Source organism: Streptomyces sp. NPDC030809, assembly GCF_055572195.1.
This window is the reverse complement of record NZ_JBVIDV010000001.1, coordinates 444400-497351: the sequence shown is the minus strand read 5'-3', so window position 1 is coordinate 497351 and position 52952 is coordinate 444400. Positions and strand designations below refer to the sequence as shown.

At 73.3% G+C, this 52952-nt stretch carries 39 protein-coding genes; 16 read left to right on the top strand and 23 right to left on the bottom strand.

Annotated elements, in window-relative coordinates; all coding sequences use genetic code 11:
* Window positions 1-194 precede the first annotated feature (194 nt).
* The 6 genes from recQ to ACZ407_RS02055 all read left to right on the top strand — a co-directional run bounded on the left by recQ (window position 195) and on the right by ACZ407_RS02055 (window position 8698).
* Complete coding sequence (gene recQ, locus ACZ407_RS02080; protein WP_468124709.1) at window positions 195-2228, top strand: DNA helicase RecQ; 2034 nt, start codon at window positions 195-197, stop codon at window positions 2226-2228.
* Window positions 2229-2354: 126 nt separating this feature from the next.
* Complete coding sequence (locus ACZ407_RS02075) at window positions 2355-3800, top strand: glyceraldehyde-3-phosphate dehydrogenase (RefSeq protein ID WP_468124707.1); 1446 nt, start codon at window positions 2355-2357, stop codon at window positions 3798-3800.
* Between the two features lie 438 nt (window positions 3801-4238).
* Entirely contained in the window at window positions 4239-5738 is a 1500-nt protein-coding gene (locus tag ACZ407_RS02070) for a M4 family metallopeptidase (protein WP_468124911.1), read from the top strand.
* 185 nt (window positions 5739-5923) lie between these two features.
* The gene (locus ACZ407_RS02065) at window positions 5924-6385 is read left to right on the top strand and encodes a GNAT family N-acetyltransferase (RefSeq protein WP_468124706.1); all 462 of its coding nucleotides are present in this window, start codon (window positions 5924-5926) and stop codon (window positions 6383-6385) included.
* A 292-nt stretch (window positions 6386-6677) separates the two neighbouring features.
* Window positions 6678-7904: a cytochrome P450 gene (locus ACZ407_RS02060; RefSeq protein ID WP_468124704.1), complete on the top strand. Its 1227-nt coding sequence runs from the start codon at window positions 6678-6680 to the stop codon at window positions 7902-7904.
* Window positions 7905-8038: 134 nt separating this feature from the next.
* Complete coding sequence (locus tag ACZ407_RS02055) at window positions 8039-8698, top strand: TetR/AcrR family transcriptional regulator (protein WP_468124702.1); 660 nt, start codon at window positions 8039-8041, stop codon at window positions 8696-8698.
* 46 nt (window positions 8699-8744) lie between these two features.
* Here ACZ407_RS02055 and ACZ407_RS02050 read toward each other — a convergent pair whose 3' ends face one another.
* The 3 genes from ACZ407_RS02050 to ACZ407_RS02040 all read right to left on the bottom strand — a co-directional run bounded on the left by ACZ407_RS02050 (window position 8745) and on the right by ACZ407_RS02040 (window position 12047).
* Window positions 8745-9452, bottom strand: a complete 708-nt coding sequence (locus ACZ407_RS02050) for an LmeA family phospholipid-binding protein (protein ID WP_468124700.1) — start codon at window positions 9450-9452, stop codon at window positions 8745-8747.
* An 8-nt stretch (window positions 9453-9460) separates the two neighbouring features.
* On the bottom strand, window positions 9461-11629 hold the full coding sequence (locus ACZ407_RS02045; protein ID WP_468124699.1) for an MMPL family transporter: 2169 nt from the start codon (window positions 11627-11629) through the stop codon (window positions 9461-9463).
* 184 nt (window positions 11630-11813) lie between these two features.
* Window positions 11814-12047, bottom strand: coding sequence for a hypothetical protein (locus ACZ407_RS02040; RefSeq protein WP_468124697.1), 234 nt, complete (start codon window positions 12045-12047; stop codon window positions 11814-11816).
* 175 nt (window positions 12048-12222) lie between these two features.
* Between ACZ407_RS02040 and ku the strand changes: the two genes are divergently transcribed.
* On the top strand, window positions 12223-13272 hold the full coding sequence (ku, locus tag ACZ407_RS02035) for a non-homologous end joining protein Ku (RefSeq protein WP_468124696.1): 1050 nt from the start codon (window positions 12223-12225) through the stop codon (window positions 13270-13272).
* 128 nt (window positions 13273-13400) lie between these two features.
* On the opposite strand, the gene ACZ407_RS02030 is transcribed toward ku, so the two are convergent.
* The gene (locus tag ACZ407_RS02030; RefSeq protein ID WP_468124694.1) at window positions 13401-14867 is read right to left on the bottom strand and encodes an amino acid permease; all 1467 of its coding nucleotides are present in this window, start codon (window positions 14865-14867) and stop codon (window positions 13401-13403) included.
* Between the two features lie 432 nt (window positions 14868-15299).
* Complete coding sequence (locus tag ACZ407_RS02025; RefSeq protein WP_468124692.1) at window positions 15300-15455, bottom strand: DUF6131 family protein; 156 nt, start codon at window positions 15453-15455, stop codon at window positions 15300-15302.
* 145 nt (window positions 15456-15600) lie between these two features.
* Between ACZ407_RS02025 and ACZ407_RS02020 the strand changes: the two genes are divergently transcribed.
* The gene (locus ACZ407_RS02020) at window positions 15601-16407 is read left to right on the top strand and encodes an N-formylglutamate amidohydrolase (RefSeq protein ID WP_468124691.1); all 807 of its coding nucleotides are present in this window, start codon (window positions 15601-15603) and stop codon (window positions 16405-16407) included.
* Window positions 16408-16470: 63 nt separating this feature from the next.
* Here the strand turns inward: ACZ407_RS02020 and ACZ407_RS02015 are convergent, their stop codons facing one another.
* From ACZ407_RS02015 to ACZ407_RS01995, 5 genes are read right to left on the bottom strand one after another with little or no spacing between them, the layout of a single operon-like run.
* Window positions 16471-17478: a LacI family DNA-binding transcriptional regulator gene (locus ACZ407_RS02015; protein WP_468124690.1), complete on the bottom strand. Its 1008-nt coding sequence runs from the start codon at window positions 17476-17478 to the stop codon at window positions 16471-16473.
* The gene (locus ACZ407_RS02010) at window positions 17475-19292 is read right to left on the bottom strand and encodes a glycoside hydrolase family 36 protein (RefSeq protein WP_468124688.1); all 1818 of its coding nucleotides are present in this window, start codon (window positions 19290-19292) and stop codon (window positions 17475-17477) included. Before ACZ407_RS02010 ends, ACZ407_RS02015 begins: the two co-directional genes overlap by 4 nt.
* A 2-nt stretch (window positions 19293-19294) precedes the next feature.
* Entirely contained in the window at window positions 19295-20137 is an 843-nt protein-coding gene (locus tag ACZ407_RS02005; protein ID WP_468124687.1) for a carbohydrate ABC transporter permease, read from the bottom strand.
* On the bottom strand, window positions 20134-21003 hold the full coding sequence (locus tag ACZ407_RS02000) for a carbohydrate ABC transporter permease (RefSeq protein ID WP_468124686.1): 870 nt from the start codon (window positions 21001-21003) through the stop codon (window positions 20134-20136). Before ACZ407_RS02000 ends, ACZ407_RS02005 begins: the two co-directional genes overlap by 4 nt.
* Entirely contained in the window at window positions 21000-22349 is a 1350-nt protein-coding gene (locus ACZ407_RS01995) for an ABC transporter substrate-binding protein (protein ID WP_468124685.1), read from the bottom strand. Before ACZ407_RS01995 ends, ACZ407_RS02000 begins: the two co-directional genes overlap by 4 nt.
* Before the next feature lie 243 nt (window positions 22350-22592).
* On the opposite strand from ACZ407_RS01995, the gene ACZ407_RS01990 reads away from it, so the two are divergent.
* Complete coding sequence (locus ACZ407_RS01990; RefSeq protein ID WP_468124683.1) at window positions 22593-24605, top strand: hypothetical protein; 2013 nt, start codon at window positions 22593-22595, stop codon at window positions 24603-24605.
* Between the two features lie 104 nt (window positions 24606-24709).
* Here the strand turns inward: ACZ407_RS01990 and ACZ407_RS01985 are convergent, their stop codons facing one another.
* From ACZ407_RS01985 to ACZ407_RS01975, 3 genes are all read right to left on the bottom strand, one after another.
* Entirely contained in the window at window positions 24710-26821 is a 2112-nt protein-coding gene (locus ACZ407_RS01985) for a DUF11 domain-containing protein (RefSeq protein ID WP_468124682.1), read from the bottom strand.
* A gap of 104 nt (window positions 26822-26925) precedes the next feature.
* Entirely contained in the window at window positions 26926-29034 is a 2109-nt protein-coding gene (locus ACZ407_RS01980) for a hypothetical protein (protein WP_468124680.1), read from the bottom strand.
* Window positions 29031-30476, bottom strand: coding sequence for a DUF11 domain-containing protein (locus tag ACZ407_RS01975; RefSeq protein WP_468124679.1), 1446 nt, complete (start codon window positions 30474-30476; stop codon window positions 29031-29033). Before ACZ407_RS01975 ends, ACZ407_RS01980 begins: the two co-directional genes overlap by 4 nt.
* Window positions 30477-30975: 499 nt before the next feature.
* Here ACZ407_RS01975 and ACZ407_RS01970 point away from each other — a divergent pair, with 499 nt between their 5' ends.
* Entirely contained in the window at window positions 30976-32304 is a 1329-nt protein-coding gene (locus ACZ407_RS01970; protein ID WP_468124677.1) for a flavin-containing monooxygenase, read from the top strand.
* On the opposite strand, the gene ACZ407_RS01965 is transcribed toward ACZ407_RS01970, so the two are convergent.
* The 6 genes from ACZ407_RS01965 to ACZ407_RS01940 form a co-directional block, all read right to left on the bottom strand.
* A complete protein-coding gene (locus tag ACZ407_RS01965; protein ID WP_468124675.1) occupies window positions 32277-33527 on the bottom strand; it encodes a tryptophan dimethylallyltransferase family protein in 1251 nt (416 codons plus the stop codon). The genes ACZ407_RS01970 and ACZ407_RS01965 overlap by 28 nt on opposite strands.
* 100 nt (window positions 33528-33627) lie before the next feature.
* On the bottom strand, window positions 33628-34977 hold the full coding sequence (locus ACZ407_RS01960; RefSeq protein WP_468124673.1) for a cytochrome P450: 1350 nt from the start codon (window positions 34975-34977) through the stop codon (window positions 33628-33630).
* Between the two features lie 9 nt (window positions 34978-34986).
* Complete coding sequence (locus tag ACZ407_RS01955) at window positions 34987-35580, bottom strand: GTP-binding protein (protein WP_468124671.1); 594 nt, start codon at window positions 35578-35580, stop codon at window positions 34987-34989.
* Window positions 35555-35935, bottom strand: coding sequence for a DUF742 domain-containing protein (locus tag ACZ407_RS01950; RefSeq protein ID WP_468124670.1), 381 nt, complete (start codon window positions 35933-35935; stop codon window positions 35555-35557). Before ACZ407_RS01950 ends, ACZ407_RS01955 begins: the two co-directional genes overlap by 26 nt.
* Window positions 35932-36333: a roadblock/LC7 domain-containing protein gene (locus ACZ407_RS01945; protein WP_468124669.1), complete on the bottom strand. Its 402-nt coding sequence runs from the start codon at window positions 36331-36333 to the stop codon at window positions 35932-35934. Before ACZ407_RS01945 ends, ACZ407_RS01950 begins: the two co-directional genes overlap by 4 nt.
* Complete coding sequence (locus ACZ407_RS01940; RefSeq protein WP_468124667.1) at window positions 36330-37508, bottom strand: ATP-binding protein; 1179 nt, start codon at window positions 37506-37508, stop codon at window positions 36330-36332. Before ACZ407_RS01940 ends, ACZ407_RS01945 begins: the two co-directional genes overlap by 4 nt.
* A 505-nt stretch (window positions 37509-38013) precedes the next feature.
* Between ACZ407_RS01940 and ACZ407_RS01935 the strand changes: the two genes are divergently transcribed.
* Both ACZ407_RS01935 and lpdA read left to right on the top strand, forming a co-directional pair.
* On the top strand, window positions 38014-39429 hold the full coding sequence (locus ACZ407_RS01935; RefSeq protein WP_468124665.1) for an amidase: 1416 nt from the start codon (window positions 38014-38016) through the stop codon (window positions 39427-39429).
* Window positions 39430-39570: 141 nt separating this feature from the next.
* Complete coding sequence (gene lpdA, locus ACZ407_RS01930) at window positions 39571-40974, top strand: dihydrolipoyl dehydrogenase (protein ID WP_468124663.1); 1404 nt, start codon at window positions 39571-39573, stop codon at window positions 40972-40974.
* Between the two features lie 115 nt (window positions 40975-41089).
* Here the strand turns inward: lpdA and ACZ407_RS01925 are convergent, their stop codons facing one another.
* The gene (locus ACZ407_RS01925) at window positions 41090-43387 is read right to left on the bottom strand and encodes a LamG domain-containing protein (RefSeq protein ID WP_468124662.1); all 2298 of its coding nucleotides are present in this window, start codon (window positions 43385-43387) and stop codon (window positions 41090-41092) included.
* Window positions 43388-43668: 281 nt separating this feature from the next.
* Window positions 43669-44607, bottom strand: a complete 939-nt coding sequence (locus tag ACZ407_RS01920; RefSeq protein WP_468124660.1) for a glycoside hydrolase family 16 protein — start codon at window positions 44605-44607, stop codon at window positions 43669-43671.
* Between the two features lie 318 nt (window positions 44608-44925).
* Here ACZ407_RS01920 and ACZ407_RS01915 point away from each other — a divergent pair, with 318 nt between their 5' ends.
* From ACZ407_RS01915 to ACZ407_RS01905, 3 genes are all read left to right on the top strand, one after another.
* Window positions 44926-45207 (top strand): hypothetical protein, encoded by a 282-nt coding sequence (locus ACZ407_RS01915; protein ID WP_468124659.1) that lies wholly within the window; start codon window positions 44926-44928, stop codon window positions 45205-45207.
* Between the two features lie 92 nt (window positions 45208-45299).
* Window positions 45300-47393 carry a bifunctional polysaccharide deacetylase/glycosyltransferase family 2 protein gene (locus ACZ407_RS01910; RefSeq protein ID WP_468124909.1) on the top strand — a complete coding sequence of 698 codons (2094 nt, stop codon included), beginning with the start codon at window positions 45300-45302 and terminating at the stop codon, window positions 47391-47393.
* Between the two features lie 59 nt (window positions 47394-47452).
* Window positions 47453-48670, top strand: coding sequence for an acyltransferase family protein (locus ACZ407_RS01905; RefSeq protein ID WP_468124908.1), 1218 nt, complete (start codon window positions 47453-47455; stop codon window positions 48668-48670).
* 64 nt (window positions 48671-48734) lie between these two features.
* Here ACZ407_RS01905 and ACZ407_RS01900 read toward each other — a convergent pair whose 3' ends face one another.
* Together ACZ407_RS01900 and ACZ407_RS01895 are read right to left on the bottom strand one after the other, a co-directional pair.
* Complete coding sequence (locus ACZ407_RS01900) at window positions 48735-50243, bottom strand: DUF4246 domain-containing protein (RefSeq protein ID WP_468124658.1); 1509 nt, start codon at window positions 50241-50243, stop codon at window positions 48735-48737.
* Window positions 50244-50316: 73 nt separating this feature from the next.
* Entirely contained in the window at window positions 50317-51300 is a 984-nt protein-coding gene (locus ACZ407_RS01895; RefSeq protein WP_468124657.1) for a LuxR family transcriptional regulator, read from the bottom strand.
* 151 nt (window positions 51301-51451) lie between these two features.
* On the opposite strand from ACZ407_RS01895, the gene ACZ407_RS01890 reads away from it, so the two are divergent.
* Entirely contained in the window at window positions 51452-52864 is a 1413-nt protein-coding gene (locus ACZ407_RS01890; RefSeq protein ID WP_468124656.1) for an aminopeptidase P family protein, read from the top strand.
* Window positions 52865-52952: the final 88 nt, after the last annotated feature.

The following is a 52952-nucleotide window of genomic DNA, read 5'->3' as shown; positions in this document are numbered from 1 at the left end:
CCACGGCGCCCGCGCACATGGCTCGCCGGGCCGTCTGCCTCACCCCCCCCCCCCTTTCCCCCCCCCCCCCCCCCCCCCCCCCCCCCTCCCCCCCCCCCTCGCCCCCCCCCCCGGTCCGAGGGGGACCCCGCACGTTGTCCACAGGCCGGGCCGGGACGGAACGGGGTGTCCGGGGCGGCCGATAGGCTGCTGGAATGACCCTCTCCGACGCCTCCCCCGAGGTCTCCCAAGCCCTGCAGGTGCTCCACCGCGTCTTCGGATACGAGTCGTTCCGCGGGGAGCAGGAGCAGATCATCGAGCAGGTCGTCGGCGGCGGGGACGCGCTGGTCCTGATGCCGACGGGCGGCGGCAAGTCGCTGTGCTACCAGATCCCGGCGCTCGTCCGGGAGGGCACCGGGGTCGTCGTCTCCCCCCTGATCGCGCTGATGCAGGACCAGGTGGACGCCCTCACCGCGCTCGGCGTCCGGGCCGGGTTCCTGAACTCCACGCAGGACCCGCTGGAACGGCGCGGCGTCGAGGAGGCCTTCCTTGCCGGCGGGCTGGACCTGCTGTACCTGGCACCGGAACGGCTGCGCACCGAGGGCACCCAGCGGCTGCTGGACCGCGGCCGGGTCTCCCTCTTCGCCATCGACGAGGCGCACTGCGTCGCCCAGTGGGGCCACGACTTCCGGCCCGACTACCTGGCCCTCTCGATGCTGCACGAGCGCTGGCCGCAGGTGCCGCGGATCGCGCTCACCGCGACGGCCACCGAGGCCACCCACGCCGAGATCGCCGCCCGCCTCGGGCTCCAGGACGCGAAGCACTTCGTCGCGAGCTTCGACCGGCCGAACATCCAGTACCGCATCGTGCCCAAGGACAACCCGCTCCGGCAGCTGCTGGAGCTGATCCGCGCCGAGCACGACGGCGATGCCGGGGTCGTGTACTGCCTGTCCCGCTCCTCGGTCGAGAAGACCGCGGCCTTCCTCGCCGAGCAGGGCATCGACGCCGTGCCGTACCACGCGGGCATGGACCCCCGCACGCGCGCCGCGAACCAGGCGCGGTTCCTGCGCGAGGACGGGGTCGTGGTGGTCGCCACGATCGCCTTCGGCATGGGCATCGACAAGCCCGACGTGCGCTTCGTGGCCCACCTCGACCTGCCGAAGTCCGTGGAGGGCTACTACCAGGAGACGGGCCGCGCGGGCCGCGACGGGGAACCGGCCACCGCCTGGCTGGCGTACGGCCTGCAGGACGTGGTGCAGCAGCGCAAGCTGATCGACGGCTCCGAGGGCGACGAGACGCACCGGCGCTCGCTCGCCGCGCACCTGGACGCGATGCTCGCCCTCTGCGAGACCGTCGACTGCCGCCGGGTGCGGCTGCTGGCCTACTTCGGGCAGTCCGGCGAGCCCTGCGGCAACTGCGACACCTGCCTGAGCCCGGCGGAGTCCTGGGACGGCACAGTCGCCGCCCAGAAGCTGCTGTCCACGGTCTGGCGGCTGGCCCGGGAGCGGCGGCAGAAGTTCGGCGCCGGGCAGATCATCGACATCCTCCAGGGCAAGAAGACGGCCAAGGTCATCCAGTTCGACCACGACGCCCTGTCCGTCTTCGGGGTCGGTGCCGACCTGGGCACCGCCGAGTGGCGCGGGGTCGTGCGCCAGCTGCTGGCCCAGGGGCTGCTGGCGGTGGAGGGCGACTACGGCACGCTGGTCCTGACCGAGGCCAGCGGCGAGGTGCTCGGCGGCCGGCGGCAGGTCCCGATGCGCAAGGAGAAGGCGGCCGCCCGGCCGCCCCGGAAGGAGGCCGCCGGCCGCACCGGCAAGGGCTCCAAGGTCCCCGTGGACCTGCCCGCGGCGGCCGTGCCCGTCTTCGAGGCCCTGCGCGCCTGGCGGGCCGCCACGGCGCGGGAGCAGGGGGTGCCGGCGTACGTGGTCTTCCACGACGCGACCCTGCGCGAGATCGCGACCGCGCTGCCGGGGACGGTCGAGGAGCTGTCGGGCATCGGCGGGGTGGGCGAGGCCAAGCTCGCGCGGTACGGGGAGGGGCTGCTGGCCGCCCTCGCGGAGGCGGCCGCCGGGCAGCCCGCTGCCGAGCCGGCCCCGGCCCCCCGGGCGGGGTCCGGGGAGGGCGCGCAGGCGGACCCGCAGTCCGGCCCGCAGCCGGCCCCCCACGCCGGTCCGCGGCCCGGGGAGGCGGAGGAGGAGCCGCCCTTCGACCCGTACGAGGAGGACCCGGCCTGGGACGACTGGCAGTAGCCCGCGGGACCGGTCGGAAAGGTGCAGGTCAGAGGGGGCGGCGTTCCGTTCGGCGGACACCGCTTGATCGATCAAAGTATCGAGGGGTTAGCATATGAGCGCCGCCTAGCTCGAAAGATAAAACCTGTGACTGTCAACGAGGACTCGTTCACTGACTGGAAGCTCCGCGAGGAGATCGCGGAGTCGATGATCCCGATCATCGGGAAGCTGCAGCGCGAGCGGGACGTCACCGTCCTGCTCCACAGCCGCTCCCTGGTGAACAAGTCGGTGGTCAGCATCCTGAAGACCCACCGGTTCGCCCGGCAGATCGACGGCGAGGAGCTGTCGGTCACCGAGACCATGCCGTTCCTGCAGGCCCTCACCGCCCTCGACCTGGGCCCGTCCCAGATCGACATCGGCATGCTCGCCGCGAACCACAAGGCCGACGACCGCGGTCTGTCGGTGGCGGAGTTCACCGCCGAGGCCGTCGCCGGTGCCACCGGCGACAACAAGATCGAGCGCGGTGGATCGCGCGACGTCGTCCTCTACGGCTTCGGCCGCATCGGCCGCCTCGTCGCCCGCCTGCTCATCGAGAAGGCCGGCTCCGGCAACGGCCTGCGCCTGCGCGCCATCGTCGTCCGCGGCGGGGGCGAGGCCGACCTGGTCAAGCGCGCCTCGCTGCTGCGGCGCGACTCGATCCACGGCCAGTTCAACGGCACCATCACGGTGGACGAGGCGAACAGCACGATCGTCGCCAACGGCAACGCGATCAAGGTGATCTACGCAAACGACCCCTCCGAGGTCGACTACACGGCGTACGGCATCAACGACGCCATCCTCATCGACAACACCGGCAAGTGGCGCGACCGCGAGGGCCTCTCCAAGCACCTGCGCCCCGGCATCGACAAGGTCGTCCTGACGGCTCCGGGCAAGGGCGACGTCCCGAACATCGTCCACGGCGTCAACCACGACATGATCAAGCCGGACGAGCGGGTCCTGTCCTGCGCGTCCTGCACCACCAACGCGATCGTCCCGCCGCTGAAGGCCATGGACGACGAGTTCGGCGTCCTGCGCGGTCACGTGGAGACCGTCCACTCGTTCACGAACGACCAGAACCTGCTGGACAACTACCACAAGGCCGACCGCCGCGGCCGCTCCGCGCCGCTCAACATGGTCATCACCGAGACCGGTGCCGCCTCCGCCGTCGCCAAGGCGCTGCCGGAGCTCAAGGCCCCGATCACGGGCAGCTCGATCCGCGTCCCCGTCCCGGACGTCTCGATCGCCATCCTGAGCCTGCGCCTGGGCCGCGAGACCACCCGTGACGAGGTCCTGGAGTACCTCCGCGACGTCTCGCTGCACTCGCCGCTGAAGCGCCAGATCGACTTCACCACGGCTCCCGACGCCGTCTCGATGGACTTCGTCGGCTCGCGCCACGCCTCCATCGTGGACGCCGGCGCGACCAAGGTCGACGGCGACAACGCGATCCTGTACCTCTGGTACGACAACGAGTTCGGCTACTCCTGCCAGGTCATCCGGGTCGTCCAGCACGTCTCCGGCGTGGAGTACCCGACCTTCCCGGCCCCCAAGGCCTGAACCGGGGGTCCGGCCGGGGGTTCTGAGGCCCTGACGGCCTGAAGCCCCGGCGGCCGGAGTCCCGGCCCGGCCGGGACGAGCAGTTCCGCATGCACACGGCAGGCGGGCGGCAGTACACCACTGCCGCCCGCCTGCCGTCGTTTCCGGCCCCCGCCGGGCGGTGGCGCACGGGGTCCTCGGGGGTGTGGCGGGAATCAACCCCTGTGTCCCCGGGGACGATTGGGATTCATCCGGCATTCGGACGCCGTTGTTCGACCTTCGGACAACAGAAGGTCAAATCCTTGTTGCATACCTGTCAAACAGCCGGATTGGCTGGCACTCTCCTTTCGGCCCCCCCACGGCAATCAAGGAGAGCGTGTGACCCACGTCAAGTCCGCATCCCCCACCTCCCGCACCCGTACCCGGATCGCGGCCGGTGCCCTCGTCGCGTCGGCCGCCATGGTCGCGCTGGTCATGCAGAGCGGTTCCGCCACCGCGCAGCCCGACCGCGAGGCCGGCGCCACCGCCGTCGCGCAGTCGGCCCCGCAGCGCGCCGCCGCCATCGCGCAGGCGCAGGCCGGTGCCGCCGCCACCGCCAAGGCCATCGGCCTCGGCTCCGGCGAGGCGCTCGTCGTCCGTGACGTCATCCGCGACGGCGACGGCACCGTGCACACCCGCTACGAGCGCACCTACGCCGGCCTGCCGGTGCTCGGCGGCGACCTCGTCGTGCACAAGAAGGCCGACGGCGCGCTGCGCACCACCCGCGCGACCGGCGCGAAGATAGCCCTGCGCTCCACCTTCGCCGCCACCGCGGCCCCCAAGGGCGCCCGCAAGGTCGTCTGGGCCGCCTCCGGTTCCCCGGTCCTGGCCTGGGAGTCCGTCGCGAAGGGCGCCTCGCACGACGGCACCCCGAGCGAGGTGCACACGATCACCGACGCCCGTACCGGCAAGAAGCTCTACAGCTTCGACGCGATCTTCACGGGCACCGGCACCAGCCAGTACAGCGGCACCGTCAGCCTCGGCACCACCCCTGCGAGCGGCCAGTTCCAGCTGACCGACGGCGGGCGCGGCGGCCACAAGACCTACGACCTCAACGGCGGGACGAGCGGCACCGGTTCGCTCTTCGTGGACGCCGACGACACGTGGGGCGACGGCACCGTCAACAGCCGCCAGACCGCGGCCGTGGACGCCGCCTACGGCGCCGCGGTGACCTGGGACTTCTACAAGAACGAGCTGGGCCGCCTGGGCATCCGCGGCGACGGCGTCGGCGCGTACTCCCGCGTCCACTACGGCAACGCGTACGTCAACGCCTTCTGGAACGACTCCTGCTTCTGCATGACGTACGGCGACGGCACGAACAACGCCAAGCCGCTGACCTCCCTGGACGTGGCCGGCCACGAGATGAGCCACGGCCTGACCGCCTCCACCGCCGGACTGAAGTACAGCCGCGAGTCGGGCGGCCTCAACGAGGCCACCTCCGACATCTTCGGCACCTCCGTCGAGTTCTACGCCGCCAACTCCTCGGACCCCGGCGACTACCTCATCGGCGAGAAGATCGACATCCGCGGCAACGGCACCCCGCTGCGCTACATGGACAAGCCGAGCCGCGACGGCAACTCGGCCGACTCCTGGTCGAGCTCGGTCGGCCGCCTCGACGTGCACTACTCGTCGGGCCCGGCGAACCACTTCTTCTACCTGCTGGCCGAGGGCAGCGGCGCGAAGACGATCAACGGTGTGAGCTACAACTCGCCGACCTCCAACGGCTCGACGGTCACCGGCATCGGCCGGGTCAAGGCCTACAAGATCTGGTACAAGGCCCTGTCCACCTACATGACCTCGTCGACCACCTACGCCGGGGCGCGCACCGCCACCCTGAGCGCGGCCGGCGACCTGTACGGCACCGGCAGCGCCGAGTACGCCGCCGTGAACGCGGCCTGGGCCGCGGTCAACGTCAAGTAGTCCGGAGGCCGTACGGCCGAACGGTCCGGTGGGCGCCCCCGCATCCGTGCGGGGGCGCCCCCTGCCGTCCGGCCTCCTGTCCGCGGCGGCGCACCGGGACCGTTCCGTTTCGACACGGCGGCAGGATCGCCGCCCGGCGTTCGCGCATGATCGGTGCTTCCCACCGATCACGAAAGTGTGAGCCCATGTCGAACGGCATCAAGGTCCGCCCCGCCCGCACCGAGGACTTCCCGCAGTGGCGCGCCCTCTACCGCGGCTACGCCGACTTCTACGGGGTCGAGCAGACCGAGGAGTCCGCCGCCCTCGTCTGGTCGTGGATCCACGACCCCGCCCACGAGGTGAACGCCCTCGTCGCCGAGGAGGACGGCGGCCGGCTGGTCGGCCTCGCCCACTACCGGCCCTTCGCCCGCCCCCTCTCCGCCACCGTCGGCGGTTTCCTCGACGACCTCTTCGTGGACCCCGCGAGCCGCGGCACCGGCGCCGCCGACCTGCTCCTCGCGGCCCTCCGGGAGCTCGCCGCCGAGCGCGGCTGGAGCGTGGTGCGCTGGATCACGGCCGACGACAACCACCGGGCCCGCGCCAAGTACGACCAGGTGGCCACCCGCACGATGTGGGTCACCTACGACATGGCCCCGGCCGCCGGCTGAGCTCCGCCGGGGACGGCGCAACGCCCTGGCGGGGCACCGCGGGCCGTGGTGTCATGGAAGGGACGGAGAGAGTCCCACCAGTGAGGATGCGGAGGAGCGGCCCCGAGCCGCGCACCGCACGATCAGGACCCGCGAGAAGCGGGCGGACTCTTTCCGTCCCGGGCCGCGCTGCGCACGCCGCAGGAGGCGGTCTTCCGGCCGGGCCGGACCTCGGGCAGGATGGCCCGTCGCACCGGAGTCCACCCGGGCGCCGCCCGCGGAGCCCGGCCCCCACCCCGATCCGGAGGACCGCGTGGCGGCAGGGCACGACCAGGCGCGTCGCGACGCGCTGTACCGCGACCCGTACCCGCTCTACGCCCGGGCCCGCCGGGCCGAGGGGCTGACGTACGTGCCCGAACTGGCGGCCTGGCTCGTGGCGCGCGACGAGGACGTACGCGAAGTGCTGCGCCGTGCGGAGGACTTCTCCTCGGCGAACGCACTCCTGCCGGACGTGCAGCCCTCGCCGGAGGCGCTCGGCATCCTGGGCCGCGGCTCCGGACCGCGGCCCACCGTGCTGACCACGGACGGGGCCGCGCACCGGAGGCACCGGGCCCCCCTGAACCGGGCGCTGTCCGCCGCCCGCTCGGCGGCCCTCCTCCCGTACGCCCGCACCCGGGCGCGCGAACTGCTCGCGGAGTTCGCCGGGAGCGGCTCCGCCGAGCTGGTGGCGGCATACGCGCGCAGGCTGCCCGGCGAGGTGGTCGGGCGGCTCATCGGCCTGGACCCGGCGGACGTCCCCGCCGCCGTGCGCGGCGGCTACCGGGCCGAGCAGCTCCTGTTCCGCCCGCTGCCGCCCCGGGAGCAGACGGCCGCCGCCGAGGAGGTGGCCGCCCTCCAGCAGCTCCTGGACGGATACGTCGCCGAACGCCGGGCCCGCCCCCGCGCGGACCTGTGCTCGGACCTGGCCACCGCCGCCGCCCCGGGCGGCGCGGCACTCGCCCCCGAACAGCGCCGGGAGGTGGCGGCGCAGCTGCAGAACCTGCTGCTCGCCGGCTTCCTGACGACCGGCGCGCTGATCGGCACCACCCTCCTGCACCTGCTGTCCGACCGGCGGCAGTGGCAGCTGCTGTGCGCCGATCCCGGGCTGGTTCCGGCCGCGGTCGAGGAGGGCGCCCGCTTCGACACGGCCATCCAGGCCTTCCGCCGGATCACGACCCGGCCGGTCCGGCTCGCCGGTACGGAACTGCCCGCGGGCGCCGCCGTACTGGTGGCGTACGCCTCGGCCAACCGCGACGAGCGCCGCTACGCCCGGCCCGACGCCTTCGACATCCGGCGGCCCGGCCACCGGCACCACCTCGCCTTCGGCCACGGCCCGCACGCCTGTCCCGGGGCGCACCTGGGCCGCGGCCAACTCCGGCTGACCCTGGAGCTGTTCGCCGAGCAGCTGCCGGGACTGCGCCTGGACCCCGCGCACCCGCGCCCCGCGATGTACCCGACACTCATCCACCGCACCCCGGAAACCCTGCACGTGGTGTGGTGAGCACCGGCCTGCCGCCGGTGCCCGCCCACCGGCCCCGCCCGGCCGGCGGGGGTCCGGGGCCCGGCGCCCGCCCGCGCCCGGGGTGCGAAAATGCCCCTGTCGGGCAGTGGGCGGACGGGGAGCGAGGCGGCGCGGTGGCGGAGACGCACGAGACGGGCGGGGACCCGGCGCCGGGCCGGACGCCGGACGGGGCCCCGGTCCGCGTGGACGGCCGGACCGAGCGCGGCCGGCGGACCCGCGAGAAGATCGCGGACGCCCTGCTCGCCCTCCTCGACGACGGGGTCGCCGAGTTCCCGGCCGAGCGCGTGGCCGAACGCGCCGGAGTCTCCCGCCGGCTCGTCTTCCACCACTTCGCCGACATGTCCGAACTCGTCGACCTCGCCATCACCCGGCGGCTGGAGCAACTGGCCGAGCAGGTCAGGCCGCTGCCGGTGACCGGGCCGCGCCGGGACCGGGTGGCGGCCCTGGCCGAGCAGCGGGCCCGGATCCTGGAGTGGATCACCCCGGCGCGGCTGACCCTGCTCCGGATCGACCACCCCTCCCCGCGGATCCGGCAGGTCACGGACGAGGCCTTCGAGGAGGCCCGCAGCAGGGTCGCCGAGATCTTCGCGGAGGAGCTCGGCCGCCTCGACGGCAGCCGGGCGGCCGAGCTGCTCGACGGCCTGGACGCCGTCACCACCTGGGGGGCCTGGCACCACTGGCGCACCGGCGGCAAGAGCCCGCAGGAGGCGCGCGCCGCCATGGAGGCCACCGTCCTGAACCTGCTGGCCTCGGCCGACCACCCGCGGGACTGACACCGGCCGCCGCTGCCGCGGTACGGGCCCACCCCGGCGGCTGCCGTCAGGCCAGAGCCACGTCCTCGGCCCGCGCGGTCAGCGTCACCCCGTCCGGACCCGCCGAGATTCCGGTGGGGCGCAGGCCGAGGGGGAGGGCGGGCAGGGTGCGGGTCTGCCGGGCGAGTGCCCGGGCGATGAGCGGGCTGTCCGGGTCCAGCGCGCGCCCGGCCACCGAGGCGGCGGCCGGGCGCAGGGAGACCACCCCCTCGTGCAGTTCCACGTCCGCGGTCAGGGACAGCGGGGCGCCCAGCACGCTGCGCCGGATGAGCAGGCGGCCGCCGCCCGCGTCGGAGACCTGCGCACCGCCGTCCGGACCGCCGCCCAGGGCGGCGTACGGAGTGGTGAACCGCGCGTCGGCCGAGGCGGCCCGGTAGCCCCGGCCCTGCGGGGACACCTCGTCGAGGGTGACCTCGGCGGTGACCGGGCGGCCCCCGCTCGTGGCCTCGGCGTGCACCCGTACCTGCGCGTAGCCCTTCCGGACGGCCTGGACCAGGAAGGGCGGCCCTCCGATCGACACCTCCGGACGGCCCGTCAGGCCGGGCTGCCGCCGGGCGATCCGGTCCGCGATCCGCCCCTCGGCCCGGCTGCGGGCGACCGAGTCGGCGAGGGGCGGCACGAGCAGCACGGCGAGGGCCGCGAGCAGGGCCGTACGCAGCCGCCGGCGCGGGCGGCGGGGGCGGGAAGGCGGGCGGGGGAGGGTGCGGGAGCGCATGGGCGACCTCATCGGGTGGGAAGGACGGCGGCGGGGCCGGTGCCCGTGCCGGCGGGGGCGGCGGTCCCGGCGGCCGCAGCCGGGCCCTCGTGGGCCCGGGCGACCGCGGTGCCCTCGATGTCGAGTTCGGGGAGGATCCGGTCGAGCCGGCGCGGCAGCCACCACGCGCCGTCGCCCAGCAGGGACATGGTGGCGGGGACCAGCAGCCCGCGGACCACGGTGACGTCCAGGGCCACCGCTGCCGCCAGGCCGGTGCCGAACATCTTCACCACCGGGTCGTCCGACAGGACGTAGGCCAGGAAGACGCTCACCATGATCAGTGCGGCGGAGCTGATGATCCGCCCGGTCGAGGCCAGCCCGTGGACCACCGCGCGCCGGCCGTCCCCGTCCGCGAGGTAGCGCTCGCGGACCGCCGTGAGCAGGAAGACCTCGTAGTCCATCGACAGGCCGAACAGGACGGCGAACATCAGCAGGGGCACGTAGCCGGGCACCGGCACCGGCCCCTCCAGGCCGATCGCGTGCGCGCCCCAGCCCCGAACGAAGACCGCGGTCAGCACCCCGTACGCGGCGGCCACCGAGAGGAGGTTCAGCACGGCGGCCTTGAGTGCGAGGAGCGGGGAGCGGAACGCGGCGAGGAGCAGCAGCGAGGCCACGGCGACCACCACCCCGATCACGGCCGGAAGCCGGTCCGCCAGGCGGTCGTTGAGGTCACCGGCCGCGGCGGCGGCCCCGCCCACGTGCGCGGTCCCGGCCCCCGCGGTGGCGGCGGGCAGCACCTCCCGCCGCAGCGCGTCGACCAGGCGGGCGGTCGCCGGGTCCCCGGGGGCGGTGGCGGGCGTGACCTGCCAACGGACCGTACGGCCGTCCGTCCCGGTCTGCGCCGGGCTCACGGACGCCACCCCGGGGGTCCGGGCCAGGGCCGCGGAGACCCGGGTGATCCGGGGGTCCTGCGGGCCCGCGGCCGAGTCGGGGAGGGTGTCCGTCACCTGGAGCGGGCCGTTGGCGCCGGGGCCGAACGCCGCCGAGATCCGCTCGTACGCCGTGCGGCCGGCGGAGCCGGACGGCTTGTCCCCGGCGTCGAGCCGGCCGAAGGACAGCTGGGTGGCCGGTGCGGCGAGCAGCAGGAGCAGGGCGAGGCCGGCGAGGAGGTGCGGCCAGGGGCGGGCGGCGACCCGCTCGGCCAGCCGGTGCCAGCCCCCGGGCGCGGCGTCGTTCTCGGCGGGCGGGGTGGCGCCCAGCCAACGGGACAGCAGGGTCAGCAGGGCGGGCAGCAGGGTGAGGGTGGCCGCGACGGCCACCAGCACGGCGACCGCCGGGGCCAGGGCGAGGGCGCGCAGCAGCGGCAGTCCGCCGAGCGCGAGACCGGCCAGCGCGGCGATCACCGCACATCCCGCGAAGGCGGCGGCCTTCCCGGCGGTGGCCGTGGCGAGGGCGGCGGCCTCGGCGGCGGGCAGGCCCCGGCCGCGGAGCGCGCGGAACCGGGTGAGGCACAGGAGCGTGTAGTCGATCCCGACGCCCAGGCCGATCATCGCGGCGATCGTGGTGCCGGAGGAGGGCATGTCCATCAGGTGCCCGGCCAGCCCGATCGCGGCCAGCGAGGCGGCCAGCCCGGCGATGCCGACGACCAGGGGGAGCCCCGCGGCCGCGGCCCTGCGGAAGCCCAGCATGAGGACCGCGGCGGCCGCGGCCAGACCGATCAGCTCGCTGCGGCGGGTGTCCGGACGGTCCACTGCGGCGGCGAGGTCCCCACCGGGGGTCACCTCGATCCCGGCGGCGCGCGCCGGCGCGGCCGCGTCGAGGACCTGCCGGGTCAGCGCGGCGGTGATGTCCCGGCCGGTGAGGTCCAGTCCGACGGAGAGCAGGGCCGTGTGCCCGTCCGCGGCGATCGGGCCCGCGCCGGTGCCGCCGTAGGGGGAGGTGACGCTCACGACGTGCGGCACCTCCGCCAGGGCCCGGGCGCTGCGCTCCACGGCGGCCTTGGCCGGGTCCCCGGTCAGGACCGGCCCGCCGGGCGCCGTGTGCAGGACGAGGGGCTGGCTGCCGGAGGCCGGCCCGGGGAACGCCGCGGCCGCCGCATCGAGCGCGGCCTGGCTGTCGCTGCCCGGAATGACCACGGCCTCACTGGTCACCCGTCCGGCCGCGACCACGGCCGCCCCGAGTGCCAGGAGGAGCAGCACCCACCCCGCCACCACCCGTCCCGCCCGCCGAGCACACCAACGCCCCAACCCGAGGAACATCGCCCTCCCCTTCCGCCACCCGGCGGCCCGCTGAAGCCACCGGATATTCATTGCACTGGTCGTGCAGCTTTACGCTTTCACTCGCAGTGCAAGAATGTCAATCGCGGAAGGGCAGGGCCCCGGTTCAGCGGTCGTCCCGCATCTCGTCGAGGTCCGCCTCGCCCAGGTCCCGCATCACGTCGCGCATCGTCGCGTCCTCCCGCCCGCGCTCCTGCGCCACCTCCTCGGGGCTGCGCGGCCGCCCCCCGGTCTTCATCTGCTCCGGCTCGGGCGACCGCCCCCGGATCTGCTCCTCCCGCCCCTTCCCCGGCGCCTGCCGCTTCTGTTCCATCCCGCCGTCCCGGCCCTCACGCCCCATGACCCTCACGCTCCTCCGTCCGTACCGACGGCCCTGCGACCGCCCTACCGCGCCGCTAACCCCTCCGCTCCCCGCCAAACACCCCGCGCCCGGACGGGCCGGAGCCGTCGTTTTCGCGGGGGCCGGGCGGGCAGACGCCTCGCCACAGGGGGGCCGGGGCGAGGTGGTGAGGGCGATGGCGCGGCCGGTGTGGAGCGGGGTGCTGGGATTCGGGCTGGTGAGCGTGCCCGTGGGGCTGTACACCGCGACCGAGAGTCACGCGGTGCGCTTCCACCAGCTGCAGCGCGGGACCGCCGACCGGATACGGAACCGGCGGGTGAACGAGCGGACCGGCGAGGAGGTCCCGGCCGAGGACGTCGTGAAGGGCTACGACACCGGCGGGGAGTACGTGCTCGTCGAGCAGTCCGAACTCGACGACATCGCGCCCGGCCGGTCCAGGACGCTCGACATCAGCGGTTTCGTGGACCTGGACGAGATCGACCCGGTCTTCTTCGACCGGACCTACTACCTCGGGCCGAAGGGCAAGGAGTACGCGAAGGTCTACGCCCTGCTGGAGCGGGCCCTCGCCAGGACCCGCCGCGCGGGGGTGGCCACCTTCGTCATGCGCGGACGCGAGTACCTGGTCGCGCTCACCTCGGACGACGGGGTGCTGACCCTGCACACCCTGCACTGGGCCGACGAGATCCGGGACCCGCGCCGGGAGGTGCCCGACCTGCCCGCCGCCCCGGGATCGAAGTCCGGGGTGCAGGCCGGGTCGAAGGAGCTGAAGATGGCGGAGCAGCTCGTCGAGGCCCTCGCCGCGGACTGGAACCCCGAGGAGTTCCACGACACCTTCCAGGAGAAGGTGGCCGCCCTGGTCGAGGCCAAGAAGGCCGGCGAGACGGTCGAGAAGGCGGAGCTCCCCGCGGAGGCCACCAACGTGATCGACCTGACGGAGGCCCTGCGCGCCAGTGTGGAACGGGCCCGCGGGCGCAGGCGTGGCACGGCCGGAGGGGGCGGCCGCCGCGGCAGCGGGTCCGCCGCAAAGGCGGACGGCGAGGCGGACGGCGAGGCGGGCGGCAAGGCGGGCACAGCGGGTGGGGAGTCCGAGGGGGAGTCCTCCCTCGGCTCCCTCACCAAGGCCGAGCTGTACGAGCGGGCCGCCGCCGCGGGCATCCGCGGCCGCTCCGGCATGACCCGCGCGGAACTGGCCGAGGCCCTGGACGGGCACCGCAGCGCCGCCTGACCCGCACGGCACCCGTGACGCGTACGGCGACGCACGGCGACGGGTGCGCACCGGCCGGGGGAACCGGTGCGCACCCGTCGGGTGTGCGGGAGGGCGGCGGCCGGGACGGCCGGGCCCTCACGGGAGGGTCAGGAGCGGCCCGCGGGCTCCGGCTCCCGGTCCGCCGCCGCGGCACGCGCCGCGATCTGCGGGTTGCGGGACTTCAGCACCGCCCAGCCCACCGCCAGGCAGACGGCCCAGCCGGCGCCCACGTAGAGGGAGACGCGGCTGTCCGGGTCGATGGCGATCATCGCGGTGACCAGCAGCAGGAAGGCCACGGCGATCCAGCTGCACACCGTGCCGCCCGGAGCCGGGAAGGCGGAGGCGGGCAGCCGCCCGGCGTCCACCGCGCGGCGGTAGCGGATGTGGCTCACCAGGATCATCAGCCAGGTCCAGATGCCGGCCGCGGTCGCGACCGAGGTGACGTACCCGAACGCCTTCTCCGGGACGATGTAGTTGAGGACCACGCCGATGCCCATGAGGGCGACGGAGAGGGTGATGCCCACGGCCGGGGTCTTGGTGGCGCTCAGCCTGCCCAGGGCCTTCGGGGCCTCCGAGTTGGCCGCCAGGTCGCGCAGCATGCGGCCCGTGGAGTACATGCCGGAGTTGCAGGAGGACAGCGCCGCGGTGAGGACCACGAAGTTCACGATGGCCGCACCCGCCGGGATGCCGATCTTGGCGAAGGCCGCCACGAACGGGCTGACCCCCGGCTGGAATTCGGTCCACTTGACGACCATGAGGATCACGCTGAGCGCACCGACGTAGAAGACGATGATGCGCCAGGGCAGGGTGTTGATCGCCTTGGGGAGGGTCTTCTCCGGGTTCTCGGACTCGCCCGCGGTGACGCCGACGAGCTCGACGGCCAGGTAGGCGAACATGACGCCCTGGAGGGTCATCAGGCTGGAGCCCACGCCCTTGGGGAAGATGCCGTCGAAGGCCCAGAGGTTGGACACCGCGGCGGTGTCGCCGGCCTGGCTGAAGCCGAAGGTCACGACGCCGATGCCGATCACGATCATGCCAATCAGGGCGGTGACCTTCACCATCGAGAACCAGAACTCGATCTCGCCGAAGATCTTCACGGAGATCAGGTTGGCGACGTACAGCACCACGAGGAAGACCAGGGCCGTCACCCACTGCGGGACGTCCGGGAACCAGAAGTGCACGTAGATCGCGGCGGCGGTCAGCTCGGCCATGCCGGTGACCACCCACATGAGCCAGTACGTCCAGCCCGTCACGAACCCGAAGAACGGGCCGAGGAACTCCCGGGCGTACTCGGCGAAGGAGCCCGAGACGGGCCGGTAGAGGAGCAGCTCGCCGAGCGCCCTCATGATGAAGAAGACGATGACGCCGGCGAGGGCGTACATGAGGATGAGGCTGGGCCCGGCCTTCGCGATGTTCGCGCCCGCGCCCAGGAAGAGGCCGACGCCGATGGCGCCGCCGATGGCGATCATCTGGACCTGGCGGCTGCCGAGTCCGCGCTCGTAGCCCTCCTCGGGCGTGCTGCCTGCGGTCGCGTCGTCGTCGCCGCGGTGCTGTTCGACCTGCGTCGAGGTCATGCTTGGTGCGCCTTTCCGCTCCATGCCGGTCCGCGCCGCGCTCGGCTGCGGACCGGATTCCGATCCCCCGGATGCTGAATGGAGTTGCTGCCGGCGGTCGGCCGGCTCCAGCGCCCCTGCCCGGCCATGGGTGGGCCGGCAGGCGGGTCGTGAAGATGTACCACGGCAGCCGGCCCGCGACCGTGGTGAACATCACCGGCAAATCGGTCATCAGCCCGCGGTCAGGCCGAAAGACCCTTGTCCGGTGATGGGATCGTTATCCGGATCTGAGCCTCCGTTGAGCGAACACGGGATGACATCGCGGCAATGCGTGCCACCCTCCGTCCGGCTACGGTGCGGTAGGAAAGCGCAGGGTGACGGGCCCGGACACGGCAACGCCGCGGCCGCATCGGCCGCGGCGTTCCCGCGTGGATCGGCCCGCCGGAGCGGGCGTCACCAGTAGTGCCGGTGGCCCGCCACCGCGTGCCCCGCCGCACCCAGTACCCACAGCACCAGGCCGACCAGGGCGAGGATCAAGCCGATCGTCCAGATGATCGAGATCCCGGTGACGAAGCCGACGATGAGCAGAATGACTCCCAGCACGATCATGACTACCTCCGGCCCCCGCGCTAACAGGATCGCAACGCGTCTACCACTGCGCGGCGCTCTTATGCCTCCCGATGTGCCACTGACGGGAACGATCGGGCCCGCGCACGCGTACTCAGGCCGAGAACCGTCCACCCAGGAGCCGCGCATGACCAGCCCGCACGAGTCCTTCCGCCTGATCCCCGGCGCAGCCGCCTCGCCGGTGATCCTGCACGTACCGCACTCCTCGCGCCTGATACCGGAGTCCGTCCGCGCCGGCATCGTGCTCGACGACCGGGCGCTGGAGGAGGAGCTCGACCACATCACCGACTCCCACACCGCCGCCCTCGCCGCGGCGGCCGCCGGACGGGCCGCCGCCACCCCCTGGCAGTTCGTCAACGGGCTGTCCCGGCTGGTCGTCGACCCCGAGCGGTTCCCCGACGACCGCGAGGAGATGCGGGCCGTCGGCATGGGGGCGGTCTACACCCGCACCACGCACCGCGAGCGCCTGCGCCCGGCCGGCTTCGACGGGCGGCCGCTGGTGGAGCGCTACTTCGAGCCCTACGCCCGGGCGATGGAGCAGGCCGTGACGGACCGGCTGGAGGCCGTGGGCCGCGCGGTCGTCCTCGACGTGCACTCGTACCCCGCGCGGGCGCTGCCGTACGAACTGCACGGCGAGGGCCCGCGGCCGCCGGTCTGCCTGGGCACGGACCCCTTCCACACCCCGCCCGGACTGCTCTCCGCGGCCCGCGAGGCGTTCGCCGGCTTCGGCGGGACGCAGCTCGACACCCCGTTCGCGGGCACCTACGTCCCGCTGGCGCACTACGGGAAGGACGAGCGCGTCGGCGCGCTGATGATCGAGATCCGCCGGGACCTCTACATGTCCGAGCCGGGCGGCCCGGCCGGGCCCGGCCTGCCCGCCCTCGGAGCGGCCCTGGCGGGACTCGTGGACACCCTGACCGCACGGACACCCTGACTGCACGGCCCCCGTGGCCGGCCCTCGTACGGCCGCCCGCCCGCCGGACCCGGCACGCCCGGATCAGGCGGGCGGGCCCGCCGGTGCCGGGGCCGTGGAGGCGCGGATGACCAGCTCGGGGTCGAAGAGCAGCTCTCCGGTGGGCACGTCGCGGTTGCCGACCAGGGCCAGCACACTGCGGGCCACCTCCAGCGACAGCCGGTCGGCGGGCTGCCGGACCGTCGTCAGCGGCGGATCGGTGAACTCGGTGACCCCGGTGCCGTCGTAGCCGACCACCGACACCTCCCCCGGGACGGACCGGCCCTGCCGGCGGATCCCGCGGATCGCGCCCAGGGCCATCCAGTCGCTGGCGGCGACGATCGCGGTGGCCCCGAGCTCCAGCAGCGGGCCGACGGCGGCCTGCCCGCCCTCGACCGTGTAGGACTGGCGGATCACCCAGCGCTCCGCGTCCTCGATCCCGCGCCGGGCCATGGCCGCCAGGAAGCCCTGCACCCTGCGGTCGGCCGGCCGGTTGCCCGCCGGGCCGGAGGCCATGCCGATCCTCCGGTGGCCCAGCCGGTACAGGTGGTCCACGGCGAGTTCGGCGGCGAGCAGGTCGTCGGTGGAGAACACCGGGACCGCCACGCCGTCCGCGAACTCGCCGTTGACGCCCACGTACGGGACCCGGCGCTGGCGCAGCACTTCGTAGGCCTCGGTGTCCGCGCCCTCGACGGTGTTCGAGGCGGAGAGGAACACCACCGCCGCGATGCCCTTGTCCACCAGCGAGGAGACGAAGTCGAGTTCCTGGACCCCGCCCGCGAAGGCCGGGCAGAGCACCGTCTTGAGCCCGTGCGGGGCGAGGGCGGCCTCGATGCGCTCGGCCACGTCGGCGAAGAACGGGTTCGAGATGTGGTCGGTGATCACGGCCACCAGCCGTCCCTGCGTGGTGCGTTCGTAGCCGAGCTCGGCCATCGCCTGCTCCACCGCGTCCCGGGTCTTGCGCGAGACGCCCTGGCGGCGGTTGACCACCCGGCTGACGGTCGCCTCGCTGACCTGCGCGCGGGCCGCGACGTCGGTGATGCCGACCTTCATCGCCGTCCTTCCGTGATCGTGAGCGAGGCCAGACCACCGCGGGGGACGGCCAGGCTCCGCGGCCCCTCCCCGAACCGGGCCGACGTGGACTCGATGATACGGCCGTCCGGGGCGTGGATCACCTGTACGACCTCGGCCGGCCCGCCCTGCACCGACAGGGTCAGCAGGTCCCCGGCGGAGCCGTTGACCAGGGTCACCCGGCGGTGGGCGGACAGGTCGAGGGGGACGACCAGGGCGCCGTGGACGGCGATCAGGCAGCGGTCCCCGGCGGCGGCCCGCACCAGCGGGTACAGCTCGTCGGGCCGGCCCGGCTCCACCTCGCCGTCCAGCAGCAGCGCGCGGTGCTCGTGCCACTGGCGCAGCCAGAAGCCGAGCGCGTCCCGGTGCGCCCGGGGGATCCGGTCCAGGCGCACCGAGACCTGCGGGACGGAGTGCAGGGCGCCGATCAGCTGCCGGGCCACCGCTTCCACCGGCGCCTGCGCCGACCACAGCAGCATGTCGGAGTGGACCGCGCCGCCGACCGCCGTCAGGGCCGTGTCCAGGGTGCGGACCCGGTTGGCGGTGGCGTCGGCCGGGCAGTCGAAGGAGCGCAGCATGTTCCCGAACGGGGCGGCCCCGGGCCCGGTGTACGGCTGGCGCAGCTCCAGGAGCAGCCCCTCGGGGCGTACGTCCTCCAGCGCGGCCCGCAGTTCGGCGAGCAGCCCGGCCATCGCCCGGCCCACGTCCCCGCCGCCGTCGCCCGCGTACACCATGGCCTGGTCGAGGAAGTCCAGCTTGAGCCCGTCCAGGCCGTGCCCGCGCACCAGCCGGACGCACGACTCGACCACGTGGCGGCGCACTTCGGGCCGGCGCGGGTCGAGGACCCGGGCCCCGGGCACGGTGGCCGCGGCGGGCGCGTACGGGGCCCAGCGGGGGTGGCAGTCGGCGCCGGGGCCGATCAGCAGGGGGGCGGTCCACGCCAGGTAGCGCAGGCCCAGGGCGCGGACCTTCGCGACGTGCCCGGTGAAGTCGGGGAACTTCACGGGGTCGGGCCGCCAGTCGCCGAGGCCCGCGTAGCCGCGCCCGTGGCCGTACTCCTGCCAGCCGTCGTCGAGGATGAGGGCCCCGCAGCCCAGCCGGGCGGCCAGCGCCGCCTGGGTCTCCACCTCCTCGGCGGTGACCTCCTGGTTGAAGGCGTACCAGGTGGAGTAGACGGGGGTGCGGGCCCCCTCGGGCACCGGCATGGGCGGCAGTTCCCGGGCGTACCAGGCGCGCAGCGGCCGCAGGGCGGCGGCCACCGAGGGGGCCGACGGGACCAGCAGGATCCGGTGCGGCCGGCCCTCCGGGTCGGCGGGCAGCCGCAGGTGCACCACGTGGCTGTCGTTCTCCTCGGAGACCCCGAAGCGCAGGGTGGCCTCGGGGGCCGGGTCCGCCGCCGCGAAGGTGAGCAGGGTGGCGCCGGAATGGTCGTAGAGGCAGCCCGCGGCCAGGCCGGAGACCAGGGAGACCGAGGCCCGGCCCTCCCAGTCGGCGACCAGGGTGCGGCGCCAGCCGCCCAGCGGGTGCCAGTAGCCGGCGGCGTCGCCCAGCGGGACCGAGAACCGGATCTCCACGGGGGCGCCCTCGGACGCGGCCTCCAGCAGGAGCAGGCCGCCGGGGAGCCCGGCCAGGGTCCAGCCGGCCGGGGCGGGGTCCTCGCCCGGGGCGTGGACCAGCACGGCCGCCCGTACCCCGTCGAGCAGGGGGGCGTACGGGACGGGGGGCAGGTGCGCGGTGGTCACGGGTTCCGGGGACGGCGGGACCGCGTCGGCACCGGTGGCGGTGTCGGTCGGCATGGTCACTCCTTCACGGCGCCGGCGAGCAGGCCGGACACGAAATGGCGCTGGAGCGCGAGGAATACGGCGGCCATGGGCAGGGCGGCCACCGAGGTGCCGGCGAGGATCGCGCCGTAGTCGGTCTCGTCCAGGCCCTGGAGGGAGGCGAGTGCCACCGGCAGGGTGTACGTGGAGCCCTCGCGGAGCACGACCAGCGGCCAGACGAAGTCGTTCCACTGGTAGAGGAAGAGGAAGATGGCCAGCGCGGCGAGCGCGGGCCGCATGGGCGGCAGCGCCACCCGCAGGAACAGGCGCAGCTCTCCGCAGCCGTCGATCCGCCCCGAGTCCAGCAGGGAGGCGGGCAGCGTGGCCATCGACTGGCGCATCAGGAAGATCCCGAACGGCAGGGCCAGGTTGGGCAGGACCACCGCCTGGTAGGTGCCCAGCCAGCTCAGATCGGCCATCATCCGGAACAGCGGCACCAGGGTGACCTGCGCGGGCACCACGAGACCGAGCATGAGCAGCCCGAACAGGGCCTCCCGGCCGCGGAACCGGAAGACCGCGAACCCGTAGCCGGCCAGGGTGCAGACGGCCCCCGCGCACACGGTGTACACGGTGGCGATCAGCAGGGAGTTGAGCAGGACCCGGCCGAACTGCGCGGAGTCCTGGAGGGACCGCAGGTTCTCCGCCAGCCGGCCGCCGGGCAGCAGCGGCGGCGGGCTGGCGAAGATCTCCTCCGAGCTGTGGGTGGCCCCGATGACCAGCCAGTAGAACGGGACCGCCACGGCCGCCAGGAGGATGGCGAGCCCGGAGGTCAGCAGGATGCCCTGGGCCCGTGAACGAGGGGTGGTTCCGGCGGTCTTCAATCCTTCTCTCCCAGGAGGCGGAACTGGATCAGGCCGAGGATTCCGATGAGGACGGCGAGGGCGTACGCGAGGGCGGAGGCGTAGCCGAAGTCGAAGTACTTGAAGGCGTTCTGGTAGAGGTACACGCCGACGGTGAGCGTGGCGTTGTCCGGGCCGCCGCCGGTGAGGACGTACGGCTCGTCGAAGAGCTGGAGGGTGCCGATGGTGGAGAGCACCGTGGTGAGCAGCAGGACCGGGCGCAGCCCGGGCAGGGTCACGTGGCGGAAGGACTTCCACGCACCCGCCCCGTCCACGGCCGCCGCGTCGTACAGCTCGGCGGGCAGGCTCTGCAGCCGTGCCAGCAGGATCACCGCGTTGTAGCCGGTGTAGTGCCAGGTGAGGGCGAGGCCGAGGGAGACCTGCGCGGCCAGCGGATGCGTCAGCCACGGGACCGGGCCGGCGCCCACGCGCTCCAGCAGCCAGTTCACCAGCCCGTACTCCTTGTTGAGCAGGACGGAGAACACGATGCCGTACGCCACGAGCCCGGTGACCATCGGCAGGAAGAAGCCCAGCCTGAAGACGGAACGGGCCCTGAGGAGGCGGGAGTTCAGGGCGACGGCCAGACCGGTGGCCAGGGCCAGCATGACCGGTACCTGCACGACCAGGATGACCGCGGTGTTCTCCAGCGCGGTCCGGAAGAGCGGATCGTGCAGCAGCCGCTCGTAGTTGGCGGCGCCCACGAAGGTCTCCGCCCCGCCGGTGCTCCGGTGCAGGCTGAGGACGAAGGACCAGCCGATGGGGTAGAGCTTGAAGACCGCGAAGAGCAGCAGGGCGGGCAGGACGAACAGGTACGGGGCGGGGCGGCGGCGCGGCCTCGTCGCACTCACCGGACGACCTTGCGGCCCGTCTGCTGCGCCAGCTGGTCGGCCGCTTCCCTGAGCACGCGGGCCGGGTCCGCGCCCCCCAGCAGGACCTTCGACTGGGCGTCGGTGACCAGCTTGAGGGCCCGCGCGTAGTCGGCGGTGTAGTTGACGGCGGGCTGGGGGGCCTTGAGCGCGGCGAGGAAGATCTCGCCCCGCTTCTGCCCGCCGAAGAACGCGGACGGCTCGTGGAAGACGGCGTCCCCGTACGCGGACATCAGCGCGGGTGCGATCCCCTTGTCCCGGTAGGTCCGCACCTGGGAGGCGGGGCGGGTGAGCACGAACTCGACGAAGGACCAGGCGGCCGCCTGGTGCCTGCTGCTGCCGGCCACGGCGAGGTGGGTGGAGTTCACCGTCGCCGCCGTCGAGCCGCCGCGCCGGACGGCCGGGGGCAGCCGGACCTTCCACTTGCCGCGCTCGCCGGGCACCTGCTCCTCGATGATCCCGCCGAACCAGGTCGGCATCGGCCAGACCGCCGCGGTGCCCTTCTTCAGTGCGCTCATCAGGGTGTTCCAGCCGCCGGCCAGGTCGCAGACGAGCCCCGCGTCGTTGAGGGTCTTGATCAGGGTCATCGCCCGGACGGCCGCGGGGGAGTCGAGGGTGATCCGCCCGTCGAGGTCGAAGTAGAAGGCGCCCTGGAGCTGGAGGAGCATCTGGAAGAAGTTCGCGGCGTCGGCCTGGGAGGCGGGCTTGTCGAGGCCGATCAGGAAGGCCCCGGTCTTCGCCTTGAGCTGCTTCCCGGCGGCCACGGCCTCGTCCCAGGTCTGCAGGGCCTCCGCGTCCACCCCGGCCTTCTCGAACAGGTCGGCGCGGTACCAGAAGCCCCCCGAGTTCGCCTCCCAGGGAAGGGCGTTGACCCGCTTCCCGTCCGGGGAGACCGTCTGCCACAGGCCGGGGGCGAAGGCCTCCTTGTGGGCGTTCGCGCCGAGCGGGCCGAGGTCGGCGAGGCCGCCGGGGAACTTCTCCACGTAGCCCGGCAGGTAGTCCACGCCGATGTGCAGGACGTCCGCGAGGCCCTGGCCACCCGCCGCCAGACCGGTGGTGATCTTGTCCCAGATGGCCGGGTTGCCGATGTCCTCGACGGTGACCTCGATGCCCGGGAACTTCTTGTTGAACTCCGGTGTCAAGGCCTTCAGTTCGGCTGCCGGGCCCTGCCAGGACCAGACGGTGATCCGGCCCTTGTCCTTCGCGCCGGCGGAGCCGCCGGCGCCCGCCGTGCCACTGCTGCCGGAGCAGCCGGCCAGGCCGGCGAGTCCGATGCCCGCGGTGAGCGCCCCGCCCGCCTTGAGCACTCTTCGACGACCGAGTTCCATGCCGTTCCCCTGTTCTCCGCCGGTCCACCCGGAAGCTGACTGGCCGGAACTCAATCACGCGGCTGATCGACTTACAAGTCCCTGATGAAAACTTTCAGTTGGAACCGGCAAGCAGATCTGCCCGATCCGTTGCAACCGCGGCATACGCCTTGCTAGCGTGCCGCGCGCCGACCTCGTGGCAGACGAGGAACCAGGCTCCCGCCCCCAGCCACCGCTGGGAGGTGCCCCCTCCCGGGAGAACCGATGACGCGTTCCCGCACCGCCCTGCTCGCAGCCCTGGCCCTGCTCGCTCCGCTCACCGCGCTCGCCCTGGCCGAAGCACCTGCGCAGGCCGCACGCGCCGCGCAGCCCGCAGCGGCCGCAGGGCGCGACCGGCCCGCACCGCCCGCCGCCACCCCCCTCGCCCTGACCGACCCCGGCTTCGAACAGGGCGGCACCGGCTGGGAGTTCACCGAGGGCACCGGCGTGGCCGCGAACAACCCGCACGGCGGCAGCCGGCTCGTCTACCTCGACGCGGGGGCCGGCCGGAAGGTCTCGCAGACCCTCACCGCCACCGCTTCCGGCAGCCACGACATCTCCGCGTGGATCGCCACCGGCGGGGCCAACGGCCGGTTCACCGCCCGGGTGAACGGCACCGAGCGGGCCGCGCTGACCCTGCCCGAGGGTTCCGCGTACCGGCGCTGGACCCTCAGCCGGATCGGACTCGCCGCCGGCGACCGGCTGGAGATCGCCTTCGAATCCGGCGACGGCTGGGTCAACGCCGACGACCTGATGCTCTCGCCCGCCGCGCCCGCCGACCCCCGCATCAGCTCCTCGGACCCGAAGATCGTCGAGATGTTCGACTGGTCCAAGCGGAAGGCGAACAGCTGGGTCCACCCCGCCGGCACCGAGGGCCCGCTGAACGTGGACGAGTACGACCGGACGGGCAGCGGCACCGGCACGTACGGCCCCTCGTACTGGGCGGGCTACGCCAACCGCAGCGGCTACTACTCCCGCGACACGGCCCACCAGCTGGCCGGCGCCGGAGTCCTGGGCCTGCATGCCGAGAACAGGGCCATGCTGCGCGCCTTCGCGGCCACCGCCACCCCCGAGCACAAGTACTACCCGGTCTGGGCGCTCAACTTCGACAACCGCACCCCCCTGTCCATCGACTACCGCAACCCCTCCCTCTTCGTCCGCGAGGTCCCGGCCGCCTTCGAGCTGGTGCAGAAGGCCGAGGAGGCCTTCCGCTGGAGCGGGGACCGCTCCTACCTCACCGACCCCGTGCTGTGGGACTTCTACCGGCACGCCACCGGGGAGTTCGTGGACCTGCACGACGGCATCAGGGACAACGGCACCGTGAAGGTCGCCGAGGGCACCGGCAAGGGGATCTTCCAGGGCACCGCCAGCTACAACGAGCAGAGCGGCGAGCCCCTCGCCGAGGCCGGCGACGCCATCGGCTCCCAGTACCGCGCGTACACCGCGGCCGCCTCCCTCGCCCGCGCCAAGGGGGACACCGCCCTGGCCGCCGCCTCCGACCGGCGGGCCCGCGAGCTGAAGGCGTACTTCAACACCGAGTGGAGCGGCACGGGTTCGGGCGCCGACATGATCCGCGGCTGGACCACCGACGGCCGCCCGCTCACCGGCTGGGGCAAGGAGAACAGCTGGTTCATGCCGATGAAGCAGATCATCGACCCGGGCCCGCGCCGCGAGGCCTACCTCGACTACATCGACGAGCAGGCCTCGGGAGAGGGGCGCCCGGACAACATCGAGGCCCTCACCTACCTGCCCGACACCTTCTTCGCCAACAACCGCAAGGACACCGCCTGGAAGTGGATGCGGGAGGTCTACGACTGGAAGGACGTCCGGCACGTCAACACCGCGCAGGGCACCAACGGGGACTACCCCGAGGTCTCCTTCACCCTCCTCGGCCAGACCGTCGAGGGCCTCCTCGGGGTCACCCCCGATGCCCCCGCCCGCCGGCTCGCCACCCAGTCCCGGCTGCCCTCGGGCATGGACTGGCTGAAGATCGACGACCTGAGGATCGGGAGCTCCGCCTTCTCCCTGCGGCACGACGGCGACCGCAGGTCCGTGCTCACCCACACCTCCGGCACGGGGACCTGGCGCTGGGAGGCCCGGTTCCCCGGCACCTGGTCCTCGGTCCGGGTGAACGGCCTGCCGGTGCCGGTGCGCACCAAGGTCGTCGACGGGACCACGTACACCTACGCCACCCCCACCGTGGCCCCCGGCCGCACGGTCACCGTCCAGGTGCGCTGACCCCCGACCCCCCGCCCCCGTTCCGGGAGTCCGGGCGGCGGGGCCGAGGGGCGCGGGGTGTCCGAGCACCCCGCGCCCCTCTCCCTTCCGGAGCGGTCCGGCCGCTAGGGGGTGGTCTTGCCCACCTCCAGGTCCGCGGTCGGGTCCTCGACCGTGCCGCCGGGCGGGCCGGCCGCGGCGCTGGTGTTGTTCTCCGGCTTCGGGTCGCGGGTCAGCGCCGAGACCGTGGCCGTGTTGCGGATGTCCGAGCCGTCGCCGGTGTAGTCCGCGTCCAGCTTCACCTTGATCACCCAGGTCACCGAGGCCCCGGGGGCCAGCCGCGGCAGCGTGCCGCAGGTGACCGTGCGGGCCGAGGCGCAGCCCGGGTCGCCGGAGACGAAGCTCAGCGCCGTCGGCAGGGTGTCGGTGACGCTGACCTGCTCCGCCTGGGAGGGGCCGTTGTTCGTCACGGTGATCGCGTAGTCGAAGGTCTCGCCGGGGGCCACCGGGTCCGTCTGGACGGGCCGCTTGGCGACGGCCAGGTCCGCGGCCGGGGCGGCCACGCTCCCGCCGGGCGGGTTGGCGGTGTTCGAGTCGTTCTCGCTCGCCGGGTCGATGTTGTCGGCCGTCACCCGTGCGGTGTTCTTCAGGTCGCTGCCGTCCCCGCTGTACGCCGGGTCCACCTTGACGGTCAGCAGGTACTCGACCGTCTCGCCGACCTTCATCGGAGTGGCGCGGCGGCAGGAGACCACGCGGCCGGAGACCTCGCAGCCGGCCGGCGAGGAGGTGACGTACGACAGGCCCTCGGGCAGGTTGTCGGTGAGCTTGACGTTGTACGCGTCCGCCGAGGGGCCGTTGTTGGTGACCCGGATCCGGTAGTCGAAGCTCTCGCCGGGGACGGGGGACCGGCTGCCCAGCGCCTCCTTGGTGACGGCCAGGTCCGCCGTGGGCTTGTTGACCTTGCTGCCCGGCAGCCCGGCCGGGGAGCTCGTGTTGTTCTCGGGCCTCGGGTCCTTGGTGTCGGAGGTGGCCGTCGCGGTGTTGCGGACGTCCGAGCCGTCGCCGGTGTACGTGCTGTCCAGCCGGACCGTGAACCGCCAGCTCTTGGACGCCGTCGGCTCCAGGACGGCGAGCGGCCCGCAGGTGACCGTGCCGTCGGCGGCCGAGCAGCCGTCGGCCGAGGTCACGAAGGCGAGCTGGGCGGGCAGCTTGTCGGTCACGGTGGTGTTCAGCGCCCGGGAGGGCCCGTCGTTGGTGGCGGTGACCACGTACTCGAAGGTCTGCCCGGGGGCGACGGGGGTGTCGGTCACCGGTCGCTTCGCGGTCCAGACGTCGGCGCGCGGTTCGGTGACCCCGCCCGGCGGCAGCACCGGCCGCGAGGTGTTGTCCGCGGGCTCGGGGTCCTTGGAGGCGGAGGAGGAGGTGGCGGTGTTGCGCAGGTCGCTGCCGTCCCCGCGGTAGGCGGGGTCCAGCTTCACCTTGAACGTCCACACCACCTCGCCGCCGGGCACCAGGCGCGCGAGCGGTCCGCAGGTGACGGTGCGTCCGGAGGCGGTGCACGGGTCGGCCGAGGAGACGAAGGTGAGGCCGTCCGGCAGGGTGTCGGCGACCGTGACGTTGCGGGCGTCCGAGGGGCCCTTGTTGGAGGTGCGGACCTCGTACTCGAACTCCTGGCCGGGCACGGTGGGCCCGGCCCCCAGCGGGGTCTTCACCGTGGCGAGGTCGGAGACCGGGTCGAACGGGCCCGGCGGGATGACCGGCTTGGGCGTGTTGTTGTCCGGGGTCGGGTCGGTGGCGTCCGAGCTGCCGGTGGCGGTGTTGCCCAGGTCGGACCCGTCGCCCTGGTACGAGGCGCTGAGCCGGGCCTGGAAGGTCCAGCTCCTGGTCTGGCCCACCCCGAGCTGCGGCTCCGGCCCGCAGGTGACCGTCTGCGCGGTGGCGGTGCAGCCGTCGGCGGAGCCCACGAAGGTGATGCCCGCGGGGAGGCGGTCCCGGGCGGTCACGTTCCGGGCCACGGACGGGCCGTTGTTCCTGGCCGTGAGGGTGTAGGTGATGATCTCGCCGGGCGCCCGGGTGGTCCGGGCCGTGACCTCGATGTTCTGGCCCGTCCGGGCGGCCGCGGGCCGGCCGGCCGGGGCCGCTGCGGCCACCGCGGGCGGGGCGGTCCACAGGGGCGCCGCGCTGATCAGCGCGGCCAGGGCCCATGCTGCGGGCCGCCGGCCGGGGGTGCTCGTCATCGCATCTTTCCGTTCGTGGGGAGTCGGCCGTACGAGGGGCCGTACGGGAGTCACTGGAGGTGCGGTGGGGCAGGGGGGGCGGGGCGCCGCAGGGGAGCGGGCGGTCAGCCCGCCTTCGCCGTCTTGGCCAGTTCCACGTCCGCGGTGGCCGGCCGGACGCTCCCGCCCGGCGGCCCGGCCGTACCGCTGTTGTTCGCCGGCACCGGGTCCCCGGTGTCCGACGCGGCGGTCGCGGTGTTCGTCAGGGCCGTGCCGTCGCCCTGGTAGCCGGGGTCCAGCCGGACGGTGAAGGTCCACGACACGCTCTGGCCGGGGGCGAGTGCCGCCTGCGGGCCGCAGGTGAGGGTGCCCGCGTCGGCGGTGCAGCCCGGAGCCGGGGCGACGAAGGCGAGGGCGGGCGGGAGCGGGTCGGTGAACCGCACCTGCCGGGCCGTGGACGGGCCCGCGTTGCTCACCGTCACCCGGTAGGCGAAGGTCTCCCCGGGGGCCACCGGGGCGGAGCCGGCCGCCGCCTTGACCGTGGACAGGTCGGCCCGGGCGACCGGGGTCCCGCCCGGCGGCCCGGCCGCCGCACTCGTGTCGTTGGAGGGCTGCGGGTCCGGTACCCCGTGCCGGACGGTGGCCGTGTTCCCGAGGTCCGTGCCGTCGCCCTGGTAGCCGGGGTCCAGCCGGACCCGGAAGGTCCACGTGGTCTGTGCGCCCGCGGCCAGGGCGGTCCGCGCGGGGCAGGAGAGCACCTGCCGGTCCGCCGTGCAGCGGTCGGGGGAGGAGACGAAGGCCAGGGCGGCGGGCAGGGTGTCGGCGACGGTGACGGCGCCGGTGTCCGAAGGGCCCAGGTTGCGGGCGGTGATCCGGTAGTCGAACTCCTCGCCGGGGGCGACCGGGCCCGTGCCCAGGCTCTCCTTCAGCGCCGCCACGTCCGCGCGGGCGGTGACGGTGACGGTCTCGGACGACGCGGTGTTGTCGTCGGGGTTGGTGTCGGAGCGGTCGGCGGGCGGGGTCACGGTGGCCGTGTTGGCCAGGGTGGCCGGCTGGGCCGGTGCGGTGCCGGTGATCGTGTAGGTGACCGTGCCGCCGCGTTTGAGGTCGGCCGTGGTGTCGAGGGAGCCGCCGCTGCCGGAGGCCCTTCCGCAGGCGCTGCCGGTGTCCGCCTTGCACGTCCAGGTCACGCCGGTCAGCCCGGGCACGGTGTCGCGGACCGCCGCCCCGGTCACGTCGTTGGTGGTGCTGTTGGAGACCGTCACCGTGTACGTGACCGGGCCGCCGCCGGCGGGCACCGTCCTGGTGTCCACCGTCTTCTTGACCGTCAGATCGACCGGGACGTTGATCCTCAGCTCGTTGATCTCGTGGTGGTTGGTCGCCCCGCCCGTCCCGGCCGAGAACCCGACCTTGAGGGTGGCGGGCAGGGCCGGCTGGTCGGTGATCCCGGTGATGTCGAAGTCGGTGATCAGCTTGACCGTGTCGGTGCCGGGCCCGCTGTCGGACCACACCGAGAGCAGCATCTTCCTGCCGCTGGGCAGCAGCGAGACGCGCACGGTCCGGTTCTTGGCCCGGCTGCCGGTCTCCACCGTGCTGCCGGGCGGGGTGGCGGACGTGGCGTACCGGTAGCCGGTGGAGCCGTTCCCGCCGCCGCGCACGACGATCTTGTTCGGCTGGACTCCGGGACCGCCGTTGCCGGTGGAGGACGAGGAGAAGTTGCCGAACTCGTCCAGTCCGATGCCGAGGTACGCCCCCGGCACACCGGCCCTGGCCGTACAGGTGGAGCCGGCCATCGAGCAGGCGTAGCCCAGTGCCCCGCCCGTCGCGCCCACCCCGTCCGCGGCCGCTCCGTCGGTGAGGTAGAACGACAGGCCGTCGCCCCGCTTCCCGTCGAAGGCGGTGCCCCCGTAGGTGGCGTACGTGAACTGGGCGACGATGCCGAGGGCGGAGGAGAAGGAGTCCTTCATCTTCCAGGTGCCCGCCTGGTTGCTGGCGGTCGAGGTCAGCCGCAGCCAGCCCGCGTCGGGGTAGGAGGCGTTGCCCGTCGTGGTCCCGCTGTTCGCGGAGCTGTCGAAGGGCTCGTAGACGGGGAAGGACACCGCCCGCGGGGCGGCGCGGCCCGGGTCCGCCCCGGCCGGGGCGGCAGCAGCGGGCAGCAGCAGTGCACCGGCGCACAGCAGGACCGCGGCGGTACGGCCCGCCCAGGCGCGCAGTCCGCGGCGCAGGCCGGTCACGGGGCGGATCCGGTACGGCGGGCCCGGCGGGCGGCGACGGCGGCGCAGAGCCCGGCCCCGATGGCGACCAGGCCGCCGGCCGCCCAGGCCAGCCGGGCGGCCGGGCCGGATCCGGAGTCGGCCAGGTCACCGCGGCCGCGGTGCCCGTCGCCCCGGTGGTCCTCCCCGCGCCCCTGCTCGTGCCCGTCCTCGCGGCCGCCCTGCTGCCCGCCGCTGCTGCTGCCGTGGCCCCCGGCCCCGCCCCCGTCGTGGTCCCCGCCGTGGCCCCCGGAGTCCGGGCGCAGGCACAGCGGCTTCCCGCCGGGGCCGGTCGTACCGGGCCGGTTGGCGTTGTCGGTGGTGTCGGGGTCGAGGCTGGCCGAGGTGACGCGGGCGATGTTCTCGACCGGTGTGCACGGGTGCTTGCCGGACCCGCCGGACCCGCCGTGCGTGCTCTGGCCGCCGGAGCCGCCGCCTCCCGCCCGGTCGTGGCCGGACCGCACCCGTACGGTGATGCGGAACTCGGCGGTCTGGCCGGCGGGCAGCCGGTCCCGCTCCGGGCAGACCACCTCGCGGTCCGAGCCCCCGGAGGTCTCGCAGTCGTCGGGGGAGGAGAGCAGGGCCAGGCTGTCCGGGAGCCGGTCGGTGACCCGCACCTGCCGGGCGGTGGCCGGGCCGCGGTTGTGCACCGCAATGAGGTACGTGAACTTCTCGCCCGGCCCGACGGCCGTACGGCCGGGTCCCAGCAGCGCGGTCTTGGTCAGGGACAGGTCGGCGGTGCGGGAGTTGGGCGGGATCTTCAGCCCGGTCAGCGAGGCCTTGTCGTTGGCGGGGTTGGGGTCCTCGCTGTCGGCCCCGACCACCGCCTCGTTGACCACGTCCGAGCCGTCGCCCTCGTACCCGGGGGCCAGCCGTACCGTGACCACCCAGGTGTGCGTGCGGCCGACGGAGAGCGCGGCCAGCGGGCCGCAGCGCACGGTCCGTCCGGCCGCGGTGCAGCCGTCGGGGGAGGAGACGAACTCAAGGGCGTCCGGCAGAGTGTCGGTGACCACCACCTGCCGGGCCGCGGAGGGGCCGTGGTTGGTCACCGTGAGGGCGTAGTCGAAGGTCTCGCGGACGGCCAGGGCGGCCGGCTGTGCGGGCTGGTCCTGCACGACGGTCTCGGCAGAGGGGCGCAGCGCGGCCGAGACGGCGAGGTCCGCGCCCTGCCCCGCGGGGTGCGGACCGGCGGGCTCCGGGGCGTCGGGGCGGCCCGCGGCGCCGTCGCCGTCCGTCTCCGCGGCGGCCGGGGAGGCGGCGGGGTCAGCGGGGACGGAGGGGCCGGGGGAAGGGTCGGCCGTGGCGGCGGAGGGGGCCGGTACGGCCGCCGAGGGGGCGGAGGACAGCAGCAGGCAGGCGGCCACTCCGGCACACGCCGTGAGCGTGCCCCGGAGCGGGCCGCGGGCCCGGGGCCCCTTGGACATGCTTCGCATCGACCACCCTTCACACGGCGCACGGGACATGGCGCCCGTCGGCCAGGAGCTGCGTGATCATCTCTTCACACTTATCTGGCGAGGGGGTGGCGAAATGAGCCCGTTTGCCGCCTGAGGGTGATCACATTCAGCCCGTCGGCCGAGGCGGGGGCCGTGCCGCGCCCCGGGCACCGGCCGGGAGGCGGGTCCGCGCCCCTTGCCCCTCCGGGACCGACCCCCGTCCGCGGCTCGCCGATCGCCGACCGCCGATCGCCGACCGTCGGCTGCGGCCCCTCCGGTACCCCCTGGTCACGGCTGCACGGCTGCACGGCTGCACGGCTGCACGGCTGCCCTGCTGCTGCCCGGCGGACCCGCCCCCCGCCCCCGCCGCTTCCGGCGTACGCGGCCGCAGCCCTCGCCCTCCCCGCGATGGGGGGAGCCCGCTGAATCGCTCGTTCCGCTGTGTCCTAGGGTGGTGCCTCGACAGCAACGGCGTTCTGCGGAGGGGTACTTGGACGGGACGAATGCGGAGGGGAACCCCCTGTCCGCCACCGTGTGCGTCATCGGCGCCGGGCTTTCCGGCCTGGCGGCCGCCCACGCGCTCAAGGCCAAGGGGATCGACCACCTCTGCCTGGAGAAGGCGCCGGACGTGGGCGGGATCTGGCGCGGGCCGGGGGCCGGCGAGCGGGGACCCGCGTACCGGTCGCTGCACCTCAACAGCGCGAAGGAGCTGACCGGTTACGCCGGCTTCCCCATGCCGGACGAGCTGCCGCTCTACCCGCGGCACGGCGACGTCGCCGCCTACCTGCGGTCGTTCGCCGAGCAGGCCGGCCTGCTGCCCCGCATCGAGTTCGGCACGGAGGTGCTCTCCGTACGCCGGGAGCCCGGCGGAGCCTGGCGGGTGACGAGCCGGGACGCGCAGGGCGTGGCCACCGAGCGGCGGTTCGGGCACGTGGTCGTCGCTTCGGGGCACCACACGCACCCGGCCATGCCGGATCCGCTGCCCCCGGGCTCCGACGGCTTCGCCGGAACGATTCTCCATTCCATGGACTACCGCGACGGCAGCGATTTCACCGGCCTGCGGACCGTGGTCGTGGGGATGGGAGCGTCGGGGGCCGACATCGCCGTGGACCTCTCCCGGTACGCCGCACAGACGGTGCTCTCCGTCCGCCGGGGCCTGCACGTCGTGCCCAAGCAGCTCTTCGGCATCTCCGTGGACCTGATCGCCGAAGCGCCCTGGTTCACCGCGATGTCCCTGCCCGAGCAGCGCCGCTGGGTGGAACAGGCCCTGCTGGTGGCCCGCGGCAGGCTGTCGGACTACGGCCTGCCCGAGCCGGACCACGCGGTCTTCTCCTCGGCCGTGACCATCTCGGACGAGCTCCTCAGCCGGATCCGGCACGGCGCGGTCCTGCCGAGGCCCGCGATCGCCTCCCTGGACGGGAGCCGCGTGCACTTCGGCGACGGCAGCGCGGTGGAGGCCGACGCGATCGTCTACTGCACCGGCTTCCGCATGGCCTTCCCCTTCCTGCCCCCCGGGTGCCCCACCGGACGGCGGCACGGGGCCGTGGAGCTGTACCGGCGGGTGGTCGCGCCCGACCGTCCCGGGCTGTACTTCGTCGGGCTGATCCGCCCCGTCGGCTCGATCACCCGCCTCGTGGAGGCCCAGGCCCGGTGGGTGGCGCGGATCGTGGCCGGTGAGGCGGCCCTGCCCGCCCCGGACGTCATGCACAAGGAGATCGACGGGTACCTCGACGGCATCGAGGGCCGGTACGGGCTGACCGCGGGCACGTCCATCCAGGTGGACGTCGGCTCCTACCTGCGGGGCATGCAGGAGGCGTAGGCCGGGGCGGCCGGCGCCCGGACGGCGTACGCCTCCGACGAGATGTACGCGGTCACCCGCGGCGGCCGGCCGTGCTGGTGCGCGAGCCCCAGATAGGCGATGAGCCCCACGCCCTCCTCCAGCCGGCGCGAGGTGGCGGCGGCCAGGGACCGCACGAGCGGGGCGGGGTCGATCCCGTGCCGGCCGAGCACCGCCACCGCCCGGTCGAGGGCCTCGCCGTCGTGCCGGACGTGGTCGCGCACCGGGACGTAGAGCGTGAAGCCGCTGGGGCCGGCGCCGTCGGTCTCGGTGAAGGCGTGGCAGGACTGGACCGGCCTGCGGTGGCGCCCCCGGTCGCGCACGTCCCCGACCGCCATGCGGAAGAACTCCTCGACCTGCGCCCGGCCGGGGCCGTCCGCAAGGCCGGACAGTCCGGCCGCCTCCGCCGCCGCGAGGCCGCGGTGCGCGAGGTAGACCTTGACCCGCGGCTCCTCCCAGTCGCCCAGGTCCAGGGCGAAGAACAGGATGCGGTCGCCCGGGGGCAGGGCCGCGAACGCCCGCCGGTGGCCGAGGCGTTCCAAGGCCTCCCGCACCGTCTCGGCGGAGCGTTCCGGCGAGCGGGCCGCGGGGTTCAGGTACACCTTCACCTTGGGCCGCCCGCCCGGGAGCAGCTCCAGTGCGCACCACAGCGCCAGCGGGCCCTGCGGGGACGGCGGGAGGAACAGGTCCGCCAGCTGGTCCAGGCGCGAGGTGTCGAATCCCCACCGCCGCGCCATCGCGTGCACCGCCGCGAGCCCGGCCCGCCCGTTCTCCGCCAGGCCGCCCGCCCCGTGCCCCGGTTCCAGGAGCACCCGCAGGACCGGGTCCGCGTCCGGGGTGAAGGAAAGCGAGAACTCCACCGGCGTGTGGTCGTCGGACAGGAAGGACGGGTACGCAGGCGGCAGGTCGAGCCGCCGCTCGGCGGCGGGGCCCAGTGCCGTGAGCAGGGTCCGCGCGTACCCCGCGGCCTCGCTCCCGCCGAGGCCCGCGGCCTCGCACAGCCGCAGCGCCTGCCGCGCCGCGTGCCCGCCGAGGGTCTCTGCGGGGGCGGCCCCCGGCCGTTCGGCGGACGGCCGGTGCGGAGACGGCCCCTCCGCGCCGGAACGGCGTTGCGGAGGGACCGCCGGTCTGGGGCGAGGACTCGCGGGCGCACCCGCGTCGCCGGGAGGTCGTCTGACGGCGGAGCCGGCGGTTCCGTGGGCCACGACACTCCTCGGTCTCGATGAACAGGGACAACCCGAGGCTCACTACCCCCGCTGTCGAACGTTCATGTGAGGACCGTGCAGATATTCGGAGTTGCCTATCTCACTTCGTCAGCCAGTTGAGGAACTGGCTCCACATGCCCCCGCGTTCACGCCTCCGGTCGCCTCCGGAAGGCTCGCCCTGGGACGGCGTCTCGGTCCGCGCGTACGGAACCGCCCGCCCCGAGGTCCGCAGCGGGGTGAACCGGGCCGGCAGCGCCGTCAGCCCGCGGTTGAACGGCCCCGGACGCCAGGCGAGGCTCTCCTCCGGCACGGCCAGTTCGACGTCGGGCAGCAGGTTGAGCAGGTTCTCGACCGCGGTGACCGTGATCTGGCGGGCGGGCTCCTTCGACGGGCAGGCGTGCGGTCCGGCGCTCCACGACAGGTGCGCCCGGCTGCTGCCGGCCTCCCTGGCGGCCGCCAGGGCCGGCCCGGTGTTGGCGGCCGCGAAGCTGACCAGCACCAGGTCGCCGGCCCGCAGCTGCTGCCCGGCGAACTCCATGTCCGTCACCGGGTAGTGCGGGGCCAGGTTCTGCATGGGAGGGTTCTCCCACAGCGTGTCGTCGATGGCCTCGTCGATCAGGCCGCCCTTGTGGGCGTACGCGTCGTGGGTGAGCAGCCGGTGCAGCGTGTTCCCGATGAGGTTGCGCAGCGGCTCGTTGCCCGCCACCAGCAGCAGGGCCAGCTGGTGGACCATCTCCTCGTCGGTCAGCGCCGATTCGTGCTGCATCAGCCACGAGGTGACGTCGTCGCCCGGCCGGGCCCGCTTGAGCGCCACGAGCTCCCCGACCGCGCCGAACAGGACCTGGACCGCCCGCTCCGCGTTGATGCCGTCGAACATGCCGGAGATGCCGAACAGCACGCGGTCGCCGATGTCGGCCGGGCACCCGAAGAGCTCGTTGAACACGAACAGCGGGAGCTGCTTGGCGTAGTCGGCCAGCAGGTCCGCCGAACCCCGCGAGCCGAACTGGGAGATGAGGTACGCGGAGACCTGCTCGGTGCTCCGCGTCAGCCTGCGCTGGTCCACCCGGGCCATGCTGTCCGTGACGGCCTGGCGGAGCCGCAGGTGCTCGGCACCGTCGCTGAACATGCAGTTGGGCCGGTAGGACAGGACCGGCACCACCGGGCTGTCCGGGCTGATCCGGCCCTCGCCCAGGTCCCGCCAGCGGCGCGCGTCCTTGCGGAAGCTCGCCGAGTCCTGGAGCAGCCGGAGCGCCGCCGAGTAGTCGGTGACGAGGGTGGCCTCCACCCCCGGAGCGAGCTCCACGGGGGCGGCGTCGCCGTAGTGGCGCAGGTAGGCGTAGTACGCCTGGGGATCGGCCGCGAACCCCGGACCGTGCAGGGGCACCCGGCCACCGGCAACGTGGGCGGGGCACCCCGGTGGGGGCACGGGTGAGGTGGGTCGAGTGTCCATGTGTGTTTCCTAGTGGGCTCGGTCCAGCAGGTGCCGGACGAGTGTGATCAGCGCGTCGGCGGAGGACTTCCTGTCGCGCGCGTCGCAGGTGACGACCGGGGTGTCGTCGAGCAGGTCCAGCGCTTCGCGCAGGGCCCGTTCCTCCCGGCCGGGATTGCCGTCGAAGCGGTTGACGGCGATCGCGTAGTCCAGACCGTACTGTTCGATCAGGTCGATCACGCCGAAGGAGTCCGCCAGCCGCTCGGGGTCCACGAGCACGAGCGCGCCGAGCGCGCCCCGGGCCATGTCCTCCCACATCTGCACGAAGCGCTGCTGCCCGGGCGTCCCGAACAGGTACAGCACCACGCGCTCGCTGATGGTCAGCCGGCCGAAGTCCATGGCCACCGTGGTGGTGGTCTTGCCGCGGACCCCCTTGAGGTCGTCGAAGAGCTCCCCGGCCCGGGTCATCGTCTCCTCCGTGGACAGCGGAGGGATCTCCGAGATCGCACGGATGAAGGTGGTCTTGCCCACGGCGAAGTGACCGACGACGAGGATCTTCACCGCGGTCTGCGTCGCTCCGGCGCGGACGTACGCCTGTTCATCCAAACTTGGCGCGGAGACCATCCAGTACCTCCTCCAGTATGTGCCGGTCCGCGAGCGGAGCGCGCTGCACGGGAGGGCGGGTGATGAGGTAGCCGCGCTCGGTGAGGGCGGACAGGAGGATCTTCACCACACCCATGGGCAGCCTGGTGTGCCCCGCGATCTCGGCGACCGAGAGGTAGCCGGCGGTGCACAGCTCCAGCAGGCCCTGCTCCTCGGGGGACAGCTGGGTCGGCCGCTGCCGCCCGTCGCCCGCCGCGGTGACCAGGGTGATCAGCGACAGCTGCGCCTCGTCCGGCAGCCCGCGCCCCTTGGTGATGACGTACGGGCGGACTAAATCCGCCGACCCGGGCCCGTGTTCGCCGTCGAAGGCGTTCATGAGCGCAGGCCGAGGTTCTCGCGCGGCGGCGTGGTCAGGGCCTTCCCGAGCTGCCCGACCAGCTGCTGCATCCGGAAGGTGATGTCCTGCATGTCCACGTCCGGCGAGGCCGAGACCCCCAGGTACGCGCCCTCACCCGCGGAGATCAGGAAGACCCAGCCCCCGTCGAACTCGACCAGGGTCTGCCGCCACTGCATCCGGCCCTCGTCGATGAAGAAGCCGAGGGAGCGGCTGAGCGACTGCACCCCGCTCATGGCGGCGGCCACCGTGTCCGCGTTGTCCTTGCCGATGTCCTTGGTCCGGGCCATCAGCAGGCCGTCGGCGGAGACCAGGACCGCGTGCAGCGCCCCGGGAATCTCCAAGGCGCTGTCGAGCATCCATGACAGATCGTTGTTCACGAGACCTCATGCCCTTCACTGCTTGCATCACGTGTGCTGTTCGCCTGGTCCGCCGCGCCCCCGCGCGTGGCCCGTCCCGACTGCGTGCCCCGCTGGAAGGCACCCATGATCGCCGCGGTCTCGGTGCCGGAGCGGCCCGCGCCGGGCGCCGCCCCCGTGCCGCCCGGCACGATGGCGATCGGCCGCTTGCGGACGCGCTTGGGCAGGCCGTCGGCGGTCGAGGCCACGGCCACCGCGCGCTCGGGGCCGCCCGTGCCCGCCGCGGCGGGGGCCACCGAGACGGGGCCGGCCGGGGCCGGGGCCTGGCGCTCCGGCATGGCGGTGAGCAGGTCGTGCGGCAGGAGGACGACCGCGCGGACGCCTCCGTACGGGGAGCTGGAGTCCACCGAGACCTCGAAGCCGAAGCGCTCGCAGAGCACGCCGATCACCGCGAAGCCGAACTGCGGGGGGCTGCCGAGGCCGGAGACCCCGGAGACCCGCTCGGTGGACAGGAGCTTCTCGGCCCGGGCCCGCTCCTCGTCGTTCATGCCGACACCGGCGTCGTCGACGACGATGCAGACGCCCTTGGGCACGGTGCGGATGTTGATTTCGACGACGGAGTTCGGGTTGGAATAGCTCGTCGCGTTGTCGAGCAGTTCGGCGAGGGCGAGGGCCAGCGGCTCCACGGCACGGCTGGTGATGCCGAAATCGACCTGCGAGAGGATTTCCACCCGCCGGAAGTGGCGGATCCTGCCCTGGGCGCTGCGGACCACGTCGTAGACCGAGGCGATTTCGCGCTGCCGTCCCAGCCAGCCGTCGCACAGGACGGCGATGGACTGGGCCCGCCGGCCGAACTGGGAGTTCGTGTGGTCGATCTCCAGGAGGTCTTCGAGGATCACCGACTCGCCGTACTTGCTCTGCAGTCCGGAGAGGACCGACTGCTGTTCGGCGGCGAGGCCCTGGAGGGTGCGCATCGCGGACTTGAGAACCGACTTCGTCGCTTCCTGGGCCCGTTCCTTCTCGGTTTCCACGGATCTGGAGAAAGTGTTCTCCAGGTCTGCATAATGAGACTTGACCTCTTCGATCTCGTGCCGCAGGGCCCGGGCCGCCCTGCGCTGGCGAACGATGACCGCGAATGCGCCGAGGGTGACGAGGAGGAGGGCCCAGAGAACTGGGTTCTGTATGTACTGCGTCATAAGACTCTCTTCAGGCGACTGATGGCCAGTTGCTGAATTCCGCCCGCGCGGATGGACCGGTGGACCCGTCCGTACTGGGGGGTCCGCCGGATGGTCGCCGTGGTCGGAGGTGTCGTTTTGCGCCCGTCCGCCGCCCCGCAAGTGCGATGATCGTATCACCGGCTGTGAGCAGGTGACCGACCGTCAACGAGTCGTTGCGCAGCGGCCATTGGCGTGTTTCGAGCGGTTTACGCAGAAGTCATTGAACTCCGGAGAACTTTCCCCTCGGAACTGCGCACTGCATGGCACTGTGTCCCGTAAACGCCATCTAGGGCATTCGGGGCTTAGCTGTGGAGAACGGGGAATTGCCGCCCGCCGGCGCTGCGCCCGCCGGTGCCGCGCCGCCGGCCCCCTCCCGTCCGTCCTGCCCCCGGCCGCCGATCAACAGGTCCCGGACCCTCGCGTGTTACCTGCCGGTAGGGAATGATGGCGGCGACCATCCACACGGCCGGGGACAGAGGCAGCGGTGACGACTTTCGACGAGCGGGTGACGGTGCACGCCTTCCGGGACGACGCCCTGGGGGAGCACGACGCAGTCGGCCTCGCCGCGGCCATCCGGCGCGGCGAGGTCGGTGCCGCCGAGGCGGCCCGGGACGCGGCCGCACGCGTACGTGCGGTCGAAGGGCGGCTGCACGCCGTCCAGTTGCACCTCGACGTCCCGGAAACCGCCGCCGTCCCGGGCGGCGCCTTCGCCGGGGTCCCGACCTTCGTCAAGGACAACACCGACTACCGCGGACTGCCCACCGGCCACGGCAGCGCGGCCTTCACCCCGCGGCCCGCACGCCGGCACGCCCCCTTCACCCGGCAGTTCCTGAGCACCGGGGTCACCGTGCTCGGCAAGACCCGGCTCCCCGAGTTCGGCTTCAGCCCGAGCACGGAGTACGAGGGCGCCGAGCCGGTCCGCAACCCGTGGCACACCGGATACTCGGCGGGCGGCTCCTCCGGGGGCAGCGCGGCGCTCGTCGCCGCCGGCGCGGTCCCCCTCGCACACGCCAACGACGGCGGGGGATCGATCCGCATACCCGCGGCCTGCTGCGGGCTCGTCGGCCTCAAGCCGACCCGCGGGCGGGTCGTGACGAACGCCCAGAGCCGCCAACTGCCCCTGGACATCGTCTCCGACGGCATCGTGAGCCGTTCCGTACGGGATGCCGCCGCCTTCCTCGCCGCCGCCGAGAACCACCGGCGCAACCCCGCCCTCCCGCCCCTGGGCCTCGTCGAAGGCCCCTCGCCCCGGCGGCTGCGCATCGGCTTCCTGACGGACTCGCCCAACGGGGTCCGCTCCGACCCGGCCACCCGGGACGCGGTCGTGCAGACCGCGCAGCGGCTCGAAGCCCTCGGGCACACCGTGCAGCCGCTGGAGCTCGCCATCGACCCCCGGTTCACCGACGACTTCCTCACGTACTGGGGGATGCTCTCCTTCCTCCTCGGCGCCACCGGGCGGACCCTCGGCGCGGACTTCGACCGGCGCCGCATGGACGGCCTCAGCCGCGGACTGCGCGAGACCTACCTCGCCGACTGGCGGCGCACGCCGGGGGTGCTGCGCCGGCTGAAGCAGACGAAGGCGGCGTACGCGGCCGGGTTCCGCGGGCTGGACCTCGTCCTCTCCCCGGTCCTCGCCCACACCACCCCGCGGCTCGGGCACCTCAGCCCGGCCGTTCCGTACGCGACGCTGATCGAGCGGATCCTCGCGTACGTGGCGTTCACGCCGGTGGACAACGTGGTCGGCACCCCCTCGCTCTCGCTGCCCGCCGCGACGGCGACGGAGGACGGGCTGCCCGTCGGAGTCCTCTTCTCCGCCCGCCCCGGCGGCGAACGGAAGCTGCTGGAGCTCGCATTCGAGCTGGAGGCCGACCGGCCCTTCCGGCGGATCCAGGACGTGTGACACCGGCCGCAGCCGCACGGCCCCGAAGGCCCCGGGGCGGACGCCCGTAGTACGTTGCCTGCGTTGTGCAATGACCGCAGCGGCCGCGGGCAGGGTGGCGAACCGACTCCGCCGGGCCGCTCCTTACGCCAAGGAATACCCGTGTCCAAGCATTTCGACGTGGTCGTACTCGGAGCCGGACCCGGCGGATACGTCGCCGCCATCCGCGCCGCCCAGCTGGGCAGGTCGGTCGCGGTCGTGGAGGAGAAGTACTGGGGCGGGGTCTGCCTGAACGTCGGCTGCATCCCGACCAAGGCCCTGCTGCGCAACGCGGAGCTCGCGCACCTCTTCCAGCACGAGGCCAAGACCTTCGGGATCAAGGTGGAGGGCACCGTCACCTTCGACTACGGCGAGGCGTTCCGCCGCAGCCGCACGGTCGCCGACGGCCGGGTCAAGGGCGTCCACTACCTGATGAAGAAGAACGGGATCACCGAGTTCGACGGCCGGGGCACCTTCCTCGACCCGAACACCCTCCAGGTCGCCTCGGCCGGCGGCGCGGTGGAGACGATCACCTTCGGGCACTGCATCATCGCCACCGGCGCCACCCCGCGCCTGCTGCCCGGGACCGCCCGCAGCGAGCGGGTGGTGACGTACGAGGAGCAGATCCTCGCCGAGGACGTGCCGCAGTCGATCGTGATCGCCGGGGCGGGCGCCATCGGCATCGAGTTCGCGTACGTCCTGCACAACTACGGCGTGAAGGTCACCATCGTCGAGTTCCTGGACCGCATCGCCCCGCTGGAGGACGAGGAGGTCTCCAAGGAGCTGGCCAAGCAGTACCGCAAGCTCGGCATCGACGTGCTGACCTCGACCCGGGTGGAGTCGATCGACGCGTCCGGGCCGCGGGTCCGCGTCACCGTCACCGGCAAGGACGGGGCGCAGCGGGTGCTGGAGGCCGACAAGGTCCTCCAGGCCATCGGTTTCGCGCCGAACGTGACCGGATACGGGCTGGAGGCCACCGGTGTGGCCCTCGGCGAGCGCGGTGCGATCGAGGTGGACGGCCGCTGCCGCACCTCGGTGCCGCACATCTACGCCATCGGCGACGTCACCGCCAAGCTGATGCTGGCGCACACCGCCGAGGCCATGGGCGTGGTCGCGGCCGAGACCATCGCCGGGGCCGAGACGATGGAGCTCGACTACCCGATGATCCCGCGGGCCACCTACTGCCAGCCGCAGATCGCCAGCTTCGGCTGGACCGAGGCGCAGGCCCGCGAGAAGGGCTTCGACGTCAAGGTCGCCAAGTTCCCCTTCACCGCCAACGGCAAGGCGCACGGCCTCGGGGACGCCACCGGCTTCGTGAAGATCATCGCCGACGCGCGGTACGGGGAGATCATCGGCGCCCACCTCATCGGCCCCGACGTGACCGAGCTGCTGCCCGAGCTGACGCTGGCCCAGCAGTGGGACCTGACCGTCCACGAGGTCGCCCGCAACGTGCACGCGCACCCGACCCTGGGCGAGGCCGTCAAGGAGGCCGTCCACGGCATCGCGGGTCACATGATCAACTTCTGAAGCGGAGCCCGCGGGGGCGCTCTGCGTACGAGCGCCCCCGCGGACTGCCGGACTGCCGGACTGCCGGACTGCCGGACCGCCGGGCCTCCCGGCCGTCGGGCGGCCGGGAGGGCGGCTACGGGGTCGTGCCCAGCGTGAAGTGGTTCTTGACCTGGGCCGCGGTGAGGGCCTTCGGGTAGACGGCCGTCTCGTCGATCTGCCCGGCGAACAGGTCGCTGGAGGGGCGGCTCGGCCACCCGCCCAGGTTGTCGCCGCCGACGTGCCAGTAGCCCGTGTAGGCCGAGTGGGTGGTGACGCTCGACGTGGCCTTGGCCTGTCCGTCGACGTACAGGACCGTGCCGGCCGGCCCCTGCGTGGCGACCACGTGGTGCCACTTGTCGTCGTTGTACGTCTCGAACCACGGCGTGGCCAGGGTGTACACGGAGCCCGGGTACACCCCGAAGACCAGGCGGCCGGTGTCGGTCATGTACAGGTGCATGTCGTACTGGCTGCTGAGCCAGGTGGTGTGGCTGCCGAAGCCGACCAGCTTCCCGCCGCGCGTGGTGCCGGTCCGGAACCAGGTCTCGACCGAGTAGGCGCTGCCCACGGACTGGCGGTGGTCGCTGTAGACCTGCTGGCTCGTGCCGTTGAAGCCCATGGCCGTGCTCGGGCCGGTGACGGCGCCGGGGGACTGCCGCAGGGCCGGAGCCCCCACCTGGATCCCGCTGGTGTTGCCGCCGTCGGAGGAGTCGGCCACGTACGGGCTGACCGTGTCGTCGTAGCGCCAGTAGAGCTGGGCGCCGTCCGCGCGGACCTGGTTCGGGTACGCCTGCGGGGCGGCCGGGACCGTCACGGAGACGGTCGCCGACTTGGCGCTGGTGTTGCCCGCGCCGTCGGTGGCCGAGACCCGGTAGGTGTACGTCTGGCCGGCCGTGACCGCGGTGTCGGTCCAGGAGGCCTGCCGCCGCTCGAACTCCAGGGAGTCGGCGGTCGTCGTGTGCACGGGCGCGGCCGCCCCGTTGCGGTAGATCCGGTACGTCAGCCGGCTGTCGTCGGCGTCGAAGGCGGTCCGCCAGCGGACCTGCACCTCACCGGGCTTGACGGCGGCGGCGGAGGCCACCGGCGTGGTCGGGGCGCCCCTGTCCCCGGCGGACGCGAAGCGGGTCAGGCCCTGCTGCGGCTTGCCGTTGACGGTGGTGAACTCGCCGCCGACCCACATGTACGCGGTGTCGTCCTTGGCCGCCACGGTCATGACGCGCGGGCCGACGCCCTCCCCGATGCCGCCGTTCACGGCGGGGAACCAGCCCAGCTTGCGAGGGCCGGGGACGTACCCGTCCACCGGGGCCGGGGCCGTGCCCGAGTGCTGCGTGGGCTGGGCCATCAGGTAGCGGCGCTTGCCGTCGTCCGGGAACTCGCCCTCGGTGGCGCAGTTGTGCGCGTGGGAGGAGATGTACAGCGTGCCCTGGTACGGCAGGACGTTCTGCGTGGCGCCCAGGCAGCGGTCCCGCCAGCGCTCGGAGAAGTCGCTCAGGGAGAAGGCGGTGCGCCCGTCGAAGACCCCGCCGGCGTTGCCCTGGTTGCCCGTGTAGAAGCCGTTCGCGTCGGTGGCTATGTCCATGACCACCGACAGGCGGTGGAAGGAGTTGTACGTCTTGCGCACCGCACCGGACGCCGCGTCGGCCACCGCCAGGGCGTGGCTCCCCGCACCGTTGACGGTGAAGAAGTCCCCGCCGAGGAGCACGCTCTTGCCGTCCGGGGTGAGCTCGATCGCCCGGCCCGCCTCGTCGGCGTTCGCGGTGAACGGCTTCAGCGCCCCGGTGGCGGCGTCCACCGCGGCGAACTTCTGGCGGGTCTGCCCCTGGACGGTGCCGAAGTCGCCGGCCGCGTACAGCGCGCTGTCCGAGACGGCGAGCGCCCGGACGGTGGCGGAGAAGCCGGGGTGGAAGGCGGCCTTGGGGGTGCAGGTCGCGATGTCGATCGCGGCGACGTTGGACACCCGGACACCGTTGACGGCGCCGAACCGGCCGCCCGCGTACAGGGTCTTCTTGTCCTTCGAGACGACGAGGGCGCGCACGGTGGCGGTGCTGCTGGTCGTGGTGAAGGAGAGCCGGCACCCGGTGGGGGTGCCGGTCGCGGCGTCCAGCGCGGCGAAGTTCACGACGTCCTGCGGCGCGTCGGCCGCACCCGCGGGCGGCCGCACCTGGGAGAAGGTGCCGCCGGCGAACACGGTCCCGTTCACCTGGGCCAGTGCCCACACGATGCCGTTGGTCTGCCAGGTGGCCAGGTTGTCGGCGGTGAAGGACACCGGCGGGGTGACGGCCGAGGCCTGCGGCACCAGCGCGAGGGCGCCTCCGGCCCCGGCTCCGGCCATCGCCAGCACCAGGGCCGCCGCGGCCCCTCTGGATCTGCGCCCGTGACGTCGTCTTTCGCTCATGGATGCCTCGAAGATCTGGATGGAGGGATGAGGTCGGCGAAAGCGTGCCAGAGCGTGACGGCGGAGAAATTCGGGCAAACGGGCAAGGGTGGCGAGATGCCTGACCGTTACCTTCCGATTACAGATGACTGAGCGTCAAATACGTTTACTGTCAAGGGAGTTGGGTGCAGCACGGTCGCTCCGCCCCCCGCTGCGGCCGGCCACCTGTTACCAGATTGGAACAACCCCGGTCCGGCGGCGCCGGAGCCGGGCGTCACAGGGCGTCAGATCCGGTCCTCCGGTCAGGACTTCGGGATGGTGTCGACGTGGTGGGTGCCCGATGCGTAGAAGGAATCCACCGCCTTTTGCACTTCCGCCGCGGAAACGGCCTCGCCGGCCTTGTGGTAGAACCAGTTGACTTTCATGTCCCACGTACGCGGCGCACCCGTGAACGGGAGGTCGATGAACCAGTTGCTGAAGTGGATGTCCATCTTCTCGCGCGGCACGTACTTTCCGGAACTGGTGAACAGATCCCTGCCGTCGAGGGAATAGGTGACCTTTCCGTCCATTGCGGTGATCATCAAAAGGTGCCAGCCCTCGATGCGCTCCCTCAGCGCGTGGGTGACCCGGTCCGGCGGATCGGCCTTGAACCAGCTCGTCGTGTCGAGCTGCGGACCCACCGAGCCCCAGCCCCCGTTCGGCATGTACTCGTAGTCGAGTTCGCTGTAGTCGGCCGATGCGTCCGAGGCCGAGATCGGGAAGAAGGTCTCGACCACGTGGTCCCCGTTGCGGCCGCTCGCGGGCTCGTCGCCGAAGCGGACCCGCGCGGCGAAGGTGCCCGTGAAGAGCGGGGTCCCGGTGCTCTGCACCTCGGTCTGCCGGGTGCCGCCCGCGGTGCCGTCGGTGACGGACCGCAGCCGCAGCACCCGGCCGCCCTGGGCGTCCGCGTCGGCAGGGAAGCCGACACCGGCCGCCGACCAGGTGTCCCTGATCCCGGGGCCGCCCCCGCCGGTCCGCACCTCCCAGCCGTTGGCCGCGAGCGACGGGTCGTCGGGGCCGCCGTAGTGGAAGTCGTCGAACAGGGTTCCCGGCGGCCCGGCCGGGGCCGGCGGGGCGCTGGGCGCGGGAGCGGCGGCGTCGTCGCCCGGCCCCGCGGAGCAGGCGGCGAGTGCGCACAGCAGGGCGGGCACGGTGAGCGCCGCCCACGCGAGGCGACGAGGGATGCGGCGGGGCTTGCTCACGAGGACTCCCTGAAGACCGGCATGCGGAGATCGGAATCGAAGATCGATGACGGAATGATCAATGAATGAGTGATCAATGGCGGCAATTGCCGGGCCATCCTAAGGTCCCTCACGCGTATTCCGGCCCGGCCGCCGTACGTGCAGGTATACCGGCCGGTATCGCCGATCGGCATTTCGATCCGGTTACGGCACAAGGGCAGAACGCGCCAAATGCAGACATCGCCCCCTGGTCGAATCGACCTCGTGCACTAGCGTTCGCCATGCAATCCCGCGGTCTCCGTACCCTGCACTGAAAGGCCTCGCAAGGTGCGCCCAGACATGAATTCCGGCGGCGGACGCGGAAACGCCCACCGGACCCGGCACCCGATAACCGGGCCGGGTTTCGAGGAGCCCGCTCCCGCACCCGTCTTCGTCGACCGGACGGGCCACCGCGGCCGCCTCCTGCGGGGCTTCGGCTGGCCGGTCTCCCTGGTCGGCGCGGTCCTCGCGGCCGCCATGGCCGGCAGCCTGATCGGCGTACAGGCCGACGCCCCGGCGATGGGCGTACCGCCGCAGCCCTCGCAACCCCCCGCCCCGTCGCCGTCCCCCGCGCCGTCGTAGCTGCGCACCACCCCGTTTCAGGAGCGTCATTGTCCCGGCACCAGCGACCCCGGCATTCCCTGCTGAGGCCGCGCAGACTGGCCGCGCCTCCGCTGCGCTTCTTCATGCCGCTGTCCCTGCTGGCCTGCCTGCTCGCGCTCCTGGTCCTGCGCGGCCTCGCGACCAACGAGGCGTTCCACGACTCCCGGATCGCGATCTCCGTGGACAAGACGACCGTGCCGCAGCACCTGCTCAAGGGCGGCCCCGTCATCGACGCGCGCGGAGCGAAGAACGCGGACCCCGTCAGCTACCGCATCCCCGACCGCACCGCCGTCCTGAGCTTCGACGACGGTCCCTCCCCGAAGTGGACCCCGAAGATCCTGGAGGTGCTCGCGGCCCGCAACGTCCGTGCGGACTTCTTCGTCACCGGTGCCATGACCACCCGCAACCCCGAGCTGATCCGGAAGATCGTCGCGGGCGGGCACGAACTCGGCGTGCACACCTTCACCCACCCCGACCTCGTGTACCAGTCGCACGCCCGGATCAGCTGGGAGCTGGCCCAGACGCAGCTGGCCCTCGCCGGCGTGGCGGGCGTGCACAGCGCGCTGTTCCGGCCGCCGTACTCCTCCGACGCCTCGGCGCTGGACGACTGGAACTATCCGGTGATCAAGTACGTGGGCAAGCGCGGCTACCTCACCGCGTTCATCGACCGCGACACCGACGACTGGAAGCGCCCCGGCGTCGAGAAGATCGTCGAGGCGGCCATGCCCCGCAAGCCGGGTGCGGGCGCGCTCATCCTGCTGCACGACGCGGGCGGCGACCGCACCCAGACCCTCACCGCGCTCGGGCAGATCATCGACCGGCTGCAGGCCCAGGGCTACCGCTTCACCACCATCTCCGACGCGCTCGGCGCCTCCAGCGCCACCGTGCCCGTGCACGGATTCCGGCTGTGGGCGGGCCGGGGGTTCCTCTGGGCCACCCACGTCGCCGTCCTCACCCTGCCGGTGCTCGTCGGGCTGCTGGCCGTCGTCGGCTTCCTCAACTTCGGCCGGTTCGCGCTGATGATCGTCCTCGCCCCGGTCCACGCGCGCCGCGCCAAGCGCCGCAACGCCTGGGGAGCTCCCGTCACCGAGCCCGTCACCGTGCTCGTCCCCGCCTACAACGAGCGCGAGTGCATCGCGAACACCCTCAACTCGCTGGCGGCCGGGGACCATCCCATCGAAGTGATCGTCATCGACGACGGCTCCACGGACGGCACCGCGGACATCGTCGAGGAGATGGCCCTGCCGTTCGTCCGGCTGATCCGCCAGCCCAACGGCGGCAAGTCCAGCGCCCTCAACACGGGGATCGCGGCCGCCTCGTACGACATCGTCGTGATGATGGACGGCGACACCGTCTTCGAGCCGTCCACCGTGCGCGAGCTGGTCCAGCCCTTCGGCGACCCCGCGATCGGCGCGGTCGCCGGCAACGCCAAGGTCGGCAACCGCGACAGCCTCATCGGCGCCTGGCAGCACATCGAGTACGTCCTCGGCCACAACCTGGACCGCCGCATGTACGACGTGCTGGGCGTCATCCCCACCATCCCCGGCGCGGTCGGCGCCTTCCGCAAGCAGGCCCTCCGGCAGGCCGGCGGAATGAGCGACGACACCCTCGCCGAGGACACCGACATCACCATCGCGGTGCTCTGCGACGGCTGGCGGATCGTGTACGCCGAACACGCCCGCGCCTGGACCGAGGCCCCGGCCAGCCTCCAGCAGCTCTGGTCCCAGCGGTACCGCTGGAGCTACGGCAGCATGCAGGCGCTGTGGAAGCACCGCGGCGCGGTGACCTCCCGCGGCCCCGCCGGGCGCTTCGGCCGCATCGGCCTGCCCCTCGTCGTCCTGTTCGGCGTGGTCGCCCCGCTCCTGGCCCCGCTGGTCGACATGTTCCTGCTGTACGGCGTGCTGTTCGGGGACGCCGCCCTCACCCTCACCAGCTGGGGCGGGTTCATCCTGCTCCAGGCCGCCCTGTCCTGGTACGCCTTCCGGCTCGACCGCGAGAAGCCGTGGCACCTGATCAGCCTGCCGATCCAGCAGCTGGTCTACCGGCAGCTGATGTACATCGTCCTGCTCCAGTCGGCGATCACGGCACTGACCGGCGGCCGGCTGCGCTGGCAGAAGCTCCGGCGCACCGGCGAGGTCGCCGTACCGGTGGAGGCCCGGCCGTGACCGCATCCGCAGACTTCCGCCGCACCCAGGACACCCTCCGGCTGCGCGTCCCCGCGGGGCTGCGGGCCGCGTCCGGTCCGGCGGCTCCCGCCACCCCCGCCCCGGCAGCCGGCCCCGCACCCGCCCCGGGCCCCCAGGGCGGCCGGGACCGCTACCTCGACCTGCTGCGCGCCCTGGCCCTCGGCCGCGTGGTGCTCTACCACCAGTTCGGCTGGGCCTGGCTGCCCCTGGTCTTCCCCTCCATGGGCGTCATGTTCGCGCTGGCCGGCTCGCTGATGGCCCGCTCGCTCGGCCGCCCCGCCCTCGGCGTGATCCGCGGCCGGCTGCGCCGCCTGCTGCCCCCGATGTGGCTGTTCGGCGCCCTTGTGGTCGCCCTCCAGATCCTCGACGGCTGGGGCCCCGACTCCGAGGGCCACCCCACCTGGTGGTGGACCAAGCTGGCCTTCTGGCTGCTGCCGCTCAGCACCCCGCCGTACGCCGACGACCCGGGGGGCTTCCACCACCACGTGGAGCAGTCCTGGGCCGAGCAGATCACCGTGCCGCTCTGGTACCTCCGCGCCTACCTGTGGTTCGTGCTGCTCTCACCGCTGATGCTCCGCGCCCTGCGAAGCCGTCCGGTGCCGACCTTGTGCGCGCCCCTGGCGCTGGCCATCGTGATGAACACCTTCTTCGCCGAGCAGGAGTTCGTCTACAGCCGGGTCTGGGAGACCGCCGGCGACTTCGCCGTGTTCGGCTCCTGCTGGATCCTCGGCATGGCCCACCAGGAGGGGCTGCTCAAGAAGATCCCGCAGTACGTCGTGCCGTCCGTCGCCCCCCTGGTCATGGTGGCCGGCTACTGGTACCTCCAGACCCGGCCCGTCTACCCGACCGAGGCCACCGACATCGAGTCCTGGCCGATCGCCCAGGCCCTGTGGTCCCTGGGCTTCGTCGCCCTCCTGCTGCACATCAGCCCGTCCTGGGGGCAGTGGCCCAGGCCGCTCGAACGCTGGAACGGCCTGGTCGGGCTGCTCAACGCACGCGCCGTCAGCGTCTACCTGTGGCACGAGACCGCGCTGGTGGCCGCCGTCCCGCTGATCGACCCCCTGTGGAGCGTCGAGTTCGTCTACGCCCACTTCCAGTGGCTGCTGGCCAGCCAGTGGTTCACGCTGCTGGTGGCGGTCCCCCTGCTCGTCCTCCTGGTGGTGGCCTTCGGCTGGGTCGAAGACCTCGCCGCGAAACGCCGGCCCCGCCTCCTGCCGTACCCGCGCCGCCGCGGCAGGCGCCGGGCCACCGGCTGACGGCCCGGCGCCCCGGCCTGCGATCGCCTCCGGCCGGCGGTGCAGCCGGCCCCGGCCCGCGGGGTCAGTGCTCGCAGAGGGAGAACTCCCGCTCGTAGAGCTGCTCGTTGTGCTCGGCGACGAAGAACTTGCGCTCCTGCATGAGCTCCTCGCGGAAGGCCCGGGCCTGGTCGAGCGTCATGGTCGAGCTCTCGGACCACGGCTGCTGCGGGGGCACGTCGGCGGTCGAGACGATCCGCACCGACGGGTCCACCAGGAAGAACGCGAGGATCTTGCGGTGCCCCGGGCGGGTGCCGTCCGCGAGGCGGAACGGGGCGACGCGGTGCTGCAGCACGTTCGGGAACGCCAGGCAGCGGCCCGCCGGGGTGGACACCGATCCCAGCACCTGGTTCAGGGCGTCCTCGTCCTCCAGCCCGTAGACCTCGCGCACCCCGTTGTCGTCGCTCTGCTCGTACTCCGGGTCGTCGAGCGCCGCCCGGAACCCCAGCCGGCTCTCGGTGACGTTCTCGCTGTCCCAGTAGTAGATGCCGGTCGAGACGATCCGCTCGTTCAGCATCCCCTCGACGTGCCAGGAGCCGCCGGCGTACTCGGGCTTCTCCGGGGTGAGGTGGATGGTGGCCAGCTTCACGATGACCTGGAGCCGCCGGCCGCGCAGGTCCACCCGGGCGGACCCCTCGGGCACCTCGGGCGCGGTGAACTCCGGGGCGTCCGGGACCACCGGACGGCGGTTCTCCCACCAGGCGTCCTGCGCCAGCTCCCACGCACGGCAGGCCGCCGCCCAGGCCTCCTCGTCGCCGTAGTCGGCCTTGGCGGGGTACTGCGGCTGCTCTCCGTACCACCCGTACGGGTCGGCCTCGATGCGCAGCGGCCGCGGATGGCGCAGATCGGTGAGCACGTTCTCCAGGAGCGGGAGCATGCGCGCGAACAGGTCCGGGAGCACGGCAGCCAGCTCGCGGTGGTCCTCCGGGTGCACGTTGTTGACGTACGAGCGGAAGGAGACCTCGCCGTCCCCGCCGACCTCGACGTCCGTGGGCAGCCACTGGAACTTCTCGGAGAACTCGTGCTTCGCGTAGTGGTTCGTCGGATTGCGCCAGGCCTGCGCCGGTCCGCCGCTCACCTCGCGCACCAGGCAGAACAGCGAGGGATGCACCAGGTCCAGCACCTGGCCGTCGGATCCGGGATGCCAGTCCTGCGCGGCCGGGGGCACCTCCTCCAGCACCCGGACCGCCTCACGCAGCCGGGCCCGGAGCTCCTCGTCGACCAGCGTGTCCGACTGCCACACCCCGTCGACCGCGGACACCTCGGCGCCCGTACGCGCGTCCCGCAGGGCGGCGTAGTGCGCGAGTTCGGCCAGGACGTAGCGGACCTGCGCCTCGGTGAGTCCCTGCGCGACGGCTTCCTGCGTCCACCGGGCCGCGACGCCGGCATCGTTCATCTTCTCGAACCACCCGGGCTTGGACCGGATGTGCGCACTGCACCGGATCATCTGCAGTTCCCGCAGCGTCCGCGGAGGCGCGAACGCCGCGGTGTGCGAGGTGAGGAAGGGCAGCGGGAAGGGGGACAGGGCGCTCAATTCTCTTGTTCCTCCGAGCTGGTGTGCGGTGGCCGGAAGGATACGTCAGCGCACCGACACCGCCCCGACCGCGTCAGAGCCAGCCGTTGCGGTGCGCCTGCAGGCCCATCTGGAAGCGGTTCTCGGCGCCCAGGCGGGCCATCAGGATCTGGAGCCTGCGGAAGAAGGTGCGGCGGCTGATGCCCAGTTCACGGGCGATGACCTCGTCGGTCGCACCGCCGGCGAGGAGCCGCAGCAGACGGCGGTCGGCCGAGGACATCCCCACCGGTCCCGCGGCGCGGCCGTGCAGGGGGAGCGCGGCCTGCCAGGTCTGCTCGAACAGCGCGACCAGCGCGGACAGCAGGCCGCACGGCTGCACCACCAGCATGGTGTTGTGCACGTCCGCCTCCCTGATCGACAGGGACACCAGGGCGTACGCCTCGTCGATGATCACCAGCTTGACCGGCACCACCGGAACCACCCGGGCCTGCTCGCCCGCTTCGATGCACGGCTCGATGGCCGTCTCCAGCTGCCCGGGCACCTCCAGCGAAGCCCGCGAGTAGACGACGCGCTGGGTCACCCCGCGGGCGAGCGTCGCCAGTGCGTCGTCGGTGGCCCCCGGCAGCGGGAAGTAGGGCGGCGAGTCCAGCTGACGGATCTGCTCGCGGGCGCTGGCCCACGCGTGGCGCATCCGGCGGCCGACCGCGTCCCCGGTCACCACCTCGACGAGGTGGTCGTTGTACGCGGCGAGCCGCTGGCGGCGGAACGACTCGAAGGCGCCGCCCACCGTGATGCGCGACTCCTCCAGCTCGGCCGCCCGGTGCCGGGCGAGGATCTCCAGCCCCGCGGCGGGCGGCACCGGCGCCACCACGTCCGCCCCCTCCCCGGCGGCGCTGGCCAGCCCGGCGTCGACCAGCTCCCCGTACGCCGCGGCGAGCCCGGCCCCCTCCAGCCCGGCCGCCTCCCCGATCACGGACAGCGGAGCGGGGGCGAGCTCCAGCAGGGCCAGGTACACCCGGCCCGCCGGGGTGCCGATCCCGAGGAGCCGCAGTGCCTCGCCCAGTCGCGCGTTCGCCATGCCCGCATTATCGGCCCCCGCGGACACCAGTCATGACCGATCGGTGCCACTGGCACCAGGGCACCCCCGGGGTGCGCCGTTCCGCAGTACGTTCCGCTGGTCGCCGAGGCCCCTCGGCGCGGTCGAAACCGTCCGGAAGAAGGTGCACGACGTGGCGAAGGCGCGCAAGAACGGCCTCTACTCGGAGGTATCCGGGGAACTGTCCGCCCTGATGAGGACGGGCTGGGCCGACACCGAGCAGCACGACCTGCCGCAGGACGAGCAGGCCCCGTACGCGGCCCGCCGCCGCGCCGCGCTGTCCGCGCTGTTCCCGGGCGAGCGGCTCGTGATCCCGTCCGGCAACCTCAAGGCCCGCTCGAACGACGACACCTACCCGTTCCGCCCGTACTCCGGCTACGTCCACATGACGGGCGACCAGGCCCGCGACTGCGCCCTCGTGCTCGAACCCCGCCCGGACGGCGGCCACGACGCGTACTGCTACCAGCTGCCGCGGGACGGCCGGGACACCGACGAGTTCTGGCTCGGCTACACCGCCGAGCTGTGGATGGGCCGCCGCCGCTCCCTCGCCGAGTCGGAGCGCGTGCTCGGGCTGGCCTGCCGCGACGTCCGCACCGCCGCGAGCGACCTGGCGGCCGCCCCCGGCGTGCCCACCCGCATCGTGCGCGGAGTCGACCCGGCCCTGGAGGCCGCCGTCACCACCGACGCGGAGCGCGACGAGGAACTCGAGGAGGCCCTGAGCGGGCTCCGCCTCGTCAAGGACGACTGGGAGATCGGCGAGCTGCGCAAGGCGGTGGACTCCACCGTGCGCGGCTTCACCGACTGCGTGGGCGAGCTCTCGCGCGCCGTCGCCTCCTCCGAGCGGTGGATCGAGGGCACCTTCTTCCGCCGCGCCCGGCTGGAGGGCAACTCCGTCGGCTACGGCTCGATCTGCGCCGCCGGCGAGCACGCCACGATCATGCACTGGACCGACAACGACGGCCCGGTGCGCGTCGGCGACCTCCTGCTGCTCGACGCCGGTGTGGAGACGCACTCGCTCTACACCGCCGACGTCACCCGGACGCTGCCGGTCAGCGGCACCTTCACGCCCGTGCAGCGCAAGGTGTACGAAGCGGTGTACGAGGCCCAGGAGGCGGGCATGGCGGCCGTGAAGCCGGGCGCCGCCTACCGCGACTTCCACGTGGCCGCCCAGCGCCACCTGGCCGAGAAGCTCGTCGAGTGGGGCTTCCTGGAGGGCCCGGCCGACCGCGCCTACGAGCTCGGGCTCCAGCGCCGCTTCACCATGGCCGGCACCGGCCACATGCTCGGCCTGGACGTCCACGACTGCGCCGAGGCCCGCAACGAGGACTACGTGGACGGCGTGCTGGAGCCGGGCATGGTGCTGACCGTCGAGCCCGGCCTGTACTTCCAGCCGGACGACCTCACCGTCCCCGAGGAGTGGCGCGGCATCGGGGTCCGGATCGAGGACGACCTGCTGGTGACGGCCGACGGGCACGAGAACCTGTCCGCGGGCCTCCCGCGCTCCGCCGACGAGGTCGAGGCCTGGATGGCCCGCTTCGCGGGCTGACCGGACGCGCCGGCGGGGGGGGGGGGGGGGGGGGGGGGAGGGGGGGGGGGGGGGGGGGTGGGCAGAGCGGACGGCGTGACACACAAAT

What these genes read in the sequence shown, in the direction of transcription:
- ACZ407_RS01895 (WP_468124657.1), bottom strand. Translation starts at nt 51,300, where the DNA reads ATGGCGAACGCGCGACTGGGCGAGGCACTGCGGCTCCTCGGGATCGGC.
- ACZ407_RS01925 (WP_468124662.1), bottom strand. Translation starts at nt 43,387, where the DNA reads ATGAGCGAAAGACGACGTCACGGGCGCAGATCCAGAGGGGCCGCGGCG.
- ACZ407_RS01955 (WP_468124671.1), bottom strand. Translation starts at nt 35,580, where the DNA reads ATGGTCTCCGCGCCAAGTTTGGATGAACAGGCGTACGTCCGCGCCGGA.
- ACZ407_RS02050 (WP_468124700.1), bottom strand. Translation starts at nt 9,452, where the DNA reads ATGCGCTCCCGCACCCTCCCCCGCCCGCCTTCCCGCCCCCGCCGCCCG.
- ACZ407_RS01985 (WP_468124682.1), bottom strand. Translation starts at nt 26,821, where the DNA reads ATGACGAGCACCCCCGGCCGGCGGCCCGCAGCATGGGCCCTGGCCGCG.
- ACZ407_RS01960 (WP_468124673.1), bottom strand. Translation starts at nt 34,977, where the DNA reads ATGGACACTCGACCCACCTCACCCGTGCCCCCACCGGGGTGCCCCGCC.
- ACZ407_RS02070 (WP_468124911.1), top strand. Translation starts at nt 4,239, where the DNA reads ATGGTCGCGCTGGTCATGCAGAGCGGTTCCGCCACCGCGCAGCCCGAC.
- ACZ407_RS02030 (WP_468124694.1), bottom strand. Translation starts at nt 14,867, where the DNA reads ATGACCTCGACGCAGGTCGAACAGCACCGCGGCGACGACGACGCGACC.
- ACZ407_RS02020 (WP_468124691.1), top strand. Translation starts at nt 15,601, where the DNA reads ATGACCAGCCCGCACGAGTCCTTCCGCCTGATCCCCGGCGCAGCCGCC.
- recQ (WP_468124709.1), top strand. Translation starts at nt 195, where the DNA reads ATGACCCTCTCCGACGCCTCCCCCGAGGTCTCCCAAGCCCTGCAGGTG.
- ACZ407_RS02065 (WP_468124706.1), top strand. Translation starts at nt 5,924, where the DNA reads ATGTCGAACGGCATCAAGGTCCGCCCCGCCCGCACCGAGGACTTCCCG.
- ACZ407_RS01975 (WP_468124679.1), bottom strand. Translation starts at nt 30,476, where the DNA reads ATGTCCAAGGGGCCCCGGGCCCGCGGCCCGCTCCGGGGCACGCTCACG.
- ku (WP_468124696.1), top strand. Translation starts at nt 12,223, where the DNA reads ATGGCGCGGCCGGTGTGGAGCGGGGTGCTGGGATTCGGGCTGGTGAGC.
- ACZ407_RS01950 (WP_468124670.1), bottom strand. Translation starts at nt 35,935, where the DNA reads ATGAACGCCTTCGACGGCGAACACGGGCCCGGGTCGGCGGATTTAGTC.
- ACZ407_RS02040 (WP_468124697.1), bottom strand. Translation starts at nt 12,047, where the DNA reads ATGGGGCGTGAGGGCCGGGACGGCGGGATGGAACAGAAGCGGCAGGCG.
- ACZ407_RS01995 (WP_468124685.1), bottom strand. Translation starts at nt 22,349, where the DNA reads ATGGAACTCGGTCGTCGAAGAGTGCTCAAGGCGGGCGGGGCGCTCACC.
- ACZ407_RS01915 (WP_468124659.1), top strand. Translation starts at nt 44,926, where the DNA reads ATGAATTCCGGCGGCGGACGCGGAAACGCCCACCGGACCCGGCACCCG.
- ACZ407_RS01990 (WP_468124683.1), top strand. Translation starts at nt 22,593, where the DNA reads ATGACGCGTTCCCGCACCGCCCTGCTCGCAGCCCTGGCCCTGCTCGCT.
- ACZ407_RS02025 (WP_468124692.1), bottom strand. Translation starts at nt 15,455, where the DNA reads ATGATCGTGCTGGGAGTCATTCTGCTCATCGTCGGCTTCGTCACCGGG.
- ACZ407_RS01940 (WP_468124667.1), bottom strand. Translation starts at nt 37,508, where the DNA reads ATGACGCAGTACATACAGAACCCAGTTCTCTGGGCCCTCCTCCTCGTC.
- ACZ407_RS02015 (WP_468124690.1), bottom strand. Translation starts at nt 17,478, where the DNA reads ATGAAGGTCGGCATCACCGACGTCGCGGCCCGCGCGCAGGTCAGCGAG.
- ACZ407_RS02010 (WP_468124688.1), bottom strand. Translation starts at nt 19,292, where the DNA reads ATGCCGACCGACACCGCCACCGGTGCCGACGCGGTCCCGCCGTCCCCG.